Below are 57,671 nucleotides of genomic sequence, written 5' to 3'. Positions count from 1 at the left end.
CAATATATATTTTAATATGAGTGGCACCTCTTATAAATTAAGAGGTTTATAGGTGTCTCGAATTGATTTTGGGTACACTGTATCCACCACTTTAGGTTCGTTCATGTATGTGGGGATATTATGGGCCCGTATAACGGGATAAAAAGAATATAGAAATAGAGGAATCGTAAAATGAATATGCAAGAGGTTTATGAATATTTAAGTACGGTATTGCCTGAAGGTCATGTGAAACAAGATGAAATGTTAAAGAATCATACGCATATTAAAGTTGGTGGAAAAGCAGATGTGTTCGTTGCACCGACAAATTATGATGAAATTCAAGAAGTTATTAAATATGCTAACGAATATAATATTCCAGTTACGTTTTTAGGAAATGGATCGAATGTCATTATTAAAGATGGTGGAATTCGCGGGATTACAGTAAGTTTAATTCACATTACAGGTGTGACTGTAACAGGAACGACAATTGTAGCACAGTGCGGTGCAGCAATTATTGATGTATCACGTATTGCATTAGATCATAATTTAACGGGTCTTGAGTTTGCTTGTGGTATTCCAGGTTCAGTTGGCGGAGCATTATATATGAATGCTGGTGCTTACGGCGGTGAAGTATCGTTTGTATTAACAGAAGCTGTTGTAATGACAGGTGATGGAGAGCTACGTACTTTGACGAAAGAAGCATTTGAATTTGGATATCGTAAGAGTGTATTTGCGAACAACCATTACATTATTCTTGAAGCGAGATTTGAACTTGAAGAAGGTGTACGTGAAGAAATTAAAGCAAAAATGGATGATTTAACGTTCAAACGTGAATCAAAACAGCCTCTAGAATATCCTTCATGTGGTAGCGTATTTAAGCGCCCACCAAATAACTTTGCTGGTAAATTAATTCAAGAATCAGGACTACAAGGTAAACGAATTGGCGGAGTGGAAGTTTCTCTAAAACACGCTGGATTTATGGTGAATGTAGATAACGGAACAGCACAAGATTACATTGATTTAATTCACTTCGTACAAAAGACTGTTGAAGAGAAATTTGGCGTGAAATTAGAGCGAGAAGTAAGGATTATTGGAGAAGATAAAGAGTAACGAAATACGTATGAAAATGTGAATTATTTTAAAATAACATTTGGGTATTGTTGACAATTTGTTTTCAATTCAATATAATGGCTAATAATTTAACAAATAATATACGTTGAAAGAGCCCAGTAGCAGTTTGTCACTGTTAATGAGAGAGCTAGGGGTTGCTGGAACCTAGCACAAACAAACTTGCGAATTACACTCTGGAGTATCTTAGGTAATGCTAAGCGGATTGGCAATCGATATTATTGCTAAGAGTGGTATGAGTAGCTATGCTATTTATACAAACTGGGTGGTAACACGGTGAATAATCGTCCCTATGTCATAGACATAGGGACTTTTTGTTTTCAAAAAAATAGAGGGGATGACAAAAGATGAATATTATTGATGAATTAGAATGGCGCGGTGCCATTAATCAACAGACGGACGAAGAAGGTTTACGTAAGCTAGTAGAAGAGAAAAAGATTTCACTATACTGTGGAGTTGATCCGACTGGTGATAGTATGCATATTGGACATTTGATTCCGTTTATGATGATGAAGAGATTCCAGTTAGCTGGCCATCATCCAGTTATTTTAATCGGCGGGGCAACAGGAACAATTGGTGATCCGAGCGGACGTCAATCAGAACGTCAACTTCAAACGTTAGAAGTCGTTCAGCATAATGTGGATGCGTTAACAGCACAAATGAAAAAGCTATTTGATTTTGGCGGAAATAGCGAAGTGAAGATGGTAAATAACTACGACTGGACACATGAAATAAACATTATTGAGTTTTTACGTGATTACGGGAAGAACTTTAGTATTAATAGCATGTTAGCGAAGGACATTGTAGCAAGTCGTTTAGATACAGGTATTTCTTTCACAGAATTTACGTACCAAATTTTGCAAGCGATGGACTTCCATCATTTATACACGAAAGAAGATGTGCAACTGCAAATTGGTGGTAGTGACCAATGGGGAAATATTACGAGTGGTTTAGACTTAATTCGTAAGTTAGAAGGGCACGAAGCGAAAGTATTCGGATTAACGATTCCGTTATTATTGAAATCTGATGGTACGAAGTTCGGTAAATCTGCAGGTGGTGCGGTTTGGCTTGATCCTGAAAAAACAACACCGTTTGAATTTTACCAGTTCTGGTTGAATACAGATGACCGTGATGTAGTGAAATACTTGAAATACTTTACGTTCTTAACGAAAGAGCGCATCGATGAATTGGCAGTGAAGGTAGAAACAGAGCCTCATAAACGTGAAGCGCAAAAAGTATTAGCGGAAGAAATGACGAAGTTCGTTCATGGAGAAGAGGCATTTTCACAAGCAGTGAAAATTACAGCAGCGTTATTTAGCGGAGATATTAAATCGTTAACAGCTGATGAAATTGAGCAAGGATTTAAAGAGATGCCAACATTCGAGTCTTCAAAAGAGACGAAAAACATCGTAGAATGGCTAGTTGATTTAGGAATTGAACCATCTAGACGACAAGCGCGTGAAGATATTAATAACGGAGCTATTTCTATGAATGGTGAAAAAGTAACGGATGTGGGCACGGATGTTACTGTAGAAAATTCATTTGATGGACGATTTATCATTATTCGTAAAGGGAAGAAGAACTACAGCCTAGTTAAATTAGGATAATAATTTGTGTGAAAGGATGGGAGTAGGAAGAATACTTCCATTCTTTCATATACACAATTTAGACATAAAATAATCAGTAAATTTAGATAATTTAAAGGGTTATATGGTTCTTCTGCCGAATAAATAAGTTAGAGAAAATTACGGATAAAAATAGCCCGAATCATGCAGGGCATGATTCGGGCTTATATTCAGATTAGTAAGCTAAGCTGAATAGACCTTTAATGTGTGATAAGTAACGAACGTTACTTGCTTCTTTCATTAATGATGCTGGTAAGCCTTTAAGTGGAGTATTGCTTGCTCCGATTGTAGCAACAGCATCTTTACGTCCTAGACTAGCAAGTGTTCCAGAGTTTACAGGTGCGAACTCTTCGAATGCTTTGCCTTCTAGTGCTGCGTATAAGTTGTATCCAATTAACTCACCCATTTGCCAAGCGATTTGTGCAGTTGGTGGGTATGGACGTCCGTCTGGAGCGAAGACAACAGCGCTGTCTCCAGCAACGAATACGTCTTTGTGAGAAGTAGATTGTAGGTATGCATCAACTGTTGCACGACCACGGTTTACTTCAAGACCTGATTCACCGATTAATGGGTTACCTTGTACGCCACCTGTCCAAACGAATGTGTTAGCAACAAGTTTTTGACCGTCTTTTAAGTCGATTTCATTGCCAGCAACGTTTGTTACAGGAAGACCAGTTAAGAATGTAACACCGCGTGCTTCTAGGCTAGCAGTTGCACGTTCGATTAAGTGGTCTGGTAATACTGGAAGGATTTTTGGACCTGCTTCAACAAGAAGAAGTTTAACTTCTTTTGGATTTACGCCGTGGCTTTTTGCAAGTTTAGGCATAATGTCAGCAAGCTCACCAACTAGCTCAACGCCAGTTAATCCGCCACCACCGATTACGATTGTAGCATCAGCTTCGTTTTTCGTTTTCGCGTATTCACGAATACGGTCTTCAACGTGTTTGTAGATTTTGTTTGCATCAGCAGCAGATTTTAATACCATGCTGTTTTCTTCCAATCCTGGAATACCGAAGTAAGCAGTTTTACTTCCTAAAGCAACTACAAGTGCATCGTAAGATAAAGTAGTGCCACCAGCTAGTTTAATTTCTTTGCTATCAACTGAGAATGACTCAACTGTTGCAATTTTAAGATCGATGTCTTTACCTTTGAAAAGCTTTGTAAGTGGCATTGCAATTGCTTGCTCAGCAACGTTACCAGCTGCAAGGCGGTGTAGTTCAGTGATGATTTGGTGTGTTGGGTATTGGTTAATCACTGTAACTTGTGCTTCTGATTTGCTGTAATATTTACGTACGTTTAAAGCGGCAAGAAGACCGCCATAACCAGCGCCTAAGATGACAATTTGTTTTGACATAGTATGATATCCCCCGTCTTTACTAATTGTTGTTATAAGTTAAATTATTTATTGTTACGTTCTGCACTAATTTGAAGGTATGCGTTCACAAAGCGGAACATTTTTTGTGCTTGTGGGTCTTTTAATAATTTTAATAGACCGAACAGGCCGATAACTTCGTTGCTTTCGTCAGCACGATCTTTCGCTTCGATTGCAGTAGCAGCCATGCTTTTCACTGTATCTTTTACAGGTTCTACAAGCTCTGTGATTGCACCAACAGTGTCGCTTTTTAATACTTCATCAGTAGCAACAGTTTGAGCGAAGTCATAAGACTTAGTTAAAATATTAACAAGCTCAGTTAATTTTGGAAGCTGTTCTACTAGTGTAGTTAATGATTCTTGTACCTCAGGTTTTAACAACTGATCAAGTACATCAAGTTGTCCTTGGCTAGCAGAAATTTGTACAGTTTCTTGTTCTGGCTTTGTTTGAGTCATAGTTTCTGGCATCTCCAATTCTCCTTTACGATAGCAATACTCTTATTTTTGATAGGTAAGACAGTAAACGTTTGCGAAACTTTATACAAAGTTTCACAAAGCACAATAAAATGCCTTTAAATTTATGTCAGCAAGTAAGCTGAAATCATAAATCCAAAACCATAATGTCCTACCTATTATTTATGAACTGTCCGATACATGGCTTGTCCGCATAATGGAAAGTTCCTTTATCGGAAAGTGTATATAATATATATCCTATATTATATACTATATACACCTATGTTAACATAAAAATGATTCCTAATTATTTGATATTAAGCGTATAACGTAGTACTGACAAGGCATGAAAGCGCATAAAATATTTTGTTACGGTTAGAAATGTACGTATATATAAATAAAAAAAGGAAAAAATGGACAAATTTATGTTCATTTTTTCCTTTTTTTATTGTTCACCTTCTGTTATTAGCATCGATGTGTTACCGCTTTTTTCAAGATGGCATTCGCCCCAAGTACAAAGGGAATCAAGAATGGATTCTAAAGACCAACCGTAGTCTGTAAGGGAATACTCTACTTTTGGTGGTACTTGATTGTATACCTTTCTTTGAATAACTCCATCTTCTTCTAATTCGCGTAATTGCTGCGTTAACATTTTCTGTGTAATACCAGGCATAAGACGTTTTAATTCACTCGTTCTCTTTGTACCTTTCGTTAAGTGGCAAAGAATAACGACTTTCCATTTTCCACCGATAACCTCTAAAGTCGCTTCAACGGGAATGTTATATTTCTTCATATAAAAATCTCCTTTGATGAATGTAGATTCCAGTTCTCCCACAAAAGAAGCTAAATAATTTAAATGTTACTAAAAAGTGCCTATAGCACTTTAAAGTACGTACTTTTTATCATGTTGAATATGTTCCATAATAGCATAAGTAAGAAGGAAATGAGTAGTACGGTACTAAAAAGTGCCTATGTTACTTTTTGGTACCTATCGTACTTTCAAGTGCGTTCTTCAAAAAAAGAGTGAAGCCATTCATAATAGCATATATGAGCAGTAAATATATTTTTGTAGAAGAAAAAAGGCCTTTTTTCATACTATTATGATTGGATTTCTCGCATTAAGGAGGAGTTCAATTGAATTCATATACAGTATCTTCTTCGGCAGTACAGACGAATCGAAGAAGTATGTTTGCTTTATTAGCGCTAGCAATTAGTGCGTTTGGAATTGGTACAACCGAATTTATTAGTGTCGGTTTATTACCATCTATTTCAGAGGATTTACATGTTTCTGTTACAACAGCGGGTTTAACCGTTTCTTTATATGCATTAGGAGTAGCGTTTGGTGCTCCGGTATTAACGTCATTAACAGCTAGTATGTCGCGAAAGACGTTATTAATGTGGATTATGATTATTTTCATTATTGGTAATGGAATTGCGGCAGTGGCAACAAGTTTTACTGTGTTACTTATCGCGAGGGTTGTATCTGCGTTTGCGCATGGTGTTTTTATGTCGATAGGATCCACAATTGCGGCTGCGCTTGTACCAGAGAATAAACGTGCGAGTGCAATTGCATTTATGTTTACTGGTTTAACTGTTGCGACTATTACAGGTGTGCCAATTGGAACATTTATTGGTCAGCAATTTGGCTGGAGAGCATCGTTTATGGTAATTGTGGCAATTGGAATCGTTGCCTTAATTGCCAACAGTATGCTGATTCCGTCTAACTTGAAAAAAGGTACATCTGTATCATTTCGTGATCAATTCAAACTGATTACGAATGGAAGACTATTACTTGTATTTATCATTACTGCATTAGGGTACGGGGGAACATTCGTAACGTTTACGTATTTATCTCCGCTATTACAAGAAGTAACAGGATTTAAATCAAGTACTGTTACAATTATTTTGTTAGTGTACGGAATCGCAATTGCGATTGGGAATATGGTTGGTGGAAAATTATCAAATCATAATCCGATTCGAGCGTTATTTTACATGTTCTTTATTCAAGCGATTGTATTATTTGTTTTAACATTTACAGCGCCGTTTAAATTCGCTGGATTCATCACAATTATTTTTATGGGACTATTTGCGTTTATGAATGTTCCAGGACTACAAGTATATGTCGTTATATTAGCTGAGAGATTTGTACCTAGCGCTGTTGATGTAGCATCCGCGATTAACATTGCAGCATTTAACGCAGGTATTGCTCTTGGTGCTTACTTGGGCGGTATTGTAACGAACTCGTTAGGGTTAATTCATACAGCTTGGGTAGGTGGCATCATGGTAGCAGGGGCTGTTGTTTTAACAGCGTGGAGTATGACATTAGAAAAAAGAAATCAAGTGAAATAAGGGAGAGAAAATATAATGAAAAATTTACAAAGTACAACAACATTGCATAACGGTGTAGAAATGCCTTGGTTCGGTTTAGGTGTATTTAAAGTAGAAGATGGACCAGAACTTGTAGAAGCTGTAAAATCGGCGATTAAAGCAGGATACCGCAGTATCGATACAGCTGCGATTTATGGAAATGAGAAAGCTGTAGGAGAAGGAATTCGTGCTGGTATAAAAGAAGCAGGGATTTCTCGAGAAGATTTATTCATTACTTCAAAAGTGTGGAATGCAGATCAAGGATATGAAACGACACTAGCTGCATATGAAGAGAGCTTAAAAAAATTAGAGCTAGATTATTTAGATTTATATCTTGCTCATTGGCCTGTAGAAGGGAAATACAAAGATACGTGGAGAGCTTTAGAAACACTTTATAAAGAAGACCGCGTACGTGCAATTGGCGTGAGTAACTTCCAAATCCATCATCTGAAGGATGTACTAGAAGGCGCAGAGATTAAACCGATGATTAATCAAGTAGAATATCACCCACGTTTAACACAAAAAGAATTGCAAGCGTTCTGTAAAGAGCAAGGTATTCAAATGGAAGCATGGTCACCACTTATGCAAGGTCAATTATTAGATAACGAAACATTGCAAGAAATTGCTGATAAGTATGGTAAAACGACAGCTCAAATCATTTTACGTTGGGACCTTCAAAATGAAGTTGTAACAATTCCGAAGTCAACGAAGGAACACCGCATCGTTGCAAACGCTGATATATTTAATTTTGAATTAACGAAAGAAGATATGGAGAAAATCGATGCGTTAAATGAAAATCATCGCGTTGGTCCAGATCCTGATAACTTTGATTTCTAAACTTATAGTGGAGAGAAAGAGTGCAAACAGTTTGCACTCTTTTTTGTTTTGTTTATGTATAAAAAAAAATTCTAACTAAATAATAAACAGAAGAAAATTTGTTATTTCATAAGGGGTTGTAGACATGAATATAAAACGATCGTTCAAGATAATGGGCGCTTTTTTGAGTGTTTTATTTGTATTTGCGAACTTATTATTTCCACTTCAAAAAGCATTCGCGGAAGTTATGGATCATACAAAGTATGAAATGGATTGGAGTTATAGTAAGTCAAAGAAGAAACCAATTCGAACAGAGCTTATTAAAACAGCAGATGGTAAAATTGCCTTTTGCTTAAATGTGGATTTGAAATCTCCGAGTGGTCAAGATTTACCAGAAATGGGGAAAGTGGATATTAATGTGTACCGTGTACTATTGAATGGATATCCACAAAAGAGTCCACAAGAATTAGGTGTTTCTGATTGGAGAGAAGCACATTATGCAACGCAGCTTGCAGTATGGAATGCGTTAAAGCAAATCGATATTAATGATTTAGATTTCCGAAATAAAAATGTAGAAAAGGTAACGAAAGATATCGTTGCAAAAGCAAATGCTAGTGAGGAATTACAAGAAATTACGATGAGCGTCGTGCCATCAGAAGAACAACAAGCAGTGTTGAAAAATGATTTCTTTGAAACAGGTTTATATACAGTAGAAACAAACGCGAAAAGCGGAACGTATAAGGTGCAAGCAACAGGTGCACCAGCGGGCGCGAAGTTTGTAAATGAAAAAGGCGAAGCGAAAATGGAATTTAATGTGGGAGAAAAGTTCCGCATCTTAATTCCAAAACAAACACCAGCTGGTGGATTTAGCTTTAAAGTAATAGGAAAATTAACGAAGCTACAAGGTATCGCGCATAAGGGTACACCGACAATTCAAAATGCAGTCGTATTACTTGAGCGCAGTGAAGAAAAAACAAGTCCGGAGTTATCGGTAAGTTGGAAAACAACAAATGGTCATGATAACAATAAACCACATACTCCAAATGAACCACATAAACCGAATCAAAAGAGATAATGAAAAAGCATTGGCTGTGTGCCAATGCTTTTTTATACGAATTAAAATTATATTAGGAAAATTAAATGTGGGATAAAATTACCGTTTATACAGTTTAAACTCTATTTAGAAATAATATAGATATATTAAAATTCAAACGTTACAATTAATAGATTGTATTCACGAAATTGTAACATTATTCTGATTGGAAAGGCTATCAAACAGTGTAGAAAGCGTGTAAAATTCAGTTGGAAAAACTACCTATAGATGGTCATATATGAAGAAAATGTAAGTTTCTATTATTATTCACAACTTTAGATGTATAGATGACAATACTGAAATATATCTTTTACTATTCTCTTTTTTATGTAGAGAGAACTCATCACAAGTAGAGGGAAGTGAGGAGGATACGTTACATAAAAATTTTTATAATGTAAGAAAGTGAATACATTGAGAGGAATGCGGTAGTAATTGATACAGGTGCGCGAGGTGTTAGTCTATTCGTTAAATGTTTTTATAAAAATAATAGGATGTCTTATTAAATGAATATTTATATAGGAAGGTTTTTCTAAATAAAGGAACAGGGGACACAGATTATGTCGAAGAAAAAGACGAGTAGGGTATTAGTGGCTGGAATATGTATATCTACATTATTATCGCCAGTAGCTTTCGAAGCATCGAAAGGATATGCAGCACCTTTGGAAGAAAATAAAGGTGGAAAATTAGAAGAGGTTAAAGAGAATAAGTTTGAGCAAAGGACGTTTCATGTACCTGGAAAAGGTGATATAGAAAAGGAAACGAAACGCTTAAAAGTAAGTTTTCCCCTTTCGGTTAACGAACCGACTGGAATTTATGCAGCGCCAAACGAAAAGATTACAATTGAAATAAAAGGAACGCAGTCTATTCAAGCTTTTATGGGAACGAGATCATATGATGAAAAGGACCCTGAAAAGTTTGATTTAAAACCTGGTAAAAATGTTATTTCATCACCAAATGGTGGTATTTTATATTTTTACAATATGAACGACGAAGGTGAGGTAACGGCTTCTGTTACGAATGGTGGTAGCCATTTTCCTTTGTTTATTTTAGGTAAGCATACGAAAAAAGATTTTGATGAAATGTTGAAGAAATATAAGGATCCTTATGCAGTTGAATTAAAAGGTGAGAGAAGTTTAATTACTGCGAGTTATAATGCTGTTCAAGATCATATGAACGATACAGATCCAACAAAGTTAATGAAATTACATGATAAGATTATTCGTTTGGAAAATGCAGTAGCAGGATTATCTGAGGGCGGTATTGGAGTCGCAAAATCTCCAAATCATTACGTTCAGTTTGTTGAAAAACGGAATCCGGATGAAGATGACTTCATGTTTGCAACAAATTATCATACAGGATATATTCCAAGCGCAATGAATAGAGTTTTAGATATAGAAGTGCTTGAAAAGGATGGTTGGGGACCATGGCATGAAGTTGGGCATTTACATCAACAAAGGCCTTGGGACTGGGATGCTGTTGGGGAAGTAACAGTCAACATTTATTCTTTAGCAGTACAAAAAGCATTAGGGAATAAACTAGAAATGGAAGAACATTATGAAAAATCATTTGAGTATTTAGAAAGACCTATTGCCGAAAGAGTAATTGATGAAATTGATCCGCTTACGATGTTTTGGCAATTAAATATCGTTTATGGGGAAGATTTTTATCCTACATTGCATCAAGCGTATCGCTTGTTATCTGAAGAGGAATTGCCTACTTCTGATGAAGAGAAAAAGCAAATGTTTGTTTATATGACATCAAAAGTGGCAGGACAAAATTTAGTTCCTTTCTTTGAGGAATGGGGATTAACGCCAAATGATGATATTAGAGAGAAAATAGAAAAATTAAATTTACCTAAATTAGAAAAAGAAATATGGAAAGCTACAGATAGTAATGATATTCGCGAGAAGCAAGTTGAACCGTATAAAGTTCCGTATGGTGAACCTGCTAATGAGGTACAAAACCTTGTAGTTGGTACGAATTTTGATGAAGAAAAAGCGGATAAACTTGTTCAAAATTTAGGTGAGAATGTAAAAGTAACAGGTAAGATTGTATGGCCTAAATTAGAGAATGGGAAACAGGAAGTGTTAGTAGAAATTGAGGATGAGAAGGGAAATAAAAATTCAATTCCTGTTCAAGTTAATGGTATTTATGGTGACAGTATCATTTTTCAAGGAATTTCAAATGATGTAATGTCAACAGTGACGCTTCGTCACAATGAAAAAGAATTAAATGTAAACTTTACTAGTAATAAAATACATTACCGTTTTGAAAAAGAAGAATATATGGGTTTAACAGTATATGATCGAAATGGAATTGAAAAGAAACGTGTATCAGCAGAAGGGCAAGAAACTGGAAAAAGATTTGCTGAACTAAATGGAGTGGATTTTGAATATGGAGATGTAGTGAAAGTATTCCATGCAGAACCAAGCCGTCTGAAATGGTACCAAAATAATAAACTTGCAGATCAAGGGAAAGTTAAAAATAAAAAAGAAAAATTCTTTAAAATTACTCCGCAAGGCTTTGAATTAAAAGGTAGTTTACAAGAAGTAACGGCGAAACCACAACAAGTAGTAGTAGGAACAGACGTTGAGAAGCTAGATCCAAAAGCTTTTGTTGAAGTAAAAGACGGTGAAGTAGTAGGTTTTGTAGAAAAACCAAATACAACAAAAATTGGTGAACAACAAGTAAAAGTAGAAACGAAAGATCGTTTTGGAAATAAGCAAGTGACAGAGGTACCTGTAGAAGTAATTTATGGAGATAGCATTGTATATGCAGGATATGGCGATGATATTGCTTCAATTGTAACTTTAAAGCACGAAGAGAAGAAATTCCATGTGACTGATATGGATAGCGAGATTCATGAGTATTTTAATAAAGAGCTATACATGGGTATCACGTTATACGATCGAGACGGAAAAGAGAAAAAACATGTAACAGCAGAAGGGCAAGAAACTTCAAAGAACTTTGCAGAGCAAGTGAATGGAGTGCAGTTTGAGTATGGAGATGTTGTGAAAGTATTCCACGCAGAACCGGATCGTTTGAAATGGTATCAAAATAATAACTTTGCCGGTCAAGGTAAGACGAAAGTAGAAAAAGAACTATTCTTCAAAGTGACAGAAAAAGGCTTTGAGAGAATGGATATGCTGCAAGAAGTAACGGCGAAACCGCAACAAGTAGTAATCGGAACGAATAGCGAAATGTTAGACGCAAAGAAGTTTGTTGAAGTAAAAGGTGGAGAAGTAGTAGGTTTTGTGGAAAAACCGAATACAACAAAAATCGGTGAACAAACGGTGAAAGTAGAAACGAAAGATATTTTCGGGAACAAGAAAATAACGGAAGTATCACTAGAAGTGACGTACGGAGATAGCTTGGTATTTAGAGGGTTAAATTATAGCACTGATATTAAATCGATTGTAACACTGCAACATAATCAGAAAAAGTTCAGTGCAACAGCTGATTCGAATCCAGTGCATTACCATTTTAAAGATGAAATGTATTTTGAATTTGCATTACTTGACGCAGCCGGAAAAGAGAAAAAGAAAACAACTGTAAAAGGTGTTGAAAATGCGGCAGAGTTTGCAAAAGTGATTAATGGCTTAGAGTTTGAATACGGTGACGTTGTAAAAGTATATCACGCTGAAGCAAATCGCTTAAATTGGTATCAAAATGATAAACTTGCTGGCCAAGGTAAGGTGAAAGTAGAAAAAGAACTATTCTTCAAAGTAACAGAAAAAGGTTTTGAGAGAGTCGAGACGCAACAAGAAGTAAAAGCGGTACCACAAAAAGTAGTAATCGGAACAAATAGCGAAACGCTAGATGCGAAGAAATTTGTTGAAGTAAAAGATGGAGAAGTAGTAGGGTTTGTAGGGAAACTAGATACAACAAACGTTGGTAAGCAAACAATAAAAGTAGAAACGAAAGATATTTTTGGGAACAAGAAAGTAACGGAAGTACCAGTGGAAATAACATATGGAGATAGTATAGTATATCAAGGTGTATCAAATATAATACGTTCCATTGTAACGTTAAATCATGATGAAAAGAAATTACATGCAACATTTACAAATGAGACAATCCATTATCGTTTTGTGAATGAGCGATATATAGGTCTTGCGATTTATGATCAAAATGGCAATGAGAAAAAGCGTATAACGGCAGAAGGACAAGAAACTTCAAGGGATTTTGCTGAGCAAGTAAATGGCACCTCATTCCAGTATGGGGATGTAGTGAAAGTATATCATGCTGAATCAGATCGCTTGAATTGGTATAAAAAGAGTGAGTTAGTTGGAAAAGGAGATGCGAAAAAGTTTAAAGAAATTTCCTTTAAGATTACTCCGAATGGTTTAGAGCAAGTACAATAATAAAAAAAGCTCGTAAACATTATGTTTACGAGCTTTTTCTATTATTCAGCTTCAGAAACAACTGTGAAGCGTTCGTTTACGTGTTTTGGATTTTCGATTTCATCAAGTGCTGCAACTGCGAAGTCTTCGTAACTTACGTAGCTATCACCTTTTGCGTTAACAAGAAGGTTGTCTTTGCCAGCTGTATAAGAGCCTGTGCGTTTTCCTAATGCAAATAGTGCAGAAGGGCTGATGAATGTCCAAGTAATATCGTTAGTTTGTTGCAGAATTTCTAAGTTTTTTCCTTGGTTTTGAGCTGTTGCAAGGTATTCATTTGGGAAACCTGGTGTATCAAATACACGTGTTGTTTTCTCTTCGTCTACAAATAAGCTTCCAGCGCCGCCAACTACAAGTAATTTTGTGTTAGGTGCACCTTTCATCGCTTCAATAAGTACGTTTCCTGCATCTACGTGAAGGTGTTCTTCGCCTGCTGGAGCGCCGAATGCATTTACAACTACATCAAATGCTTGTAGGTCATTAGATGTAAGAGAGAATACATCTTTCTCTAAAACTTTTACGTTTTCTTCTGTAATTTTTGCAGCGTTTCTTACGATTGCAGTTACTTCATGTCCGCGATCTAATGCTTCTTTTAAAATACGACTTCCTGCTTTACCAGTTGCTCCGATGATTCCGATTTTCATAATAAATCCCTCCAAAGTGTTTTGTTAAAGTGTATATCTGAAAGTAAATGAATTTGTTGTAATTAGGTTTGTTACAACCTGATGTAATCATTATAGTTACAGGTTGGCACTTTTGTCAATGGGGTAGTTTGTAGATTTATTTTTTGTTTTAGTATGCACAGTTAGAGGGAAGAGAGTCATAAAGATATTGTTACTTCGTGCCTGGCTAATATTTGGAAATTGCAAATTGTCGAAAAATGTTGATTTTTGAATGTTTTTTAAATATAATTCGTTTTATGGAGAAAAGGAGGGGTTAATTGTATGAATATTTTAGAGCAATTTATTTCATCAACGAATACAATTCTTTGGTCATATATTCTTATTGCAATGTTAATTGGTTTAGGTCTTTATTTTTCTATTAAATTGAAATTCGTACAAATTACTCATTTAGGGGAAATGGTTCGACTGATGAGTGATGGATTAACTGGAAAGACGCGTAAAAAAGGTAGTGTATCTTCTTTCCAAGCGTTCTGTATGAGTTCGGCAGCTCGTATTGGTATCGGTAATTTAGCTGGTGTAGCGTTAGCTATTTCTATGGGAGGACCTGGCGCAGTATTTTGGATGTGGGTTATTGCGATTATCGGAGCTTCTTCAAGTTTCGTAGAAAGTACGCTTGCACAAATTTATAAAATAAAAGATGGCAGTGGCTTCCGTGGTGGCCCTGCTTATTATATGGAAAAAGGTTTAAATAAACGTTGGATGGGAATTTGGTTCTCTATCCTTATTACAATTAGTTATGGTTTAATTTTTAACTCAGTACAAGCAAATACAGTTACATTAGCATTTAAAAATGCTTTTGGTATTGAGCGTTATATTGTTGGGATTGCATTAGCTGCATTAGTTGCGGTTATTATTTTTGGTGGTGTAAAAAGTATCGCACGTATGTCGGAAATGATTGTTCCGCCAATGGCGCTTATTTATATTGCGGTAGCTATTTTTGTTGTCATTAAAAACTTCTATTTAATACCAGATGTGTTTACGGAAATCTTTAAAGGTGCATTCGGTTTAGATTCAGCTGTAGGTGGCGGTATCGGTGCTGCAATGAAATATGGTATTCAGCGCGGATTATTCGCGAACGAAGCAGGTATGGGTAGTGCGCCGAACGCGGCAGCAACAGCTGATGTAACGCATCCAGCGAAACAAGGTTTTATTCAAACGATTGGTGTTTTAGTAGATACATTCTTAGTATGTACATCAACAGCATTTATCGTACTATGTTCTGGTGCATATAAAGCGACAAATTTAGAAGGTATTGAATTAACGCAAAATGCATTAAGTTCACAAATTGGCCCGTGGGCGAGCAGTTTCTTAGCGATTATTATTTTCTTATTTGCATTCAGTTCACTTTTAGGAAATTACTATTATGGTGAAACGAATATTGAATTCATTAAACAAAGTAAAACTTGGTTAACAATTTACCGTATTGCGGTAGTTGGAATGGTGTTATTCGGTTCTATTGCGACGCTTCAAGTCGTATGGAATATGGCAGATTTATTCATGGGTCTAATGGTAATTACAAACTTAATTGCGATTACACTTCTTGGGCGATTTGCATATGCTGCTTTGGCAGACTATGTAAGGCAAAAGAAACAAGGAAAAGATCCAGTCTTCAGTGCAGATTCGATTCCAGGTTTAACGAATACAGAGTGTTGGGATAAGTCAGCGGTAACGGATAAAGAAAAAGCGGTATAATGAAAAAACGAGCATCGAGATGAATTCGATGCTCGTTTTTTTGATCTTTTTTTCTGTGATTTGTAGAAAATATGTGGTTGGGTATTAGGTAAATGCACTAGTTAAGTACAGTTTTATTTTATGAAAAACCCGTATGTAACATAACGTAACGCCGTCATGTCATAAAAACTAACATTAATTTGTCGAAAATTCTTGATTACTAAAAGTTTTTAGAATATAATTTTCTTATTGTTAGGAAGAGGGGGCAATACAATTATGGATTTTTTAGCTAAGGTAATTGGGGATATAAATAATGTCCTTTGGTCATATGTCATTATTGCGATGTTAATTGGGTTAGGGCTCTACTTTTCATTCCGTGTGAAATTTGTCCAAGTTCGTTACTTCGGTGAAATGATTCGTTTGCTTGGGGATGGAGCAAGCTCGAAAACGAGGAAAGCGCAAAAAGAGAAGAGCGGCGTATCATCATTCCAAGCATTTTGTATGAGTACAGCTTCTCGTGTAGGTACTGGTAACTTAGCTGGTGTAGCTATTGCAATTTCAGCAGGTGGACCAGGAGCAGTATTTTGGATGTGGTTAATTGCGGTAATTGGGGGTGCTTCTGCATTTGTAGAGAGCACATTAGCGCAAATTTATAAAGTAAAAGATGGGAATGCATTCCGTGGGGGCCCAGCGTATTATATGGAAAAGGGTTTAAAGAAACGCTGGTTAGGTGTTGTGTTCTCTGTTCTAATAACAGTAAGTTTCGGATTAATTTTCAATGCCGTGCAGTCAAACACAGTAGCGGCAGCTTTTGATGGAGCATTTAACACAGATGGTAAGTTTGTGGGTCTGTTTATGGCTGGTTTACTTGCGATCATTATCTTTGGCGGAGTAAAACGTATTGCACGTGCGGTTGAAATGATTGTTCCAGTAATGGCAATTATTTATGTAGCAGTAGCGTTATTCGTTGTTGTGACAAACATTACGGCAATTCCGTATGTATTTAAAGAGATTTTCTTACATGCATTTGGAATTAAAGAAGTAGTGGGCGGGGGATTAGGAGCTGCGATTTTACTAGGGGTAAAACGCGGATTATTCTCAAATGAAGCAGGTATGGGTAGTGCGCCGAACGCAGCTGCGACTGCAAACGTAACGCACCCAGTTAAACAAGGTTTCATTCAAACTTTAGGGGTATTTACAGATACATTATTAATTTGTAGTTGTACAGCATTTATTATTCTTTTATCAGATGTGCATAATGCAGCTGATTTAAATGGTATTCAATTAACGCAGCAAGCATTAAGCCAACATATTGGACCATGGGCATCTATATTTGTAGCGGTTGCAATCTTCTTATTTGCATTCAGTTCATTAGTAGGTAACTACTACTATGGTGAAACAAATATTGAGTTCTTAAATGGAAGTAAAGTGCTATTAAATGCATACCGCATTGCTGTACTTGGTATGGTTATGTTAGGGTCTGTAGCAACAATTCAAATCGTTTGGGATTTAGCAGATTTATTTATGGGAATTATGGCTGTTATTAACTTAGTGGCGATCGTATTCCTTTCAAAGTATGCTTTCGCGGCATTATCAGATTATGTGAAACAAAAGAAACAAGGAAAAGATCCAGTCTTCTATGCGAATTCTATTCCAGGTCTGAAAAATACAGAGTGCTGGGAAGAGCAAGTAGCTGATAAAGAAAAAGCAGTATAATGAGGTGAGCATCAAGTGAAACTTGATGCTCATTTTTTTGTTTTATAAAGATATTTATGGGTAGTAAAAGACGAACGTTCATGAGTGTTTTATAATAAAATGTAATTTTTTTAAGAAAAGTGCGGATATGAGTTGTGATTTATGTTAGAATGGAAAATGCCTTTGAAACAAGAGATTTTATGGTCTTTTCTATCCGATTGAAGGTTTTTGAGGAGAAATGGAAAGTTCGGATTATTTCTTATTTTGAATGGTCAGACGTTCAACGTTAATGAAGAGTTAAATGGAGGATTTTATTAATGAAGTTTGTTATGTTTCTTGTAGGATTGCTCGTTGTATTCGTACTCGGTTTTCTTATAAGTGCCGATCGAAAGAAGATTAAGTATAAACCAATCGCAATCATGCTTGTTATTCAGCTAGTGTTAAGTTATTTCTTATTAAATACGCAAGTTGGTTATATTTTAGTAAAAGGAATTTCAGATGGATTTGGCGCGCTGCTTGGATATGCGGAAGCTGGAATCGTTTTCGTATTTGGCGGTCTTGTTAATAAAGGAGAGGTTTCATTCTTCTTAACGGCGCTATTACCAATCGTATTCTTTGCCGTTTTAATCGGAATTCTGCAACACTTTAAAATTTTACCGGTATTTATTCGTGCTATTGGTACGTTGTTAAGTAAAGTCAATGGTCTAGGAAAACTAGAATCATATAACGCAGTAGCAGCTGCCATTGTTGGGCAAGCAGAAGTATTTATTACAGTAAAAGATCAATTAAGTAAAATCCCAAAACATCGTTTATATACATTATGTGCATCTTCCATGTCGACAGTATCAATGTCAATCGTTGGTTCTTATATGAAAATGATCGAACCGAAATATGTAGTAACAGCACTTGTATTAAATTTATTTAGTGGTTTCATTATTATTCATATTATTAACCCGTACGATATTACAGAAGAAGAAGATACACTGAAATTAGAAAATAAGAAAAAACAATCATTCTTTGAAATGTTAAGCGAATATATTATGCTTGGTTTCACAATCGCGATCACAGTAGCGGCAATGTTACTTGGTTTTGTAGCATTAATTACAGCAATCAATAGCTTGTTTGATTCCATGTTCGGTATTACATTCCAAGCTATTTTAGGATACATTTTCTCACCATTAGCATTCGTAATGGGTATCCCGCAAGCAGAGATGGTAACAGCGGGACAAATTATGGCAACAAAATTAGTATCAAACGAGTTTGTTGCGATGCTTGATCTTGGAAAAGTAGCTGGTGATTTATCAGCTCGTACAGTTGGTATTCTTTCTGTATTCCTTGTATCATTTGCGAATTTCTCATCAATCGGAATTATCGCAGGTGCAACGAAAGGTATCGATGAAAACCAATCAAATGTTGTATCATCATTCGGTCTACGCCTTGTGTACGGTGCGACATTAGTAAGTATTCTATCAGCGATTATCGTTGGTGTTATGTTATAAAGTGAAACTTTAATTAGTGGGGGGAGCTTTTTCCTCCGCTGATTATTAGTTGAACCAATCGGGCTTTTATGGGCAGTTAATCACCCATCTAACTTCTTTGTTTTCGCTGAATGTTGAGATGGGGGTCTTACTGCCCGTTAAAGCGGGGTAAAAAAGATGGTCCTAGCTTATAGCTAGGGCTATTTTTTATGGTAAATTTGCATGAAAAAACCAATTATTTAGGAATATATTAACATATAAAAATCTTTTAAAATTTATATTGCATTTCGATTAGATAACGCTTACAATTTGATTTGTAGGTGGTATCAATTTCAGACCTTCAAGTATGGTAGGAGAGAAGAAGCTACCTTTTATAAATTGCAATTTATGTAAACGCTTACTGATTTTAGATGACAGTTGAATAGTATTTAGGGGTTTTAAATTTTTTTAACATCAATGGTCAGACGTCATTCGTTATACGTTATACGACCAATAAATCGTGGGAGAAGTGGAGGATTCACATATGAAAATAGTAATGTTCCTAGTCGGTTTACTTGTAGTGTTTGTACTAGGGTTCCTTATCAGTTCAGATCGTAAGAAAATTAAATATAAACCAATTGCACTTATGCTTGTCATTCAATTGGTACTTGCGTATTTCTTACTAAATACAAAGGTCGGATTTGTGTTAGTAAAAGGGATCGCAGATGGGTTTGGCGCTATTTTAAAATTTGCGGAAGCAGGGGTTAATTTCGTATTTGGTGGTCTAGCAAATGATGGACAAGCACCATTCTTCTTAACAGTATTATTACCAATTATTTTCTTAGCAGTACTAATTGGGATTCTGCAACACATTAAAGTATTACCGATTATCATTCGTGCAGTCGGTTTCCTATTAAGTAAAATTAACGGCTTAGGAAAACTAGAATCATATAATGCAGTAGCAGCTGCGATTGTTGGTCAAGGGGAAGTATTCATTACAGTAAAAGATCAATTAAGCAAATTACCGAAAAATCGTTTATACACACTTTGTGCATCTTCCATGTCGACAGTATCGATGTCAATCGTCGGTTCTTATATGAAAATGATTGATCCAAAATATGTAGTAACGGCACTTGTATTAAACTTATTCAGTGGATTCATTATCGTTCATATCATTAATCCATATGAAGTAAAAGAAGAAGACGATATTTTAGAATTACAAGAAGATAAAAAACAAACATTCTTTGAAATGTTAGGCGAATATATTATGCTTGGTTTCTCTATCGCTGTAACAGTAGCGGCGATGTTAATCGGTTTCGTAGCATTAATTACAGCAATTAACGGTGTATTCGATTCAATTTTCGGAATCACATTCCAAAGCATTTTAGGATATGTCTTCTCACCATTAGCATTCGTAATGGGTATTCCAACATCAGAGATGCTAACAGCAGGACAAATTATGGCAACGAAATTAGTAACGAACGAATTCGTTGCAATGCTTGACCTTGGAAAAGTAGCTGGTGATTTATCAGCTCGTACAGTAGGTATTTTATCTATCTTCCTTGTATCATTTGCGAACTTCTCATCAATCGGAATTATCGCAGGTGCAACGAAGAGTATCGATGGCAAACAAGCAAACGTTGTATCTTCATTCGGACTAAAACTTGTATACGGTGCAACGTTAGTAAGTATATTATCAGCGATTATCGTTGGGGTTATGCTTTAATAAAACGGTAAAGAAGTCGTTTGTCTCTCGCCTAGAGGGATGAACGACTTTTTTTGTTTTGATATGATAAATAGTGTGGAGAGGGGGAATTAGGGTGAAAGAACAGGATAGTTTGAAGGAATTTGATGAGGTTATAGATAACATTAATCGTTTAACTGGTGAAGATGCTAGAACCTTTTTGAAATTCATACATGGATATTTAAGTATAGTAGAAGAAGGCGATGGGACGTTTACTCATAGTAACTTTGTTGAAAAGGTTTCAAGTTTTTATAAGAAGGATTTGGCTAAGATTATTAATCTGAGAGAAGAGATCAAAAAATCACCTTAATACATTCATTAAGGTGATTGAAATACTATTCAGCTGGAGGCGTAAATGTACGTTTCTCTAATTCAGCATCTAGCATAAATAGTGCGTTTGAATCGCTTGTAATACGTTTTAATTTTTGGATGATGCTATCGAATGAAGCTTCTTCTTCTACTTGCTCATCGACGAACCATTTTAAGAATGTAATTGTTGCGTGTTCACGCTCATCCCAAGCGATATCAGATAAGTTGTAAATACGCTTCGTTACTTCACGCTCGTGCTCAAGTGCGACTTCAAAAGCGTTCAGTACAGATTCATATTCGTTATTTGGATTATCAAATCCAGTAACAATAGCGCGCTCACCGCGGTCGTTAATGTAGTTGTAAAGCTTCATTGCGTGGAAGCGTTCTTCTTCAGCTTGTACAAGGAAAAAGTTAGCGAATCCATCATAGCTCTCCGCCGTACAGTAAGCAGCCATTGCCATATAAGCGTGGGCAGAGTAAAATTCAAAGTTCATTTGATCGTTTAATGCGTCGTGCAATTTTTTAGATAACATAAAATCCCCCTTAGTATTGTGACAAGAATATTATACCATAATTGATAATATTCTCATTTGGATGTCTCGAACCTTTTTGAAAGCTTTGTGACGTGTGCTTCCATAATGTCTTGTAAATCTAAATCATATTTTTGTGAAAGAATAATAAGATTAGATAGTACGTCACCAAGTTCTTCTTTTAACTCTTGTTTTAGCTCTTCTTCTGTTTTCGCGTCTTCATCAGGGCGATCACGGCCGATTTCAATGGCACGAACGACTCGTGAAACTTCCCCAACTTCCTCTGTTAAGAAATTTAAGCGAATAAAGGAATTATACTGTGACCAGCTTCGTTTTTCGTAAAATTCCTCCACCCATCTTTGAAATGCGACGATATCCATTTCTTTCTCATCCCTTCAATATGTTGTACAATATTCATTGTATCATAACAATATATAGTTTCGGGGTGTAGGAATGAGAAAGATTTGTGTGTTTGCAGGTTCCAACTTAGGGGAGAGACCAGAATTTAAAGAGCAAGCAATAGCGTTAGGAAAAATGTTTGTTGAGAACGATTATGAGCTCGTATACGGCGGTTCATGCGTTGGATTAATGGGAGAAGTAGCAGATGAAGTTCTTCGTTTAGGCGGGCGTGTAACAGGTGTTATGCCGCGCGGTCTATTCCGAGGAGAAATTGTACATACAGGGTTAACAGAACTAATTGAAGTAGAAACGATGCATGAACGTAAAGCGAAAATGGCAGAGCTTGCGGATGCTTTTATTGCATTACCAGGCGGATATGGAACGTTTGAAGAGCTATTTGAAGTTGTATGTTGGTCACAAATTGGTATACATAATAAGCCGGTTGGTTTATTGAATATAAAAGACTTTTACGGACCACTCCTGCAAATGGTTGAACGTGCAGCAGAAGAAGGGTTTATGAACCCATCTAATAAAGAGTTGATTGTTTCAGCTGAGACGGCAGATAAACTAATTCATGAAATCCAAAATTACGAGCGTCCTGTTTTAGGAACGAAGTGGAAACAGTTATCATAATACAAAATTATCCCGCTTTAATGGGCAGTAAGAACCCCCACCTCAAAATTCAGCAAAAGCAAAGAAGTTAGGTGGGGGAAGTTTCACCTGATCATAGACGGCAATTGGTGAGGGCATTCCGTATTATTTTGGAATGCCTTTATCACTTTGATTACTTTGTTTTTTATACAGGTACCAGCCACCCCAGCCGCCACCAATTGCTACAACAACGAGGAAAGCATAGTCTTTCACCTCGACACGTATATTGAAAATATTAGCTATAAGTAAGACAATCCCAACTGTTATTAACGCAAAAAATGCTCTAATTAAGTAGTCTTTCAACTGAACCACTCCCGCCATTTAAGTAGTAAATGATGAATATGGAAAAGCTTTTGGATCTATTTTACTAAAAGGTGTTACCTATATTTTAACATAAAAGGGATTGTAATATATTGATAAAAGTAGAGGAGAGGGGCGCTGATATTGTCGTGATTTGTCGGTAAGTCGATATCCTGTGTCGAATCGTCGATATAATGAAAAAATCGTTGATATAATTTCATGTATCAGCATGTGCAATCCCCTCATAGAAAAAAGCGACTCTGAACGAGCCGCTTCCGCTTTAAATTGATATCCAGCTCCGGTAGCTAGAATGTTCGGTGGCTTCGCTTTTTCCTGCGAGGCAAAGAGCGCCTCTACGTCAGGAGCTCCAATGCCCTCCTGTTCTGAGCAAGTCACCTCCGCTTTAAATATATCCAGCTCCAGCGGCTAGAACAGTCGGTTGTTTCACTCCTTCATTCGAGGCAAAAAGCGCCTCGTAATCAGGAGTTCCAACACCCTCCTGTTCTAAACGAGCCGCTTCCGCTTTTAATCTATCTAGCTCCGGTGACTAGAACAGTCGGTCATTTCGCGCCTTCCTGTGAGGCAAAAAGCGCCTCTTCGTCAGGAGCTCCAATGCCCTCTTGTTCTGAGCAAGTCACCTCCGCTTTAAAATCTATTATTGATTCAAGAACGCGCGTAGCATCCAAGCGTGTTTTTCTAGTTCTGTGTAGATGCCTAGTAGTAGGTCAGATGTCATTTCGTCGTCAGAGTTTTGAGCAATTTCCATGCCTTTTTTCAGTTCGACTAGCATCATTTCGTAGTCTTTCATGATTGCTTCAACCATTCCTTCTGCAGTTTCTCCGTAAGCTGCTTCTTGAATAGTAGAGATTTCTAGGTATTCTTTCATAGTCGCTACTGGTTTACCACCGATTGCTAAAATACGTTCTGCAATTTCATCGATGTGAGTAGCTGATTCTGTGTATAGTTCTTCGAATTTCTCATGTAATGTGAAGAATTGAGGTCCTTTTACGTACCAATGGAAGTTGTGTAATTTTGTGAATAAAACGCTCCAGTCTGCTACTTGTTTGTTTAATACTTCGATTACTTGTTTGTTCATTATGATCAATCTCCTTTTGAGTTGTTATGTTATATCAATTACTAATTTATAATTATTATAATCTAGTAATTTGTATAAATCAACCCTTTTGCTGGAATTAATTTGAACAAATTATGAACTGTTATAAATAAAAATCCCTATTACTTTTGAGTAATAGGGATTTTGTTTGATATAGCTCTTGTTCTAAACGAGCCGCATCCGCTTTTAATTATTATACAGCCTTCTGTTTTTCTTCTACATCCTGTCCATCCCAGCACTCTGTATTCTGTAAGCCAGGGATAGAACTTGCAACGAAAACAGGATCTTTTCCTTGTTTCTTTTGCTTCATATAGTCTACTAATGCTGCGTAGGCGAATTTGCTAAGGAATGAGATGGCAATTAAGTTTGTGAATACCATTAGTCCCATGAATAAATCAGCTAAGCTCCAAACTGTTTTAAGGGCAGCGATTGATCCGAAGAATACCATTCCGACAACCGCAACGCGATAAATCATTAACCATGTTTTGCTTTCTTTAATGAATGCGATATTTGTTTCACCATAATAGTAGTTTCCTAGTAAAGAACTGAATGCGAATAGGAAAATAATAATCGCTAAGAAAGTGCTTGCCCACGGTCCAATTTGTGAACTTAATGCTTGTTGTGTTAATTCAATACCTTCTAAATTGGATCCTTTGTAAAGTCCAGAACATAATACGATAAACGCTGTTGATGTACATACTAAGAATGTGTCTACGAACACTCCTAATGCTTGAACAAGTCCTTGTTTTACAGGGTGAGATACATCTGAAGTTGCTGCTGCGTTAGGAGAGCTACCCATACCGGCTTCTGTCGCGAATAGACCGCGCTGAATTCCGAACTTGATTGCTGCTCCAATACCACCAGCGATAGCTTGGTCTAAACCGAATGCACTGTTAAATATTTCTGTAAAAATGCTTGGTAACATAGTGAAGTTGTTAATAACGACGAAAATTGCCACACCAATATAAACAATTGCCATTGGAGGAACGATCATTTCTGTAATACGTGAAATGCTCTTAATACCACCAAAAATAATAACTGCCACTAATAAAGCTAATAGAGCTCCTACGAGAGTTCGCTCTAGTCCAAAAGCATTTTCAAACGCTATTGTTACTGTATTTGCTTGTACAGAATTGAAAATTAATCCGTACGCAACTGTAATAAGAAGTGAGAACCAAACACCCATCCAGCGCTTGTTTAATCCTTTTTCCATGTAATATGCTGGCCCACCACGGAACCTACTTCCATCTTTTACTTTATAAATTTGTGCGAGCGTACATTCTACGAAACTAGTAGCTGCTCCAAGGATAGCGATAAACCACATCCAAAATATTGCGCCAGGTCCACCCATTGAAATGGCTAATGCTACACCAGCTAAGTTTCCGATACCGATACGTGCTGCTGCACTTAAGCAAAATGCTTGGAATGGAGAGATGCTATCTTTCTTTTTTTCTTTTCGATTAAATCCTTTACTAATTAAACCGACCATCTCACCAAAATGAGTAATTTGGACAAATTTTAATTTGAAAGAGAAATAAAGACCGAAGCCGATTAGCATTGCAATAAGAATATATGACCATAAAATATTATTCGTTACCTCAAGGAATCTGCTAAAGATATCAACCATATAATACACTTCCTTTTTTCCGTAATAAGAAAATTATATGCAAAAAATATATGAGAATCAATTTTTCTAAAAAATTATGTAACATAAACATATTTTGTGTTATGATTATGTTACATCGTAATATTTTTAGAATTATTTACATTTTAAAAAACTAAATGTAAAGCAAGAAAGAGGGGATAATTTGAAAGAAGAAACTTTATTGAAAGTAAGCCTTAAAAGTTTGAAAATGAGAAGTAATATATTTTTTATCATTACATCTTTAAGTATCTTTTTAGGAGCCACTTATTATTACAATAAAAGATTTCCAACTCACATGTATCCTGAATGGTTAGGATTTCTAAAGTTGATTGGATGAATAAAAGACAGAAAAACAGAAAATTTAAATAAAAAATGTTGTGGAGGAGCTAAATATGAATATTAGAGAAAGTGAACTTCCGGGTATTGGCTATAAGTTTCAAATCGTTACGAAAGGTAACGAAAAGATGGTGATTGTCATTCATGATGATGGACGTAGAGAAATGTATCATTTTGATTCAGATCATGAAGAAAGTATCTCAAGTATTTCATTACGTGACTCAGAGGCAAGACAAATTGCAGCAATATTAGGTGGAATGGTATATAAGCCTAGAGCATTAGAAAATGTTGAGATGGTCTTTGAAGGTTTAGCAATTGAGTGGTTCAAGGTGGAGAATGCAGCTCCGGCACTTGGAAAAACAATCGGTGATCTTGAAATAAGAAAAACATATAGCGTAACGATCATTGCAGTTATGAAAAAGAATATGAAAAAGCTATTTAATCCAGGGCCAGAAACGGTAATTGAAGAAGGCGATATGCTTGTAGTTTCAGGTGAGAGAGACGAAATTAAAAAGATTATTAATGAGTTACTTTCGAATAGGGGGACTGACTAGATGGATACGTTAATTTTTGAAGTTGGTACAGCGTTAGTGTTAGTTGCAATTGCGGCAGTAATTGCTGGAAAGTTTAAATTCTCAGTAATTCCGTTTCTAATTGTTCTTGGGATGTTAGTGGGACCACATGCGCCGACAATAGGTGTTATCGATTTCAAGTTTATTGAAAGTGCAAGTGTCATTTCCTTCCTTGGACGGATTGGGGTTCTGTTCCTTCTGTTCTATCTAGGACTAGAGTTTTCGATGAAAAAACTAATTAAATCTGGACGTTCTATTGCGATTGGCGGAACAATCTATATTTTAATTAACTTTTCACTTGGCTTATTATACGGATTTATAATGGGATTCCCTTTACTAGAAATCTTAATTATTGCGGGTATTATTACGATTTCTTCTAGTGCTATCGTTGCTAAAGTGTTAGTGGATTTAAGAAGAACTGGTAATAATGAGACCGAATTAATTTTAGGAATTATTATGTTCGAGGATATATTCCTTGCTGTATATTTATCAGTTGTATCAGGTTTAGTTCTAGGAGATCATGCTTCCTTCCTAGGTGCTCTTACTTCAATTGGAATTGCTTTAGGATACATGCTTCTATTCTTTATTGTAGCTAGAAAGGCAACGCCGTTATTAAATAAATTGCTTAATATTAGCTCAGATGAAATTTTCATTATTGTAGTATTTGCTTCGTTATTCTTTATTGCAGGATTTTCAGAAACAATTCACGTTGCCGAAGCAATTGGAGCACTTCTTTTAGGATTAGTTTTCTCTGAGACAGAACATAGTGACAGAATTGAACATCTCGTTGTTCCATTTAGAGACTTTTTCGGAGCTATTTTCTTCTTCAGTTTCGGATTAAGTATTGATCCGTTTTCATTAGGCGGAGCGATATGGTTAACGTTAGGTGCTATCCTTCTTACAATCATCGGTAACTTTGTTGCAGGGATGATTGCAGGGCGACAAGCTGGATTATCTCATAAAGCGTCAACAAATATTGGATTAACAATCGTTTCAAGAGGAGAATTCTCCATCATTATGGCTAATATCGGTATCGCGGGTGGTTTAATGTCAGTACTGAAACCATTCTCAGCACTATACGTGCTTATACTATCGATCTTAGGTCCACTTCTGACGAAAGAGTCAAAGAATGTATATAAATTTTTAAATAAAATCTTTAAGTGGGATACAAAGGCTAACTAAATTTAAAAAATAAAAGTACGAGATATTTCCTGCTTGTACTTTTATTTTTTGCAATGAAAACAGTAAAGAGAGGTACATGATGTTAGGAGAGTTGATTCATTCTGTTTTAGTTTTTCTAGAAGGGCTTGGTTATTGGGGGATTATGCTTGGATTAATGTTAGAGGTTATCCCAAGTGAAATCGTATTATCTTATGCAGGTTATTTAGTATCAACAGGAAGTATTACATTTTGGGGCGCTGTCGCGTTCGGTACAATTGGTGGTGTAATTGCACAACTATTCATTTATTGGATTGGTCGATACGGAGGAAGACCTGTTCTTGAGCGATATGGCAAATATATTTTAATTCAAAAGAAACATATTGATTATGCTGAAGCTTGGTTTAATCGTTACGGAACTGGTGTTATTTTTACTGCTCGTTTTATTCCTGTGGTACGTCATGCTATTTCGATACCAGCGGGTATTGCAAAAATGTCACATGCTAAGTTTATTACGCTAACTACATTAGCTGTTATTCCATGGTCAATTGTATTTGTATATTTAGGTTTTAAATTAGGAACAGAGTGGGAAAGTATTAATAAAGTAGCTGGGCCATATGTGAAATACTTTGCACTTGCTGCTATTGTTTGTGCAATTGGTTACTTTGTATTAAAAAAAATGATGAAAAAAAAGTGATTACGGAAAAGGGATCTATGTCGACATAGATTCCTTTTTTATTGGCATTTTTTCAAGGATGAAAGAATACGTTTAATATTTACCATATTGTGGCATACATATAGAAAAAGGGTGCTTGGAAAGGGGAATAAAGAGAAATGGAACTCCAGTTTCAAAATGTATATCAACAGGTGGAGAATTGGTATGTGTTGGATTCGGAGCTTCCTTGGGATGTCAAAAGGCTTAGAGCTGATTTGTTTTCATTGATTGAAGTATGTAAAACGCCAGTTATTTTTTGTGATACGTGTGATGCGAATCATGTGCTTCTATCGTTAGGAGAAGAAGAAGAGGAATTTTTATTCCCAGTAGGTGGTTTTTATCATAAAGAAAAACAATTAATTTTTGTTTGTATGTGGGAAGAGTATGAGCAAGTGCTCAAAACACTACTGCATGAATTTCGCCATGCGATGCAGCATAAGAGCGAAGTATTGTATGTTGGAAGTGAATTGTACGAAGATAGATGGATTGAGAAAGATGCGAGGAAGTTCGCGGAGAGGAAGTTAGATGAATATAAAAATAGAAAGTTAATGTAAAGCATAGTGGAGAAATGGCACTGTGCTTTCTTTGTTGTTTACTATAAGTAAGTGATTGACTTTTATAAAGTTTAGTTCTAAACTAGTGGTATGAAACGAGCGAGGTGATAGAATGAAAACAGAAGATAGACTCGGATTACTATTATGGTTTCGTTTATCACGTTTTTATAACAAAAGTATTCGTGAGACGAATCAGCATTTGAAAGAATGGAATGTATCTGCCGCTCAGTTTGATGTACTGGCTCAAGTTGGAGGGCATAATCGTCTAACGCAGCAAGAGCTTGGAAATAAACTATTTGTTACGAAGGGAAATATCACGCAGCTTTTAAATAAAATGGAGCAGCTAGAGTGGATTCGTCGTGAACAAGAAGGTACTACAAAATATATTTCGTTAACAGAAAAGGGAAAAGTTTTATATGAAGAAATCGTCCCGCCTCAAGAAACGTTCCAAGCGGAGCAGTTTCAAAATTTAAATGTAGAAGAACAACATCAATTATTACAATTACTAAAAAAATTACAGTGAGAAAAAGTTTTGAAATAAATCTTGAATTCGAGATAATATGAGGTGAAGGATATGTTTAGAAAAGTTGATCATAAAAATATGGGAAGAGCAAATCACGGTTGGTTAAATACACATTTTCATTTTTCCTTTGCGAATTATTATAATCCTAATAACATGAACTTCGGTGCATTGCGTGTAATTAATGATGACCTAGTAGCGGCACAAACTGGTTTTGATATGCATCCGCATCGCGATATGGAAATCATTTCGTACGTTGTAGAGGGTGCTTTAACACATGAGGATAGCATGGGGAACCGCGGAACAATTGAGCGAGGACATGTTCAATATATGAGTGCTGGCACAGGTGTATTCCATAGCGAGCATAATTTAGGAAATGAAACACTACGTTTATTACAAATTTGGATTTTACCAGATCGTGCGGATCATAAACCAAACTATGGTGAGTTTACATTTGATTGGAGCAAGCGTGAAAACGAATGGTTTCATATGGTATCTCCACTAGAAGGAGAGGCGCCAATTCAAATTCACCAAGATGCGAATTTATATTCTTTATCGTTAGATGCTGGAAAAGAAATTCATTTTCCTGTGAAAGAAGGTCGTCAATTGTACCTTGTACAAATTGAAGGAAGTAGTGTAATAAATGGTGAAAAGCTTGTTATGCGTGATGCAGCAGAAGCGATAGAAGAAGATATTCATATTGAAGCGAAAGAGCAATCACACTATTTAGCAATCGAATTGAAAAGACAATAGAACGTTTATGAAAAAGAGGGCACCCGATAGGATGTCCTCTTTTTTTGAGTGGAATTGTCAGAAAAAACTTTCTCAATATTTAGAAAAAGGTATTAGCCCGGAAAATAAGAATTGTATAAAAGTGTCAAAAATCTTTATGGGAATGGGGAATGTTATAGTGAAAAAGCAAGTCATTTCATCAGCATTAGCGTTAACTGTTATAGCCGGGGGATTTGGAACATTTGGAGCAACGACAACGAAAGCGGAAGAACAAAAAATTCAATATCATCAAGAATTTAAAACACCTGCATACATAGGTGAAGAATGGAAAGCACCGGAAGGACTAGATAAAAAAGAGACGGTCTTTCAATATTTAGAGAGTAAGAAAGATATGTTTAAATTAGCAGGAAATATTGATAAACACTTCAATGTCGTTGGGGAGGAAAAAGATGCTGAATCTGGTACGACACATGTGAAGTTAGTTGAGAAGCATAATAACATTCCTGTGTATGGTTCAGATCAAACTGTTACACTTGATAAAGAAAATAATGTAAAAGCATTCTTCGGACAAGTTATTCCGAATTTAGAGGATAAAAATATTCCTGCGTTTGCAAATATTAGTGCAGAGCAAGCTGAAACGATTGCAAAGGCAGATATTGAAAAAGAAGTTGGTAAAGTAAAGAATTATGACGGTGTGAAAAAAGATTTATTTGTGTATGAAAAAGATGGGAAGTACTATCTTGCATACTTAGTTAAAGCATCGATTTCAAAACCAGCTCCAGGATACTGGCATTATTTTGTTGATGCAACGAATGGAAATGTGATTGAGAAATATAACGCTGTAGATCACATTACAGGATTTGGTTACGGCGTATTAGGCGATAGACAATCATTTGAAATTGCTCAAGATGAGAAAACAGGAGCGTTCAACTTGTTTGATGGTAAACGAGGACAAGGTGTTCATACATTTGATGCAGAAAATATGGATGAAAACTTGTTTAACTTATTCTCACAATGGCTTGGATACACAGGAGAAGAAGTTGAGAGTAAATCTAAGTTCTTCGAAGATAAAGCAGCGGTTGATGCGCATGTAAATGCAGGGAAAGTATACGATTACTACAAAAAGACATTTAATCGTAACTCTTTCGATGATAAAGGTGCGAAGCTTATTTCTACTGTTCACGTCGGAGAAAGCTGGAATAACGCAGCTTGGAACGGTGTACAAATGATGTATGGTGATGGAGACGGTACGACGTTTATTCCATTATCTGCTGGACTAGATGTTATCGGTCACGAATTAACGCATGCTGTAACTGAAAATACAGCAAACCTTGTTTATAAAAATGAGTCAGGTGCGTTAAATGAATCGTTATCTGATATTATGGGTGTCATGGTTGAGAAGAAGAGTTGGGATTTAGGTGCTGACATTTATACACCTGGAAAACCTGGTGATGCACTTCGTTCTCTGAAAGATCCAGCATCTATTCCAAATCCATTAAAACCAGGTGAAGGTTACCCAGATCATTACAATAAACGCTACACTGGAACAGCTGATAATGGCGGCGTTCATATTAACAGTAGTATTAACAATAAAGCTGCATATTTAGTGTCTGATGGCGGAGAGCATTACGGCGTGAAAGTAACTGGAGTAGGCCGTGAAGCGACAGAAAAAATTTACTACCGTGCTCTTACGAAATATTTAACTGCAAACTCTGACTTTAAGATGATGCGTCAAGCTGCTCTTCAGTCAGCTGAAGATTTATATGGTAAAAACTCTAAAGCTGTACAAGCTGTAACGAAAGCTTATGATGCAGTAGGCATAAAATAATAAGAGAAAAAGACCTGACTAGGATGTCAGGTCTTTCTTTATCCCGATTGGTGAGGGCTAATAATCAGTGGGGGATGAAGCCCCCCACTGATTAAAGTTTCACTTTATTTAGTCGCGAATACCTAATGCGATTTTCGCCATACGTGACATGCGTTCTTTAGACCAGGGCGGATTCCAAACGACATTTACTTCTATTTCATTGACTTCAGGTACGTTCGTTGACAATACTTTTTTAACGTCTGATACAATTTGCCCAGCCATTGGACAACCGATAGAAGTCATCGTCATTGTAATGACAGCATTATTATTTTCATCTGCTGTAACGTCATAAACTAATCCAAGATTGATAATATCAACACCTAGTTCAGGGTCAATAACAGCTTCTAAGTTTGCATATAACTTTTCTTCAAATGCTTGTTGTGACATGTGTAGCACCCCCTGCATAATTAATGATATCGATTCTCATTATAACGGATATATATATATAATGCAGGGAATGAGCTCAAAAAAAGTATTCCTCTTGAAAGAGGAATACTTTTTGAAAGCTATTCAGTTTTGAAATGAGATACGAGTTGATCTAATTCTTCAACTGTTTGTTTCATTTGTCTAGCGGTTTGTGTCATCTCATTCATCGTAATGACTTTTTTCTCAGCAGATTGTGCTGTTGCCGCTGTTTCACTAGATACTTCAGTCGAAATAGAAGCGATGTTATTCAGTGAAGCGTTCATTTCTTCGGCGCTTGCAGCCATTTCCTCAGCAGTTGCTGAGATGTCTTGCATTTGAGTAGATACTTTATTTACTTGTTCTACAATCGTTGTGAAAGAATTGCCAGCTTCACGAATGACATGAATGCCTTCAAATGCTTCAGAACGACCTTGTGACATCATAGAGCTCGCAGTTTCGGTGTCTTGTTGAATTTGATGTAGTAATTGGTTAATATCTGTTGCCGCTGTTTTAGATTGTTCAGCAAGTTTTCGAACTTCGTCAGCTACGACAGCGAAACCTTTACCTTGTTCGCCAGCACGAGCCGCTTCGATAGATGCATTTAAAGCAAGTAAGTTTGTTTGTTCTGCGATATTAGAAATAGATTGTACAGCTGTATCAATATATTTCGTGTGGGTGATTAGACGTTCGACCACTTCTGACGTAGCATTTACAGCGTCGTGTATCGTTGTCATTTGTGAAACGGATTTTTGAATAACCGAACTTCCATCATTAGCTTGTTCAGATGTAGTTACAGCAAGTTCAGTTACAGATGAAGCAGATTCAGCAATGCGCTGAACACTTACTGCCATATCGTCCATTGCAGTTGAGCTTTCTTCCATGCTAGCAGATTGCGATTGAATATTTGCATTTAAGCTAGACATCGAGCTTTGAACTCTTATTGTCGCCTCGCGTGATATATTCGTCTTTTCTAGCATATGTTCAGAAGCGTTTTGTACTTCTACGGATGTTTTTTGAACACGATTGATAATATGTTGTAGGTTTTCTAACATTTTATTAAATGATGTTGCAATCGTACCAATTTCATCATTACTATTTACTTGTAGGCGGGCTGTTAAGTCACCTTCTTGAGATGATAATTCTTTTAGTTTACTATCAATTTGTTGAATTGGTTTAACAAGTTTACCAGAGAACCACCATGCAAGAATGATAGCTACGATAATACAAATAACAAGTGATAAGAAGACAACATATTCGATTTGTAGCGAAGATTGATCAATTTTTTCGATAGATTGATCGCGTAACTTAGCTTGTTCATTACTGTAATTTGTGAAGTCGCCAATTACTTTATAAACAGTACCATTTTCTGCATAAGCTACTTGTAAAGCCTCTTCCCACTTTTGTTCTTTTGCAAGAGTGAAAACTTTTTCTTCAATAAATTTTCTCCAAGTCGATCCTGATTCCATTGTATTTTTCACAGATTGAGAAATGTTAGGATTTGAAAGAAGCTGCTCTTTCGTATCTTCAAGAAGTTTACTCATCTCATTAAATTTGTCTAATTCAACTTGATCACGTTGTAATAAATAACCTCTTAAAGCAGAGAGTTGTACTTGATAAGCGTCCCCACGCTCTTTTAATTGTGTTGCTAGAGGAGAAATTTCTTTTTGTAATGCTTCAGCTTGACGAGATTGGTCAATAGCAAAAAATAAAATAAGAGCTAAGGCGATGCCAAATAAAGCGCAAATCGTTCCCATCATGAACATTAGTTTTTTTCGAATGCTAATAAAATTCATATGATAAAAAGCCTCCTTGTGAAATCTTAGTATTAGAATTAATAAATGTAAAAAATTGAAAGAAAGCTTTACTCCGACTGGAATAAAGCTTTCTTCTTTCCTTTAGGAATTATAGCAGACGGAATGAGAGATAGAAAGAGATATTTTAAGGTGAAAAAAGAGAGATTGTAAATCTCTCTTTTTAAAAATTTAGAGCTCATAGAAGTATACAGGAAAGTTTCGCTTTAAATGTTTGTTTTGAAATGAGAAACGAGAACTTCAAGTTCTTGTACAGTCGTTTTCATTTCAGACGCTTTTTTAGCGACGACACTCATTTTGTTTACTTGGTCACCAGCTGAAGTTGCTGTTTGTGATGTTTCGGAGGCAACTTCATTTGAAATAGAAGCAATGTTATTTAAAGCTGCATTCATTTCTTCAGAACTTGCGGCCATTTCTTCAGCAGTTGCAGACATTTCTTGCATTTGCGTAGAGATTTCGTTAATGTGGTTAACAATTTCTGAGAATGAAGATCCAGCGGTACGAATAACTGTAATTCCTTCAGAAGCTTCTGACTGACCTTGTGTCATCATTTCATTTGCTATTTTTGTGTCAGCTTGAATTTGATGAAGTAAATGGTTAATGTCAGTTGCTGCTAGCTGAGATTGTTCAGCAAGTTTGCGTACTTCATCGGCAACAACGGCGAATCCTTTTCCATGTTCGCCAGCACGTGCTGCTTCAATTGAAGCATTTAAAGCGAGTAAATTCGTTTGTTCCGCGATATTAGAAATGGATTGAAGTGCAGTATCAATATGATTCGTATGTGTAATGAGTCGTTCTACTACTTGTGATGTAGCGTTAACAGCTTCGTTAATGGTATGCATTTGTGTAATAGATTTCTCAATGACTTTATTCCCACTATCTGCTTTTTCAGCAGTTGTAACAGCTAGGCTAGCAACAGAAGAGGCAGATTCTGCAATACGTTGAACACTCGTTGTCATATCATCCATTGCAGTTGAACTTTCTTCGATGCTGGAAACTTGTGAACGAATGTTGTGTTCAAGGGCATTCATAGTTTCTTGGGTTTTTGCGGTATTTTCCATAGACGTAGTTGTTTCGATAAACACATTTTCAGACGCTTCTTTGACACTTGTGGATGTTTGTTGCACTTGTTTTATAATACGTTGTAAACTAGCGAGCATTTGATTAAAGGAATTGGCGATATCACCAATTTCATCTTTACTTGTTACGTGCAATCTAGCAGTTAAATCGCCGTCTTGAGAAGCCAATTCTTTTAATTTCTCATCAATTTGTCGTATCGGTTTAACAAGTTTACCAGAGAACCACCATGCTAATAAAATAGATGTTAACGTACATGTAATGAGTGAGAAGAAAATAATATATTGAATAAGAGATGAAGAAGACTCTACGTCAGCAATTAATGCGTCACGTTTATCATTTTCTTCATTTGTATATTTAGTAAAGCGACTTAAAAGGTCGTTTACATAATCGGTTTGAGCTAAAGCAATTTTGGATGCTTCGTCCCATTTTCCTTCTCGAGCGAGAGGGAGGACTTCATTATCTATGACGCTTCGCCATTTTCCTCCCATTAAAATCGCTTCTTTCATTCCTTCTGGGAGTTTTTTATCACTTGTTACTTTTTCTCTAGTATCAGCTAGTTTTTTTCCTTCTCGGTTGAATTTATCCAGTCCTTTTTGATCATGTGATAGTAAATATTCTTGTAAACCAGCAACTTGTGCTTGGAACCAATCGCCACGTTCTTTTAAAATCGTTGCTCTTTTTGATACATCATTTTTTAATGTTTCGACTTCATTGGCTTGATGCATGGCGAATGAAAGAATAACAATAAGAGCAATGCTAAATAAGGAACAAATACTTAAGAGTGTGAAGAGTAGTTTTTTTCGAATACTAACATATTTCATCGTTACCCCTACCTTTTAAAAACTATTTATTATAATTTATAAATATCAAGAACGACATTAATAAAAACATTATTATGAAGTTATTAATCTGTTCAATGAAAATTATAGCAGATAATGGAATATGGCAGATTCATATGAGTAAATGTTCTTAAAATGTATACATTTGTATATCAAAAAAATCATAAATAAAAATGAGAAATGCTATTGAAATTTGAAATAACATCATGTATACTTCTAATTAGTTGATAACGATTATCACTATCAACTATAAACATTACTCTTCGTTATGTTGGTCATACCCCTTTTTGACGACGTAAGTCAGAGACGAAATGTTGAAATATCTTGTGTCCTATTCTACAGAATTATGGTAATCTCCAACCTCAACTTATATGCGTGAGCATGCAAAAAGGATCCTATCCGTGAAGGGATCCTTTTTTGCATGCTGTCGCAATTAATGTATATAAACCGGGCACACGTTCTTCAATTCCTTCCGGTGCAGTAGAAGGGAAGACCCACCTTTGATGACATCCGTGTTCTTCAACTAGTTTTTCAATTTTAAAATGTTCTTCCGCAAGTGTTGAAATAATTTCTCCTAGCGTCCAGCGACGGATGAGCGTTTTAGGTAACGATTCTTTCTGCGCTTCTGTAAGAAGGATGCTATAAGCAACATCATCTTCAATTAATTCTTCATCGAAGTAATTTCCATTGGCCCGAAATGATGGGTGGTCTACTCCTAATAATTTCGTGTAAACAGGATGATAGTCACGAAGGATAAGCATGCCATCTCCTTTAAGCAAGGTAGCAATTTTTTGAAAGAGCGGTTTTAAATCTAAAAAGTAATGGAGTACACCAAGTTCCAGCAATACGATATCGAATGATTCGGAGAGCTGTACATTTAATACATCAGAAACGACATACTGGATAGAGACACCTGCTGCTTCGGCAAGTTCATTTGCATATTTTGCATTACTTGCTGAAATATCAACAACTGTTACGTCAGCCCCTAAAAGAGCGAGAGCAACGGCTTTATTTCCTTTTGACCCGAGTAAATTAATAATACGTTTTCCTTTTGGAGATTGTATGTAAGGTAAATAGTGATCTACCTCGCGCGCGGGATCTGCCATAAGCTTTTTCGCATAATCGGCTGGCGCCCCGTGGCGATTCGTCCAAGCTTCATAAGCAGCTGCATTCCAGCTTTTTTCATTATGTTTACTTAGTTGTTTTTGATTCAATCGAATCACTCCTTTTGTGAACGTATAGTTATTCTGTGTGAGAAGGGGATTTCCTTTTCTTTTTGAATTAAAGTTTGATTTTTCTGCAATTAGGTCGTAAAATACGTGTTATATATAAAAGCGTTGAAAAGGAAAAGTAGAATGAAATCATTCTGTCCAGAGAGCTTCGGTAGCTGAGAAGAAGCAAGAATATTCATTTGAACAATGGCCTTTGAGCTTCGTCCTGAACTTATCAAATGATAATAGTAGGCGGCGACGAGAGTTGGTACTCGTTATCAAAATCACAGTATAAGAGCATATAGCTCCGTACTTGTTAAGGCTAGTTATGTGAGTAATTGGCGAAATAAGGTGGTACCGCGACTGTTTATACAGCCCCGCCCTTATCTTTTTAAGATAAGGGCGGGGCTTTTTTATATTTAAAAGGAGGAATGTAAGATGAGTATTTTTATTGGAGGCGCTTGGCCGTATGCAAATGGTTCGTTACATCTTGGACATATTGCGAGTTTGTTACCTGGAGACATTTTAGCACGTTATTACCGGGCAAAAGGTGAGAATGTGTTGTATGTTTCGGGAAGTGATTGTAATGGAACACCGATTGCAATTAGGGCAAAACAAGAAGGTGTGACGGCGAAGGAAATTGCTGATAAGTATCATGAAGAGTTCCAGCGATGTTTTCGTAGCCTTGGTTTTACTTATGATTGCTATACACGTACAGATAGTGAGCACCATCATGAAACGGTTCAAAATGTCTTTTTACGTTTATTAGAAGAAGGTTATATTTATAAAAAAACAGTGGAACAAGCGTATTGTGAAACGTGTACGCAGTTTTTACCTGATCGTTATGTAGAAGGAGTTTGTCCACATTGCCATGAAGCAGCAAGAGGAGATCAATGCGATGCGTGTTCAGCTATTTTAGATCCACTTGATTTGTTAGAAAAGAAATGTAAGTTATGTGGTAGTACGCCATCCGTACAGGAAACAGAGCATTTCTATTTCGCATTGCATACATTTCAGGAGCAAATTAAAAGGGCTGTAGAAACTGCAAAACAAACAGGAGCATGGCGCGACAATGCGATTCAATTAACAGAGAGGTATGTTAAGGAAGGATTATTAGATAGGGCCGTATCACGTGATTTAACAATTGGGGTACCAATTCCAGTAGAAGGGTATGAAGATAAGAAAATTTACGTATGGATTGAAGCAGTGACAGGATACTATTCGGCGAGTAAACATTGGGCTGAAGAAGCAGGGAAAGATGATCAAGAGTTTTGGGGTAAAGAAGCGAAAACATATTATGTGCACGGAAAGGATAATATTCCGTTTCATTCCATCATTTGGCCAGCGGTATTGCTTGGAATAGGAGAAGGAGCTATTCCGCGTCATATCGTTTCGAATGAATATTTAACAGTTGAAAAAAGAAAATTATCTACAAGTAAAAACTGGGCAGTATGGGTGCCAGACATATTAGAACGATACAATCCAGATTCCATTCGTTACTTTTTAACAGTCAACGCACCAGAAAATCGTGATACTGATTTCTCGTGGCGTGAATTCATTTACAGTCATAATAGTGAATTATTAGGTGCATACGGGAACTTTGTGAACCGGACATTAAAGTTTATTGAAAAGTATTATGGTGGTACTGTACCGAAGGGAAGTATTGATGTAGAACTGAAAGGTAAAGTAGAAGGATTATATAAAAATATTGGAGAGGCCATTGAGCAAACTACATTTAAGGTAGCGCTAGAAACAATATTTGATGCAGTACGTTTTGCAAATAAATACTTTGATGAGAGGCAGCCTTGGAAACAACGAGAAGATGATCCAGTTGCATGCGAAGAAACGATTTATAATTGTGTGTATCTTATCGTTAATTTTGCAAATCTCCTTGAACCGTTTTTACCATTTTCAAGTGAAAGAGTTAGAAATACATTATCGATTGTGAAACAAAACTGGGAGCCTCAAAATACGTTGCCGAATAAAATTGATAGTGTGCAGCCTCTATTTGAACGAATTGATGTAAAACAAATTGAGCATGAGGTAGAAAAGTTATATGGAGCGGTAAAGTGAGATAGAGAAAAAGACCTTTCAAATACATGAAAGGTCTTTTTGTCAGGCAGTAGGATTCTCTTTCTTATCCTTTAAGAAGAAAAGCACGGCAAGGATTACGAGAATAATAGCTGCAATATCATATGTTATTTTGAATGTAGTATTAAAGTTTAAGTACTCTACTAAAGGGGTTTTGACTGCCCCAGCATATATGCAAATGGGAATAAGGAGCAAATCGTAAAATTTCTTTTCTTTCATATATCTTATTAAGAAGAAGATACACATAATGGCAAAAAAGGCTACACTTAAAATAGTCATTTATACCTCCGAATATATTTGAAATTATACCACATTGTAACTGTATTTACATTTATATGAAAATTTCATTTTCATGCACTATGCACGCTACTATGTTTCTTTGCTTTCCTAGCTGCAAGCAGCTGAGGAGTAAAAATTCCAAGTAGTATAAAGATGATCCCAATCCACTGCATGAAGGTTACGACTTCATGTACAAGTGTAATAGAAGCGATAATAGCCGTTGGTAATTCAGCTGCTCCTAGTATTGTACTAAGTCCTGTTCCTACTTTCGGTACACCAATTGAAAAACAAATGACAGGTACGACAACGCCGAACAATCCGAGGAAGAAAGCGTATTTCCAAAGACCTGCTTGCAGGGCACCATCCGTTAAGAAGGTTGGCGGGAAGAATAGGCATACGATAAGAGTAGCGCTTGTTGTCATAAGGAAGCTTTTCGTATAAGGCGGAACTTCTGTAGCAACGCGCCCGCTTGCAAACACATAGAATGAAAAAGAGACAGCGGCTAATAAACCAAAGATAATACCTTTCGTGGAAAAGCTTTGTCCGAGACCTTCAAAGACACCGCCTGCAAACAATGTACCAGTAAATAAAATAATGATAGATATAACTTTCTCACGGCTTGGAAATGTTCGATTTGCAATTGCTTCAATGACTACACCAATCCATGTGAACTGGAAAAGTAGGACAACAGCGATAGATGCTGGTAGTTCTTCTACAGAGATAGCGTAGAAGATACCAGTCATACTCATTGTTGTTCCAACTGTTAGTAAGGAAAAGAATTGCTTTTTTGTTACTTTATGACGTGAAGCGAAAAGAACGAGCAGAAGAAGCCCGATCCATCCGAAGACATATTGTCCCCCTAATAGTTGATGTGCTGAAAATCCATCAATGAATCCGAGTTTGAAAATAGTTGAAAGTACACCGTAGCTACAAGCTCCGAATAAAACGAGTAATGAATATTTAAATTTTTCCATGAAAATCCTCCTTTTACATAATAAAAAACGCCCGCTATCCAAATAAGGATAACGGGCGAACGAAACAGAGTAAGATACTCTACAAAATTCCGCCACTCATACGAAGTATGAATTTGGGGTATGAAATTGTAGTAGGTTTTTACATTGCTTTTGGGAATACAATAGAACATTTTACACCTTGAGCTGTGTTTTGTATCCCATAAGGAAACTGATGTTTATCTAATATTTGTTTTACAATATATAGCCCAAGGCCACTACCTTGCACTAATCCGTGTTTGCCAGGATTTGCGCGATAGAATGGCTCAAATAAATGGGCAAGTTTATCCTCATCAATTTGTGAACCTGTATTTAATACTTCTAATGCGTAACCGTTTGGCTTTTCATAAAGCTTTATATAGACATGCTGATGGTCAATTGTGTAATGAATTGCATTTGAAATAATGTTAAAAATAGCAGTTTGAATAAATTTAGGATCAGCTAAAATTTGTACATCTTGCTTAATGTTAGATTGAACATTTAATTGCTTTACAGATACAAAGTAATCTACTTTTTTCATAACATCCTCAATAATAGCAGTTAATGAGATAACTTTTAAATCAGGTTTAAATTGAGGGTTTTGTATTTTGGATAATTCCGACATTTTTTCCGTTAATATGTTAATATCTTGCATCATTTCATAGGAACGTTTTAAATATTTATCTCTATCTTTATAAGCTCCAATTCCGTGAATCATGCCATCTAGTTGTCCCATAACGGCTGCGATTGGTGTTTTTAATTCATGGGATACCATAGACATAAATTCTTTACGAGATTGTTCTAATTGTTGTTCTCTCTTGAGCTCGTTTCTTAAATCTTGATTGCTTGCATGTAAATTCTTCACGATATTTGGGACCTGTGAAGCAGCTACTTGTAAATTAAAATCAGTTTGGTCTGTATTTTTGTTAAGTAGCTTTTTATCTGAGAAATCAAGATTCATAATATCTTTTAAAGCATCGCTCATAAATTGAAAAGGTTTGGCAATTAGTTTTGTATAAATTAAAGATCCGAGTAAAGATAATGCAAGCATTGTCGCGCCAATATGTGGAGCTAATTGCTGCAGTACATCTGTTAATTTTGGATTATCTTGTGCATCATTTGTTTTACTTGCTGCATTTTGTTTATGTAAGGCATCATTAGTAGCGACTTGCTTTTCCATCTCTGTAAGTGGAGCAGAAGTGCTATTTTTCCCCGTACTACTTTGTGTATGTTCTTTTGCTTTTGCAGTTTGGCTAGGCTGCAAAAGATGATTGATAGCTGTAGAGAGTGATTTATAATCTATAATAGAAGATTGGAAATTAAAAATGTCTCCCTGTGATACAGCTTTATTTTGATTCGTTTTACTTTGGTCGTTTTGTTTGTCTAAATCCGCTTGTTCTGTAAACAGCGCTCCATTTTCTTTTGCAAAACGTTCTTTATCGTAGTTTGAAGCTAGGAAGTAAATAATTTGATAAAGACAAAGTGATAAAAGAATACAAAATAATAAGGTTTTGATGAAAATATTTTTGGTGATGTTGTCTGTGCTACGATTCGATTTTGTAGCCAATGCCTTTCACCGTTTTAATATAAGGAATCCCTAATTTTTTCCTTAAGTTTTTAATATGTGTATCTATAACTCTTACATCACCATAATGTTCATAGCCCCATACCTTATTCAGCAAATCACTTCTTGATAATACTTTTCCACGATTTTGCAGTAAAGTATAAATAATTTCAAATTCCTTTGTTGTTAATTCAATTTGATTACCATGAACATAAGCGGCATATGCTGTAGAATTTAACATCAATTCATGGAATTGTAGTATAGTTGCAGTTTCTGCTTCCTTCGTTGCTGCCCTTCTTAATACAGCTTCTACACGTTTAATAAATACGGTGTAATGGAACGGTTTTGTAATATAGTCATCAATACCTAATTCAAATCCTTTAATTTCACTTTCTTCATTATGTAAGCCTGTTAACATAATGATCGGTACATCAGATTGTCCTCGCATAATTTTACAAATACTATAGCCATCTATATCTGGTAACATCACATCAAGGAGGACAAGATCGTATGAATTCTTTTGGAAAAGAAGTATACCTTCTGTTCCAGCGCCAACGACATCAACGGTAAAGTTTTGTGCCATTAGAAATTCACGAATCAGTTCTTGTATATCTGGGTTGTCTTCAATCACCAGTATATGCGTCATAGTAACACCTCCTAAATAACGCTTTTTACTGCAATATTCGAATTCATCATTTTTGAATGGCTCAGATTGTTTATACATATAATAAGCCCCCGCTATAAAATAATCATGAAAGTAGCAAGGGGATTTGTTTTAGCGAAACTGAATATTTCAGAATTACAGTAGTTCTATTATAGTATGTAATGTAAAATTTATAAAATATTATAACTGTATAATTTTAATATCCATGTTTATCAATGTTTTAATGTCATTTGACACAATCTATTTTCATTATATATGTAAATACAGTTGTTTTGCTACTGTAAATGAAGAAATAAAATAAGCCAAGACATAAAATTCTTGGCTACACGTAAATCGTGTTGTTAGGTTATTTTACAGTGACAGTAGCCTGCTGGGGAATACGCTCAAATAACCAGTGTATATCATTGTTATACATACGAATACAACCTAGTGTTGTCCATTTGCCGATTGCCTGATTATTGTTTGTACCATGAATCGCATAAGTTGTTCCATAAGTTCCAGCCATATTTAATCCTAGCCAACGGTCACCAAGTGGATTACGTGGGTCGCCGCCTTTAATTTTTCCTGTATAGTAAGGACGGTTTTTAATTTTATTAACGATTTGAAAAGTACCTTTAGGTGTAGGTGTGGCTGCTTTCCCAGTAGCGACAGTAAAACTCTTTATGAATTTTCCGTTTTGATAATAATCCATTTTATTTAACTGCGTGTTTACAATCAGTTGATCTTTCGTTGTAGCTGCCTCTGCATTTGTGAATGGAATAGTTAAAAATCCTAATGATAATAGTGCGCTTAATAATAGTTTTTTCATTATATTCTCCTTTTTATCATTGTAATAGTCTTACATACAATGAATTTGCAATCCTCGTAATACTTTATTTACATTTTCATCTAATGTTTCAAAGAAGGTAGTAATCTTTGGGTTTTGTTTGTTGTTTTTATCAATAAGTAATCTTTCATTTAGTAAAAGTTCACCATGTAGTCCAAAACTTTGAACTTGAATATTTAATTCATCTTCAGTTTCAGAAATAATTGGTAAAAAGTAGTGGAAAGCTTTCGTTGGAATGATGTAACTTTTGCCAATCATGCTTTCTTGATTTGAATTAATCCATTTTTTCGTAACGATCTTAATGTTCTTTTTTGAAACGATAAAAGACAGTGTTGTAGATTTTGTTAAACTTACGTCAAATTCACTTGTTTCACACATGTGTAAATTAAAAACGGTTTCATTTTGATGAGATTCAACATTTGTATTAATAAAATCGTGCATTTTATAAGCTTCCATTTCTTATTCACCCTTTTTTCAATTTCGAAAAACGACTTATATTTATTCAATTTAATGCTTAGTCATATATTGGTTAAATTTTTCAAAAAATTCCGATATAATCTTACAATACGTATATGAAGCTAATATGAAGTTCGTATGAGTTTGTGGTGGTTTTTTATTGAGAACAAAATAAGGTGATTTCAAGTGTTAAAAATTGGATAAAAAATGCATATTAATTCCAAGTTTCTCACGGTATATATTTGTTAAGGTGTTTTGAAATGAACGTAAATAGAAGTAAATAAAGAACCGGAAATTTTAGTGTGAGCCTTACAAAAATGTAATAAAAATGTAAGCTATTGTGATAGTTATTTCGACAATTTTTTTATACAATAATAGTAAGAAGTTGTACGTGATTGGAAGGAGAGATGACATGGAATGGATTCATGAATTATTTCAGCAGTACGGGTACTATGTTGTACTTGTTGGTTTGCTGTTAGAATATATTGCACTTCCGTTTCCGGGAGAGCCAACATTAGCATATGCGGGATTTTTAGCACAGAAGGACGATTTAAGTTTACCGATTTTAATTATCCTATCTTTTATTGGGACAAGTGTAGGAATGACAATTCAATACTTTTTAGGAAATAAATTAGGTATGCCCTTTATTCAAAAGTATGGGAAATACGTATTTTTAACACAAAGAAAAATCGACTTAACAAGAATGTGGTTTGATAAGTATGGATACTTCCTTATTTTTATCGGTTTCTTTATTCCTGGTGTCCGTCATTTTACAGGATATTTTGCAGGAATTATTAACTTACCATTCCGTCGCTTTGCCATTACAATTTACTCAGGTGCTCTATTTTGGGTATCGTTCTTCTTAATCGGTGGTTATTGGTTAGGTGGTAACTTACATGATATTTTTGGAGCGTTAGAAGGTCACATCGGTAAAATCATTTTTGGAGTGATTGTGATTGTAGCAATTGCGTTAGGAGTTCGTTTCCGCAAACAGTTAAAACGAGTATTGTTACAAAACGCAAGTTAATATGGAATCCATTCTATGTCAAAATTTAGGAAGGTAGTGCAGACGCACTGCCTTTTTTATTTTAATAAGTTTTTTGTCAATTATTAACGTCAAAATGACAATTATAATTGACAAAAATAAGGATGTTATTTACAATTTTAATTAAATAAATGAAAAAGAGGGAAGACATGAAGCTTCAAAATCGAGTGAGGGAATTGCGAGCAAAGCATCGTTTATCACAAGGGGATTTAGGGAAAGCGATTGGATCATCACGGCAAACGATTAGTTTAATTGAGCGCGGGGATTATGCACCATCTATTGTATTGTCGTTAAAAATCGCACAAATTTTCAATGTAACAGTGGAGGAAATATTTACGTTAGTGGAGGGGGAAGAGGATGATGAAGAGTAAAGTAAAGGGGAAAATATCGGCTATACTGAAGTTGTTAGTAGGAGCGGTATGCGGAGGATTTATAGGGTATGTAGTAGGAGATATTGCAACAGAGGGAACTAGTAAAATATCTCCTGTTATTAGCATTGGCATGATGAGTTTATTTGGCGTAATAGCTATATATTATATTTGGAAGCGTACAAGAGCGCTCGCACAAACGAAAGATGAAGAAGAAAATGTTAAGGGACGAAGATTAGGGATAGCGCTTATTTATTTTCGAGTAATGGAAATTGTTATTCCATCATGGTTTGTTTGCTCAGTTATCGCTTTTTATAGAACGTATACAAGTGAGGGAGACTTGCTCTTTGTTAGTGTGAGTATTGTGGTATCTACAATGTGCTTTATTGCTATAACTTGGTTAGGATCTGTAATGAGGAAAAGGTATAACGCTCTATATCCAGAACAGAGTGTTACGTATTCTCAGTCAATGGAAATGTGGGCAAAGAATGCAGATGAAGGGCAAAAACAAATTGTTCATGAAGCGGGATATAAGGCATACCAATATACAAATATGACACTTGCCTGTGCATGGTTAGCGGCAATTGTGTATGCACTCTTAGATGGGAAAGATTATTTTATGGTCATTATGATTTCGTTCATTTGGGTATTACATGTTGGAACATATATGTATGAAATGCATAGAAAAATGATCTATTAAGGGGAGAAAAAGGTGGATATTTTAAGAAGGCCAGCTGGTTCTATGACGGCGGCGTTAGTTTTGTCCATTTTATACGGCGTAATCCGAACTGGGAAATTAGAAGTAATGTTAGATATATGGGCATTATTTGGAATCTTTTTATTAGTGTTAGCTATTCATGAGCTGGGGCATGTAGTATTTGGTTTAATAGGTGGTTTGAATTTTAAATTTATGACAGTAGGGCCGATTACTTTTCAAAAAGAGAAGGGGAAAGTACGCATTCGAGAAAATAAATTGTGGATGTACTTTGGAGGCGTCGTAATGTTAGTGCCACCCTCTATAGAGACACCGAACCTTTCAAAAAAATGGGCATGGATGACTTTAGGTGGACCGATTACAAGTTTACTATTTGGTGTTACTTCAGGTTACATATACATGGTGAGTTATTATCAATATCTTTTATATTTCACTGTGTTACACTTTACAATTTTTGCAGCTACAATCGTACCGATAAAAGGAACGTTTTTGAGTGATGGTATGCAATTCCTCATTTTAATTAAAGGTGATGAAAAGGCGAAGCAGCATTTATATAACATTCAAGTATCGAGTGAGTTATTTAGTTATAAAAGACCGAAAGATTGGGATAAGAGATTAATAGAACTTAGTGAGGAAAAATTAAAAGAGGATAAAAGTATAAGAGATATAATGAGCGGACTTATGCTCGTCTTCCTTGCTCGTTCGGATCAAAAGGGAATGGAAAGAGCAATACCGTATGTAGAACAAATCGTGAAACTCCCTGTAACGAAAGAAAATAAATATTTCGTTAGTAGTTTTCATAGTTGGTATCTTTTATATCGGGCTCTTTATGAGATGGATCGCCTTTCTCTGCAAGAAGCAAAGGAACATGGGAAGGCCATTACAAAAGTGGACTTACATGGGTATTATCGGGCACAAGCAATTGTTACATGTGCAGAGAATGATTTAGAAGCTTCCCGTATGTATATGAAGAAAGCCGATAAAGAATTACAGAATGCTGAAAAGAATGAACTGGGATATTTACAATTAGAGAGAGAATGGTTTGAGCAGTTGAAAGAGAGGGTATCTTACGATGGGTGAGGTATCCTCTTTTTTCTATGTCGCCTTATGCCGTTCCATAAAAAGTCTGGGGCGAGTAAAATAAGATAAGAAGAGCAAAGCTTGGAGGAATTCTAGATGGAAATTTTAACGATTATTTTAATAGTCTTGCTCATTTATGCTGTTTTTAAAGTAGCATATGTAGCATTAAAGATACTCGCGATCTTATTAGTTATCTTTTTAATCGTAGAGTTCGGCAGTAAATTGCTTGGGGGATAGGGTATGTTGTACGCTTTGAGTGTCGAAGGGTGTCGGTGAGTCGATATCCTATGTCGAATCGTCGATATAAAGAAAAAATCGTTGATATAAGTGGAGAAATCGCCGATATATTTAAAAAATCGTTGATATATTTTAGTGAATACGAAGTGGGGTATGTGGAAAAGAAGTTGCCGTGAGGGTAGCTTCTTTTTATTTTGATGATGGGTATGAGCAGGAAAGAATAACAAACAAAAAAAGCTGGAAGAATATCTTCCAGCTTACGAGTTACTTTCAATTTGGCGACCGTTTTCTTCTTCATTGTCTTGTAAAAGGTTGAATACGTCTGCTAGGCAGAATGCAATGAACCAAGTCCATAGACCGTGGAAGAAAGCTGAGCTTAATTGAAGTGGTAATGTATAGTTAGTCATTGAGTAGGAAATACATCCGCCAACGATTCCGATCATTGTTAATAACATTGTTTTTTGTGCATTTTCTTCTGGATTGAAGAGGAAGTAAATGTATCCACCTAAAATTGAAGCGCTTACAAGGGTTTCGATTCCATTAAAAATGATATTCTCTCCAAGCTGAGTGTTTGTCCAGAAGCAGATTGTTCCACCGATAATAGCAAACAGGACAGCTATTGTATATCTTATATATTGATTCATATGTTCATCTCCCTATGTAATAAGATGATTTGGAAGTCAAAAAGGTAGGTATAGTATATTGAAGTGAATTTTAGTTGTACGTATCTTTTTTTATAAAAAGATCATGGAAGAATAACTAAGATGATCGGTCTTTTAAACCGTTACGTGTATGGTGTTTGAAATATACCCGACTGCTCGTTTCTTTTTGCTTGTAAAATAAGAGAAACTTCCAAGTCTATATACTCTTTTTTTGTGAGTCTGCTTTCATTATAACACATTTAGGCCCACAATAATAGAATTATCTGATTTTGTAATAAGTGTAAAAAATAAAAAGCGCAAGGAAATACCGTCAACGGTGCAGTTTAGTGGGAGAAGGATTTTAATTTATTATGATGAAATATGTAATCAAGGTGAGATCTAGGAAAGAGGCTTAAATATTATAAAAATGTTTTGTAGCATGAATGTAAGGGAGGAGAGCTAACTTGGAGATTGCAACAGAAAGATTAATAATTAGACCTTTTAAGAGTACTGATTTACAGGATGTATTTGCTATTTATAATAATGATGATACTTGTAAGTTCTTATTACATAATAAGTGGACTTATGAAGACATGCAGAAAAGATTTAATAAGAAGCTAGCAAACAACGTACTTACTAAAGAATCAATATTAAGTTTGGCAGTTATATACAAGACTAAAGTAGTTGGTGATTTATCCGTGTGGTACACAAATATGAAAGATACTGTTGAGATTGGTTATAGTTTTTTAAATGAAGTAGCTGGGAGAGGTTTGGCAACAGAAGCGGTAAGTAGTTTGGTATTTAAATTATTTAATGAATGTAATGTACATCGTATACAAGCTAATCTTGATGCACGTAATATAGCTTCAAAAAAATTGTGTGAACGAATAGGCATGAGAAAGGAAGCCCATTTCATACAAGATTTTTGGAATAAAAATGAATGGACAGATAGTTTTGTATATGGAATGCTATCCTCCGATTTGTAGTAATAAACTTAGTGATTTTATTATGCTAAAGGGTGCGTTAGTTGAATAACAAAGGGCATAACATATTATATATGACTAATATGTTATGCCCTTTAATGTATTAACCTTTTTTATATGCGTTTGAAACGGCCGACAATTTCAACTGTTTCAGTAATGTTCATAAATGCTTTGTTATCCACTTGACGGATAATACGTTTCATTTCGCCTAACTCATAGCGAGTCACGACAGTGTAAATCATTTTTTTCTTATGGTTTGTATAGCCGCCGACAGCATCTACCATTGTCACTCCGCGTATGCCGTGATGTAATAGTGCGCTTTTTATTTCCTCGCCTTTTTCTGTAACTGTCATTATCGTTAATTTAATATGTTTCGTATGCACGGCATCAATTACTTTACTGACTACAAACCGGCTAATTAACGTATAAAGCGTAATATCCCATCCGAAAATAAATCCTGCTGCAACAAGTAAGATTAAGTTGAATCCAAAGATGATTGCTCCAATCGAAATATCTCGATGTTTCGCTACAATCAATCCAACAACATCAAAACCACCTGTTGAAGAAGCAAATCGGAATATGATTCCGGAAGCTGCTCCGCAGATTACACCGCCGAATACAGAAGATAGTAAAATATCGTCTGAAACTTGGTGTACAGGGATAATGTTCATCGCTAACGATGATACAGCTACAAAGTACGCTGTTAAAAAGGTTGTCTTCTTGCCTAAGTAAAAGTGACTTAAAATAAGAAGAGGAATGTTTAGTAAAAAGATAAGTGCACCGATATTGTAGTGCATTAAATAACCGATAATCATCCCTACACCAGCGAATCCACCGCTAATCATGTTATGCGGGATAAAGAACATATTCATAGAAATTGCATACAAAATAGAGGCTACGAAAATAACAACCAACTGTATGATAAATTCTAAGTGAAATGTTTTAGCTGCTGGGAAGGATAAAAAGGCGGTGTCGGGAACGTAATCGGCGTCTCCTAGTTGACCCATAGTATGTTTCATCTCCATATTCATTTTTGATTACAAGAAGAGAATAAAGGTTTTTTCAAAAACTGGCAATAGTTTTATTATAATGCAAAAATTTTATAAATTTCTAATAAATCAAGCCTATTCATTGATGTGTGTGAATATACTAAAGAAAGCGAATACAACGTTTCTTAATTATTATTTTCTTGAGAAAATATGCAAAATACTTTTTTTGACGATAAAAGGAAATAGAGAATGTTTGCCTAATGTGCTAAAATGACCTTATTAAGGATGTGAAGCGATGGAATTTTTATTGCAGGATGCAATTCTATATATATCGTTTGTAACGACAGCGCTTTGTTTATTAGAAGTTTTCTTCCTTGCTAACATTTCTCGTTTTGTGCGTCAGCAAGCATCAAGCGGTAGACAAAGAGCTTTTGCGTTAGTTGATACGTGTGAAGATAGTGCGGGGAATGTACCGCTATTTTCAATTTTTTATAAATATGGAATGATTCGTTCTGTACGCAGACAAGAATCAAGTGAAGAGAATGACGAGGTAGGTCCGTATACACCAATGTTTCGCTAAATAATTACGAAACATTGGAGGAATGAACATGTTAAAATCATACCGAGCTGTGCTCGTTAGTTTATCAGTATTACTTGTTTTTGTTTTATCTGGTTGCAGTAATGCAGCCCCAATTGATGCACATAGTACGGGAATTTGGGATCATTATTTTGTATATCCAATCTCGTTTATGATTCAATTTGTTGCTCATCACATACCGGGAGCTAGCTTCGGGATTGCTATCATTATTATGACGCTCGTTATTCGTTCAGCTATGATTCCGTTAGCTATTTCGCAATATCGTAGCCAAGCGAAAATGAAAAAAATGCAACCTGAATTGCAGAAGCTAAAGAAAAAATACGGTGATGTAAGTAAAGATCTTGAAAAACAAAAGCAGTATCAAAAAGAAATGTCAGAACTAATGAAATCAGGCGGTTGGAATCCACTTGCTGGTTGCTGGCCAATCTTTATACAAATGCCGATTTTTTCTGCTTTGTATTATGCGATTAGCCGAACAGAAGAGATTCGCACATCTTCATTTTTATGGGTAAACTTAGGACATGCAGATCCTTATCATATATTACCGATTATCGCAGCGTTAACGACATTTATTCAGATGAAAGTTTTCCAATCTAATATTACACCTGGAGAACAAGTACAGATGCTGAAAATGCAGCAAATTATGATGCCGGCAATGATTCTATTTATGGGATTTGCGGCGCCATCAGGACTTGTATTGTACTGGATAACAGGTAACTTATTTACAATGACACAAACAATTGTATTAAGAAGAATAATGGAACGTGAAGAATTACAATTACAAAAAGCTTAGAACAACGCCGCTCGGGATGAGCGGTGTTTTTTTGTTAAGTCGTTAAGGAAATGTTAAGAAACCGACATTACTATAGGCATTGTATACGAAAGTGTACATGCTTTAGAAATATGAAGGAGGAAATTTCCTATGAAGAAGAAAACAGTTGGGTATTTAGCAATTGCAGGTGCTTTATCATTCGGAATCATTGGAGGAGTCGGTATACCAGCATTTGCGGCAACGAATACTCCAGCAGCTGAGCAATCTACAAAAACGGCGAAAAAAGATTTAGATGACGCTACAAAACAAAAGGTAAAAATGATTATGGACGATACAAAGAAACAGTTGGAGGAGCTAGGTGTAAAGCTTCCAGAGAAAGAAAAACGTAAAGATATGTTTGCTAATTTAGATGAAGCAACAAAAGAAAAAGCGAAGTCGATTTTAGAGCAAGAAAAGTCCGGGAAATTAACACGTGAACAAGCAAAAGAAGAATTAACGAAACTAGGCGTGAAAATGCCAGAGAAGGGTAAGCATGGAGACATGTTTGCTAATTTAGACGAAGCGACGAAAGAAAAAGCAAAATCAATTTTAGAGCAAGAGAAATCCGGAAAATTAACACGTGAACAAGCGCAAGAGGAATTAACAAAGTTAGGTGTGAAAATGCCGGAGGGTAAGCGTAAAGATATGCTTGCTAACTTAGATGAAGCAACGAAGGAAAAAGTGAAGTCAATTTTTGAACAAGAAAAATCCGGAAAGTTAACACATGAGCAAGCAAAAGAAGAATTAACAAAACTAGGTGTAAAACTTCCAGAGAAAGAGAAGCATGAAGACATTTTTGCGGGATTAGATGAGGCAACGAAAGAAAAAGCGAAATCGATTTTAGACAATGAAAAGAAACAATTAGAGGCGTTGAATGTGGATCTTCCACATCACAAATTTTTAATGAAAAAAGATGAGAAATAATTGAGTGAAGTCGTACCTTTCGCGTGGGCAACCGAAAGGTACGTGAGAGGACCGATTTCTGTTAGCAGAAATCGGTCCCTTTTAATGATTTAATAAAAATTTTTTCATTGTTAGTATGTATCCAAAGACGCAGTAGAAGATTGCAAAACCGATAAATACTTCTGTATATTGGTATTTACCTAATACGTAGAAGGAAGCAGCTGGTATAATAGCTACTGCTAAAATGCTATAACCAGGATATTTGTGCCTGTACATGATAGCGAATAGAGCAGAAAGAAATGTAGCGATAATACAAAAAACAGCAATCATTATTCGTGCACCTCCTATATGGAGTATGCCATTTTTAGGGAATTAGAGAAGTGTCGTAACTTCTGTTATAATATAAGAAGAGAAATATTTCGTATGTTATATAAAAAAATATATTGATTTTTTCTAACAATTCAATATAATGAACAATAACTACAAAATTCGACATCAAGAAGTGATGATGAGGACATGATCGATTTTTTACGATTCTCAGAGAGGGAAGCCTTTGGCTGTGAGCTTCCTAATACGAAAAAATGGATTACCACCTCTGAACTGCAGCAGTGAACGGATACCTAGTAATTGCTTGCCGGCAAAAACCGTTATTTAGACTTGAGAAATTGGTGAAGTGTGTTACTTTACGAATTGAAACAAGGGTGGAACCACGAATACAACACTCGTCCCTTTTTTAGGGAGGAGTGTTTTTTTATTTCATTTTTGCATCACACTAGAATTGGAAGGAGGATACGCAGCATGCATCATGATGAGAAGAACAAAATTGGTTTAACAGTAGCACTTTCTATTGTGGTAGGAACGATTATTGGGTCTGGTGTGTTTATGAAACCAGGGAGCGTATTAGATTACTCGGGGAGTTCTAATATGGCCATTCTTGCTTGGGTAATTGGTGGTCTATTGACGCTAGCAAGTGGTTTAACAGTAGCTGAAATTGGAGCGCAAATCCCGAAAAATGGTGGGTTGTATACGTATTTAGAGGAGATTTACGGAAGTTTTTGGGGATATTTATCAGGCTGGATGCAAACGATTGTTTATGGACCAGCTATTATTGGAACATTAGGGTTGTACTTTAGTTCTTTAATGATTAACTTCTTCTATTTAGATAAAGTATGGAATTTACCAATTGCAATTGGAACAGTTGTGTTCCTTGGCGTTGTAAATAGTATGGGGACAAAATACGGAGGTATCGTCCAAACGGTTACGACAATTGGGAAGATGATTCCGATCGTTTTAATTGTTGTGTTAGGTTTTTGGAAAGGAAATAGCGATATCTTTAACGTAGTTGTGCCGATATCGGAAAATCAAAGTATTGGTATGGCGATTTTAGCAACGTTATTTGCGTATGACGGCTGGATTCTACTTGCTTCGATTGGTGGAGAAATGAAGAATCCAACAAAGTTATTACCGAAAGCAATGACAGTTGGGATTTTAATTGTAACGGCTGCTTACGTATTAATTAACTTGGCATTATTAAATGTATTACCAGCAACGCAAATTGTAGAGCTTGGAGAAAATGCGACAGCAACAGCTGCGGGCATGCTACTTGGAGAATATGGCGGGAAAATTATTAGTATCGGTATTATCGTTTCTATTTTCGGTTGTTTAAATGGAAAGATTTTAACGTTCCCACGTATCCCGATGTCGATGGCAGAGCGTGGACAACTTCCATTTGCTAAGTTTATTGCAAAGGAAAGTCCAAGATTTAAAACACCAGCAAATGCGATTACTGTTGAAATTATTTTAGGAATTATTTTAATGATTATTAGTGATCCCAATAAGCTATCTGAGATTTCCGTATTCATTATTTATATTTTCTATGTAATGACGTTTATTGGTGTCTTCATTTTAAGAAAACGTAATAAGAATAAAGAGCGTGCATACAGTGTACCGTTATTCCCAATCGTACCAATTGTCGCGATTTTAGGTTCGTTCTTTGTAATTGGTAGTGCAATTATCAATGATCCGGTAAGTTGTTTCTTATCAATTGGAATTGTCTTTACTGGACTACCGGTGTATTGGTATTTAAATAAGAAAAATAAAACTACTGTTTAATAATTAGAAAACAGGCGTATCATACGCCTGTTTTTTTTTGTAAAAAAATTGTACTTGTGTTCAATTTCTATTTTGGTTACTATAATCGTAGTAACCAAAATAGAAAGCGTGGGGAAAGACTTGAATTTTCGTGTGTATATTTTAGCTATCGCGGCTTTCGTAGTCGGAACGGTTGAGCTAATTATAGGAGGAACGCTCGATCTAGTTGCCAATGATTTAGGCGTATCTATTAGTGCAGCTGGTCAGCTTATAACAATATTTTCAGTAGTATTTGCTTTATCAGGTCCTGTTTTATTAGCGGTAACTGGAAAGTTTGAAAGAAAAAGATTATACATTGGGGCATTATCAATTTTCTTAATCGGAAATATTATTTCGGCATGTAGTGTGAATTACGGGATGTTAATGTTCTCGAGGGTTGTTTGTGCGGCGAGCGGTTCATTAATTATTGCGTTATCTGTAACACTTGCTTCTAGTGTTGTAGAACCGCATTTTCGTGCGCGTGCAATTGGAATCATTTTCATGGGGATTAGTGGATCACTTGTACTTGGAGTACCCCTCGGTCTTGTACTCGGAAATGCATATGGATGGCGTGCACCATTTGTATTAATTTCGGTATTAACAGTTATGGCAATTGCTTGTATTTCATTATTCTTAACGAAAGTACCACCGACATCGGTATTATCAATAAGAGAACAAATTGCTACGTTAAAAGATAAGAAAATCGTAAGTGCACAGTTAACGTCATTCTTATTTTTAACGGGTCATTTAACGCTATATGCATATTTAACACCATTTTTAAAAGATGTGATGCATGTGGAAGCGAATTGGATTAGTGTATTTTACTTCATTTTCGGAATCGCAGCGGTACTTGGAGGCGGCCTTGGGGGCTTGCTTGCTGATAAATGGGGATCGAAGAAAAGTATTATCTCAATTATTATCGTATTTGCGTGTGCAATCTTCATATTGCCGATGATGACATTCTCATTCCCGCTGTTCATTATTATGATGGGGATTTGGAGTATGCTGAGCTGGGCTATTTCGCCAGCGCAACAAAATTATTTAATTGAAATTGCACCAGAATCGGCTGGTATTCAGCAAAGTTTAAATAATTCTGCTCTTCACCTAGGAATTGCACTCGGTTCAACAGTAGGCGGAGTTGTTATTGAAAAATCATCTGTTATATATAACGCTTGGGTAGGCGGTGGCTTTATTATATTAGCGCTACTTTGTGCAATTTTCTCTATTACGAGAGGACGTTCTGCTCAGTTTGCAAAAGAAGAATCTATCGTTTGATAGGTTCTTTTTTTGTTTGTAAAAAATTGCAGGTTTTAGTAGATATATGGAGAAAGTTGTATGTAGCGAGGTGATGGAAAATGGCATATGATTTAGTCGGAGTTATATTGGGTCTTATACCAATATTTGTGGTCGCGTTTATTTTTAGATGGGTTCGTTTCATCTATCAAAATTCAGAGAAACAAGTGGAGCAAAATGAGAAAATTATTGAGCTGTTGACGGAGATAAAAGAAAAAGATAAATAACATGTATTCGTTTGAAATTTGTTTCTGGTAAGTAAAAAAGGCACTTATAAAGTGCCTTTTTATTATTTTTAAAAATTTTAAATATGTAACATTCATTTGTCAATAGCAGCATGAGAACAAACAATTGTAATGTTGCTTATTGCTTTGAAACTTTCTCAACAATTCGACAAGATAATACAAAAAAAACACCTATTCTCTTTTTTTCACTATAAGTACAATGAAACAGTAAGATTGTTTCATGTAGAAATTTATATATGGTGGTGGAGAGAATGAAACGAAAGATGGTAGGGAAATGGTTTAGTTTTTTTAGTGCTCTTATTATTTTATTAGGAATTGCAATGCCGCAAGTAAAGGCAGAAGTAATGAACAGAGAAACATATAAAATGGATTGGAGTTATAGTAATTCGAAACATCGTGAAATAAAAACAGAAATAATTAAAACGGCTTCGGGTAGTATTGCGTATTGTTTAACGCCTGATTTGCGTTCTCCAAATGGAGATGATTTGCCTGAAATGGGGAAAACATCTGATGACGTATATCGTGTTTTATTAAATGGATATCCTCAAAAAAGCCCATCTGAATTAGGGGTAGCGACAGTAGAAGAAGCGCATTATGCTACACAATTAGCGGTATGGATTGCAGCAAATGAATTAACAGTAGAAGATTTAGTTGCAAAAAATGAACGAGTACATAATCTTATGAAGCGTTTAGTAGAGGCTTCAAAAAAAGAAACTGGATTACAAGATGTATTTTTTAAAGTTAATCCTGTAGATCCACAAACTGCTACACAAAAAGGTGATTATTTAGAAACAGGATTTTATGCAGTGCAAACAAATGCGGTTTCTGGCTCTTATACAATTCTTCCTGAAAACGCTCCTAAAGGGGTTCGAATTGTAAATGAAAATGGAGAAGAGAAAAGTACATTATCAATTAATGGAAAATTCAAGATTTTAATCCCGAAGGATACGAGTAGTGGTAATTTTAAAATGAAAGTGAAGTCTACTTTAACAAATTTACAAGCAATAGCTTTTAAAGGCTCGGAAAAAGTTCAAAATACAACAGTATTGTTACAAAGAAATAGTGAGAAAATCAGTACAGATTTAGTTGTAAATTGGGAAACAGTAGGCTCTTTAAAGATTATGAAATTAGGAGAAAAAAAGGAATTATTAAAAGGGGCTGTGTTTGAAGTTTCTAATGAAAACTTTAAACAAAATGTTACGACTAATGATAAAGGGATTGCGGAGCTAGGGAATCTTTCAATCGGTATATATAGCGTCAAAGAAATTCAAGCGCCAGCTGGATATGTGGTAGACGGAAGTGTTAAAAAAATTGAAGTGAAAACTGGTGAAACTGCTCTATTAGAGTGGAAAAATGAAAATATAAAAGGTGAATTAGAAATAACGAAAGTAGATATAGCGGATGGAAATACGAAACTGCCAAATGCAGAGTTTACAATCTACAACGAACAAGGGAAAGAAGTAGTAAAAGGGAAAACGGATGAAAAAGGTGTAGCGAAATTTAAACTACCATATGGAAAGTACACGTATAAAGA

55 protein-coding genes and 3 other annotated features are annotated in these 57,671 nt (G+C 35.7%); of the genes, 33 read left to right on the top strand and 22 right to left on the bottom strand.

What is annotated here, in order from left to right:
• The first annotated feature begins 171 nt into the window (after positions 1 to 171).
• Positions 172 to 1,089: a UDP-N-acetylmuramate dehydrogenase gene (gene murB, locus K5S59_RS08285; protein WP_001057086.1), complete on the top strand. Its 918-nt coding sequence runs from the start codon at positions 172 to 174 to the stop codon at positions 1,087 to 1,089.
• 97 nt (positions 1,090 to 1,186) lie between these two features.
• Positions 1,187 to 1,402: a binding site (T-box leader), on the top strand.
• Between the two features lie 52 nt (positions 1,403 to 1,454).
• Positions 1,455 to 2,714, top strand: a complete 1,260-nt coding sequence (gene tyrS, locus K5S59_RS08280; protein WP_001021073.1) for a tyrosine--tRNA ligase — start codon at positions 1,455 to 1,457, stop codon at positions 2,712 to 2,714.
• 193 nt (positions 2,715 to 2,907) lie between these two features.
• On the opposite strand, the gene K5S59_RS08275 is transcribed toward tyrS, so the two are convergent.
• The 3 genes from K5S59_RS08275 to K5S59_RS08265 form a co-directional block, all read right to left on the bottom strand.
• Positions 2,908 to 4,086, bottom strand: a complete 1,179-nt coding sequence (locus K5S59_RS08275; protein WP_120450984.1) for an NAD(P)/FAD-dependent oxidoreductase — start codon at positions 4,084 to 4,086, stop codon at positions 2,908 to 2,910.
• A gap of 44 nt (positions 4,087 to 4,130) precedes the next feature.
• Entirely contained in the window at positions 4,131 to 4,571 is a 441-nt protein-coding gene (locus K5S59_RS08270) for a DUF1641 domain-containing protein (protein WP_001115309.1), read from the bottom strand.
• 430 nt (positions 4,572 to 5,001) lie between these two features.
• On the bottom strand, positions 5,002 to 5,349 hold the full coding sequence (locus tag K5S59_RS08265; protein WP_000760478.1) for a winged helix-turn-helix transcriptional regulator: 348 nt from the start codon (positions 5,347 to 5,349) through the stop codon (positions 5,002 to 5,004).
• 392 nt (positions 5,350 to 5,741) lie between these two features.
• Here K5S59_RS08265 and K5S59_RS08260 point away from each other — a divergent pair, with 392 nt between their 5' ends.
• The 4 genes from K5S59_RS08260 (at position 5,742) to K5S59_RS08245 (ending at position 13,196) form a co-directional block, all read left to right on the top strand.
• Positions 5,742 to 6,905, top strand: a complete 1,164-nt coding sequence (locus K5S59_RS08260; RefSeq protein ID WP_212982017.1) for an MFS transporter — start codon at positions 5,742 to 5,744, stop codon at positions 6,903 to 6,905.
• 15 nt (positions 6,906 to 6,920) lie between these two features.
• Positions 6,921 to 7,760 (top strand): aldo/keto reductase, encoded by an 840-nt coding sequence (locus K5S59_RS08255; protein WP_000793573.1) that lies wholly within the window; start codon positions 6,921 to 6,923, stop codon positions 7,758 to 7,760.
• Between the two features lie 124 nt (positions 7,761 to 7,884).
• Positions 7,885 to 8,814: a thioester domain-containing protein gene (locus K5S59_RS08250; RefSeq protein ID WP_120450983.1), complete on the top strand. Its 930-nt coding sequence runs from the start codon at positions 7,885 to 7,887 to the stop codon at positions 8,812 to 8,814.
• 575 nt (positions 8,815 to 9,389) lie between these two features.
• Positions 9,390 to 13,196: a putative mucin/carbohydrate-binding domain-containing protein gene (locus K5S59_RS08245; RefSeq protein WP_212982016.1), complete on the top strand. Its 3,807-nt coding sequence runs from the start codon at positions 9,390 to 9,392 to the stop codon at positions 13,194 to 13,196.
• A gap of 41 nt (positions 13,197 to 13,237) precedes the next feature.
• Here K5S59_RS08245 and K5S59_RS08240 read toward each other — a convergent pair whose 3' ends face one another.
• The gene (locus K5S59_RS08240; protein WP_000689893.1) at positions 13,238 to 13,876 is read right to left on the bottom strand and encodes an NAD(P)-dependent oxidoreductase; all 639 of its coding nucleotides are present in this window, start codon (positions 13,874 to 13,876) and stop codon (positions 13,238 to 13,240) included.
• Positions 13,877 to 14,176: 300 nt separating this feature from the next.
• Here K5S59_RS08240 and K5S59_RS08235 point away from each other — a divergent pair, with 300 nt between their 5' ends.
• The 5 genes from K5S59_RS08235 to K5S59_RS08215 all read left to right on the top strand — a co-directional run bounded on the left by K5S59_RS08235 (position 14,177) and on the right by K5S59_RS08215 (position 20,792).
• A complete protein-coding gene (locus K5S59_RS08235) occupies positions 14,177 to 15,607 on the top strand; it encodes an alanine/glycine:cation symporter family protein (protein ID WP_001022921.1) in 1,431 nt (476 codons plus the stop codon).
• A 255-nt stretch (positions 15,608 to 15,862) separates the two neighbouring features.
• On the top strand, positions 15,863 to 17,302 hold the full coding sequence (locus K5S59_RS08230) for an alanine/glycine:cation symporter family protein (RefSeq protein WP_098872113.1): 1,440 nt from the start codon (positions 15,863 to 15,865) through the stop codon (positions 17,300 to 17,302).
• Between the two features lie 296 nt (positions 17,303 to 17,598).
• Positions 17,599 to 18,780, top strand: a complete 1,182-nt coding sequence (locus K5S59_RS08225) for a NupC/NupG family nucleoside CNT transporter (RefSeq protein WP_000673855.1) — start codon at positions 17,599 to 17,601, stop codon at positions 18,778 to 18,780.
• 502 nt (positions 18,781 to 19,282) lie between these two features.
• A complete protein-coding gene (locus K5S59_RS08220; RefSeq protein WP_000706847.1) occupies positions 19,283 to 20,464 on the top strand; it encodes a NupC/NupG family nucleoside CNT transporter in 1,182 nt (393 codons plus the stop codon).
• Positions 20,465 to 20,558: 94 nt separating this feature from the next.
• Entirely contained in the window at positions 20,559 to 20,792 is a 234-nt protein-coding gene (locus tag K5S59_RS08215; protein WP_000662743.1) for a hypothetical protein, read from the top strand.
• Positions 20,793 to 20,817: 25 nt separating this feature from the next.
• On the opposite strand, the gene K5S59_RS08210 is transcribed toward K5S59_RS08215, so the two are convergent.
• Together K5S59_RS08210 and K5S59_RS08205 are read right to left on the bottom strand one after the other, a co-directional pair.
• Positions 20,818 to 21,324: a ferritin gene (locus K5S59_RS08210; RefSeq protein ID WP_063261728.1), complete on the bottom strand. Its 507-nt coding sequence runs from the start codon at positions 21,322 to 21,324 to the stop codon at positions 20,818 to 20,820.
• Between the two features lie 53 nt (positions 21,325 to 21,377).
• Complete coding sequence (locus K5S59_RS08205) at positions 21,378 to 21,701, bottom strand: MazG nucleotide pyrophosphohydrolase domain-containing protein (RefSeq protein WP_000355762.1); 324 nt, start codon at positions 21,699 to 21,701, stop codon at positions 21,378 to 21,380.
• A 73-nt stretch (positions 21,702 to 21,774) separates the two neighbouring features.
• Here K5S59_RS08205 and K5S59_RS08200 point away from each other — a divergent pair, with 73 nt between their 5' ends.
• Complete coding sequence (locus K5S59_RS08200; protein ID WP_001225719.1) at positions 21,775 to 22,353, top strand: LOG family protein; 579 nt, start codon at positions 21,775 to 21,777, stop codon at positions 22,351 to 22,353.
• A gap of 123 nt (positions 22,354 to 22,476) precedes the next feature.
• Here K5S59_RS08200 and K5S59_RS08195 read toward each other — a convergent pair whose 3' ends face one another.
• The 3 genes from K5S59_RS08195 to K5S59_RS08185 all read right to left on the bottom strand — a co-directional run bounded on the left by K5S59_RS08195 (position 22,477) and on the right by K5S59_RS08185 (position 25,412).
• Positions 22,477 to 22,674 carry a hypothetical protein gene (locus K5S59_RS08195; RefSeq protein WP_000656330.1) on the bottom strand — a complete coding sequence of 66 codons (198 nt, stop codon included), beginning with the start codon at positions 22,672 to 22,674 and terminating at the stop codon, positions 22,477 to 22,479.
• Positions 22,675 to 23,326: 652 nt separating this feature from the next.
• A complete protein-coding gene (locus tag K5S59_RS08190) occupies positions 23,327 to 23,767 on the bottom strand; it encodes a Dps family protein (RefSeq protein WP_001041892.1) in 441 nt (146 codons plus the stop codon).
• A gap of 211 nt (positions 23,768 to 23,978) precedes the next feature.
• Positions 23,979 to 25,412 carry an alanine/glycine:cation symporter family protein gene (locus K5S59_RS08185; protein WP_000227565.1) on the bottom strand — a complete coding sequence of 478 codons (1,434 nt, stop codon included), beginning with the start codon at positions 25,410 to 25,412 and terminating at the stop codon, positions 23,979 to 23,981.
• A gap of 410 nt (positions 25,413 to 25,822) precedes the next feature.
• Here K5S59_RS08185 and K5S59_RS08175 point away from each other — a divergent pair, with 410 nt between their 5' ends.
• From K5S59_RS08175 to nprB, 7 genes are all read left to right on the top strand, one after another.
• Positions 25,823 to 26,320, top strand: a complete 498-nt coding sequence (locus K5S59_RS08175) for a cation:proton antiporter regulatory subunit (RefSeq protein ID WP_001026070.1) — start codon at positions 25,823 to 25,825, stop codon at positions 26,318 to 26,320.
• Positions 26,321 to 27,520 (top strand): cation:proton antiporter, encoded by a 1,200-nt coding sequence (locus K5S59_RS08170; RefSeq protein ID WP_212982007.1) that lies wholly within the window; start codon positions 26,321 to 26,323, stop codon positions 27,518 to 27,520.
• A 79-nt stretch (positions 27,521 to 27,599) separates the two neighbouring features.
• Positions 27,600 to 28,193, top strand: a complete 594-nt coding sequence (gene uptA, locus K5S59_RS08165) for an undecaprenyl phosphate transporter UptA (RefSeq protein WP_000900204.1) — start codon at positions 27,600 to 27,602, stop codon at positions 28,191 to 28,193.
• Positions 28,194 to 28,330: 137 nt separating this feature from the next.
• On the top strand, positions 28,331 to 28,765 hold the full coding sequence (locus K5S59_RS08160) for a DUF3920 family protein (RefSeq protein ID WP_098257783.1): 435 nt from the start codon (positions 28,331 to 28,333) through the stop codon (positions 28,763 to 28,765).
• 112 nt (positions 28,766 to 28,877) lie between these two features.
• Positions 28,878 to 29,288: a MarR family winged helix-turn-helix transcriptional regulator gene (locus K5S59_RS08155; RefSeq protein ID WP_000845463.1), complete on the top strand. Its 411-nt coding sequence runs from the start codon at positions 28,878 to 28,880 to the stop codon at positions 29,286 to 29,288.
• A 51-nt stretch (positions 29,289 to 29,339) separates the two neighbouring features.
• Positions 29,340 to 30,038 (top strand): pirin family protein, encoded by a 699-nt coding sequence (locus K5S59_RS08150; RefSeq protein WP_000488940.1) that lies wholly within the window; start codon positions 29,340 to 29,342, stop codon positions 30,036 to 30,038.
• A gap of 157 nt (positions 30,039 to 30,195) precedes the next feature.
• Complete coding sequence (gene nprB / locus K5S59_RS08145; RefSeq protein ID WP_141523809.1) at positions 30,196 to 31,845, top strand: neutral protease NprB; 1,650 nt, start codon at positions 30,196 to 30,198, stop codon at positions 31,843 to 31,845.
• 108 nt (positions 31,846 to 31,953) lie between these two features.
• On the opposite strand, the gene K5S59_RS08140 is transcribed toward nprB, so the two are convergent.
• The 4 genes from K5S59_RS08140 to K5S59_RS08125 form a co-directional block, all read right to left on the bottom strand.
• Positions 31,954 to 32,271, bottom strand: a complete 318-nt coding sequence (locus tag K5S59_RS08140) for a metal-sulfur cluster assembly factor (protein WP_000082521.1) — start codon at positions 32,269 to 32,271, stop codon at positions 31,954 to 31,956.
• 119 nt (positions 32,272 to 32,390) lie between these two features.
• Positions 32,391 to 34,082, bottom strand: a complete 1,692-nt coding sequence (locus K5S59_RS08135; RefSeq protein WP_001009438.1) for a methyl-accepting chemotaxis protein — start codon at positions 34,080 to 34,082, stop codon at positions 32,391 to 32,393.
• A 224-nt stretch (positions 34,083 to 34,306) separates the two neighbouring features.
• On the bottom strand, positions 34,307 to 36,001 hold the full coding sequence (locus K5S59_RS08130) for a methyl-accepting chemotaxis protein (RefSeq protein WP_098257781.1): 1,695 nt from the start codon (positions 35,999 to 36,001) through the stop codon (positions 34,307 to 34,309).
• Between the two features lie 413 nt (positions 36,002 to 36,414).
• A complete protein-coding gene (locus K5S59_RS08125; protein WP_001072222.1) occupies positions 36,415 to 37,233 on the bottom strand; it encodes a class I SAM-dependent methyltransferase in 819 nt (272 codons plus the stop codon).
• A gap of 114 nt (positions 37,234 to 37,347) precedes the next feature.
• Positions 37,348 to 37,618 (top strand) — a binding site (T-box leader).
• Positions 37,619 to 37,668: 50 nt separating this feature from the next.
• Here K5S59_RS08125 and metG point away from each other — a divergent pair.
• Entirely contained in the window at positions 37,669 to 39,303 is a 1,635-nt protein-coding gene (gene metG, locus K5S59_RS08120; RefSeq protein ID WP_120450981.1) for a methionine--tRNA ligase, read from the top strand.
• A gap of 42 nt (positions 39,304 to 39,345) precedes the next feature.
• Here metG and K5S59_RS08115 read toward each other — a convergent pair whose 3' ends face one another.
• The 6 genes from K5S59_RS08115 to K5S59_RS08090 form a co-directional block, all read right to left on the bottom strand.
• Positions 39,346 to 39,600 (bottom strand): hypothetical protein, encoded by a 255-nt coding sequence (locus tag K5S59_RS08115; RefSeq protein WP_000154150.1) that lies wholly within the window; start codon positions 39,598 to 39,600, stop codon positions 39,346 to 39,348.
• Between the two features lie 71 nt (positions 39,601 to 39,671).
• Positions 39,672 to 40,574 (bottom strand): EamA family transporter, encoded by a 903-nt coding sequence (locus tag K5S59_RS08110; RefSeq protein WP_000410491.1) that lies wholly within the window; start codon positions 40,572 to 40,574, stop codon positions 39,672 to 39,674.
• Positions 40,575 to 40,713: 139 nt separating this feature from the next.
• Positions 40,714 to 42,156, bottom strand: coding sequence for a sensor histidine kinase (locus K5S59_RS08105; protein WP_120450980.1), 1,443 nt, complete (start codon positions 42,154 to 42,156; stop codon positions 40,714 to 40,716).
• Entirely contained in the window at positions 42,134 to 42,799 is a 666-nt protein-coding gene (locus K5S59_RS08100) for a response regulator transcription factor (RefSeq protein WP_002145008.1), read from the bottom strand. The genes K5S59_RS08105 and K5S59_RS08100 overlap by 23 nt, the downstream gene beginning before the upstream one ends.
• 364 nt (positions 42,800 to 43,163) lie before the next feature.
• On the bottom strand, positions 43,164 to 43,625 hold the full coding sequence (locus K5S59_RS08095) for a L,D-transpeptidase (protein ID WP_000735049.1): 462 nt from the start codon (positions 43,623 to 43,625) through the stop codon (positions 43,164 to 43,166).
• 30 nt (positions 43,626 to 43,655) lie between these two features.
• Positions 43,656 to 44,099, bottom strand: a complete 444-nt coding sequence (locus K5S59_RS08090; RefSeq protein WP_000388764.1) for a DUF3978 family protein — start codon at positions 44,097 to 44,099, stop codon at positions 43,656 to 43,658.
• A 412-nt stretch (positions 44,100 to 44,511) separates the two neighbouring features.
• On the opposite strand from K5S59_RS08090, the gene K5S59_RS08085 reads away from it, so the two are divergent.
• The 5 genes from K5S59_RS08085 to K5S59_RS08065 all read left to right on the top strand — a co-directional run bounded on the left by K5S59_RS08085 (position 44,512) and on the right by K5S59_RS08065 (position 47,544).
• Positions 44,512 to 45,126: a DedA family protein gene (locus K5S59_RS08085; protein ID WP_212981860.1), complete on the top strand. Its 615-nt coding sequence runs from the start codon at positions 44,512 to 44,514 to the stop codon at positions 45,124 to 45,126.
• Positions 45,127 to 45,293: 167 nt separating this feature from the next.
• Positions 45,294 to 45,515, top strand: a complete 222-nt coding sequence (locus K5S59_RS08080) for a helix-turn-helix transcriptional regulator (protein WP_000776171.1) — start codon at positions 45,294 to 45,296, stop codon at positions 45,513 to 45,515.
• Positions 45,505 to 46,212 (top strand): DUF3169 family protein, encoded by a 708-nt coding sequence (locus K5S59_RS08075; protein WP_033656416.1) that lies wholly within the window; start codon positions 45,505 to 45,507, stop codon positions 46,210 to 46,212. Before K5S59_RS08080 ends, K5S59_RS08075 begins: the two co-directional genes overlap by 11 nt.
• A 42-nt stretch (positions 46,213 to 46,254) precedes the next feature.
• On the top strand, positions 46,255 to 47,307 hold the full coding sequence (locus K5S59_RS08070) for a M50 family metallopeptidase (protein WP_033656417.1): 1,053 nt from the start codon (positions 46,255 to 46,257) through the stop codon (positions 47,305 to 47,307).
• 96 nt (positions 47,308 to 47,403) lie between these two features.
• The gene (locus K5S59_RS08065) at positions 47,404 to 47,544 is read left to right on the top strand and encodes a DUF3985 family protein (RefSeq protein WP_000404783.1); all 141 of its coding nucleotides are present in this window, start codon (positions 47,404 to 47,406) and stop codon (positions 47,542 to 47,544) included.
• 257 nt (positions 47,545 to 47,801) lie between these two features.
• Here the strand turns inward: K5S59_RS08065 and K5S59_RS08060 are convergent, their stop codons facing one another.
• The gene (locus K5S59_RS08060; RefSeq protein WP_001077775.1) at positions 47,802 to 48,188 is read right to left on the bottom strand and encodes a DUF3938 domain-containing protein; all 387 of its coding nucleotides are present in this window, start codon (positions 48,186 to 48,188) and stop codon (positions 47,802 to 47,804) included.
• Positions 48,189 to 48,649: 461 nt separating this feature from the next.
• Between K5S59_RS08060 and K5S59_RS08055 the strand changes: the two genes are divergently transcribed.
• Positions 48,650 to 49,171: a GNAT family N-acetyltransferase gene (locus tag K5S59_RS08055; protein ID WP_000401614.1), complete on the top strand. Its 522-nt coding sequence runs from the start codon at positions 48,650 to 48,652 to the stop codon at positions 49,169 to 49,171.
• 110 nt (positions 49,172 to 49,281) lie between these two features.
• On the opposite strand, the gene K5S59_RS08050 is transcribed toward K5S59_RS08055, so the two are convergent.
• On the bottom strand, positions 49,282 to 50,175 hold the full coding sequence (locus K5S59_RS08050) for a YitT family protein (RefSeq protein ID WP_000530035.1): 894 nt from the start codon (positions 50,173 to 50,175) through the stop codon (positions 49,282 to 49,284).
• A 277-nt stretch (positions 50,176 to 50,452) separates the two neighbouring features.
• Between K5S59_RS08050 and K5S59_RS08045 the strand changes: the two genes are divergently transcribed.
• The 3 genes from K5S59_RS08045 (at position 50,453) to K5S59_RS08035 (ending at position 52,490) form a co-directional block, all read left to right on the top strand.
• Positions 50,453 to 50,737, top strand: a complete 285-nt coding sequence (locus K5S59_RS08045) for a hypothetical protein (protein ID WP_000394925.1) — start codon at positions 50,453 to 50,455, stop codon at positions 50,735 to 50,737.
• Positions 50,738 to 50,765: 28 nt separating this feature from the next.
• Positions 50,766 to 51,548 carry a membrane protein insertase YidC gene (gene yidC / locus K5S59_RS08040; protein WP_000920548.1) on the top strand — a complete coding sequence of 261 codons (783 nt, stop codon included), beginning with the start codon at positions 50,766 to 50,768 and terminating at the stop codon, positions 51,546 to 51,548.
• 129 nt (positions 51,549 to 51,677) lie between these two features.
• Entirely contained in the window at positions 51,678 to 52,490 is an 813-nt protein-coding gene (locus K5S59_RS08035; protein WP_220784047.1) for a hypothetical protein, read from the top strand.
• 81 nt (positions 52,491 to 52,571) lie between these two features.
• On the opposite strand, the gene K5S59_RS08030 is transcribed toward K5S59_RS08035, so the two are convergent.
• Positions 52,572 to 52,799, bottom strand: coding sequence for a hypothetical protein (locus tag K5S59_RS08030; protein WP_098257777.1), 228 nt, complete (start codon positions 52,797 to 52,799; stop codon positions 52,572 to 52,574).
• Between the two features lie 166 nt (positions 52,800 to 52,965).
• Positions 52,966 to 53,202, top strand: a binding site (T-box leader).
• A gap of 65 nt (positions 53,203 to 53,267) precedes the next feature.
• Between K5S59_RS08030 and K5S59_RS08025 the strand changes: the two genes are divergently transcribed.
• The 4 genes from K5S59_RS08025 to K5S59_RS08010 all read left to right on the top strand — a co-directional run.
• Positions 53,268 to 54,581 (top strand): APC family permease, encoded by a 1,314-nt coding sequence (locus K5S59_RS08025; protein ID WP_097844298.1) that lies wholly within the window; start codon positions 53,268 to 53,270, stop codon positions 54,579 to 54,581.
• Between the two features lie 48 nt (positions 54,582 to 54,629).
• Entirely contained in the window at positions 54,630 to 55,874 is a 1,245-nt protein-coding gene (locus K5S59_RS08020) for an MFS transporter (RefSeq protein WP_120450978.1), read from the top strand.
• Positions 55,875 to 55,954: 80 nt separating this feature from the next.
• A complete protein-coding gene (locus K5S59_RS08015; RefSeq protein ID WP_000312825.1) occupies positions 55,955 to 56,119 on the top strand; it encodes a hypothetical protein in 165 nt (54 codons plus the stop codon).
• A gap of 269 nt (positions 56,120 to 56,388) precedes the next feature.
• Positions 56,389 to 57,671 (top strand): MSCRAMM family protein (locus K5S59_RS08010; RefSeq protein WP_220784046.1); only part of this gene is annotated, 1,283 nt, incomplete at its 3' end.

The sequence above is a fragment of the Bacillus sp. BML-BC051 genome, assembly GCF_019656175.1.
Lineage (GTDB): Bacteria > Bacillota > Bacilli > Bacillales > Bacillaceae_G > Bacillus_A > Bacillus_A mobilis.
Note: the sequence above shows the minus strand (reverse complement) of the source record. Positions and strands in the feature narration are given on the sequence as shown.

Coding starts and splice junctions, on each gene's coding strand:
- murB (WP_001057086.1), top strand. CDS start 172: ATGAATATGCAAGAGGTTTATGAATATTTAAGTACGGTATTGCCTGAA.
- tyrS (WP_001021073.1), top strand. CDS start 1,455: ATGAATATTATTGATGAATTAGAATGGCGCGGTGCCATTAATCAACAG.
- K5S59_RS08275 (WP_120450984.1), bottom strand. CDS start 4,086: ATGTCAAAACAAATTGTCATCTTAGGCGCTGGTTATGGCGGTCTTCTT.
- K5S59_RS08270 (WP_001115309.1), bottom strand. CDS start 4,571: ATGCCAGAAACTATGACTCAAACAAAGCCAGAACAAGAAACTGTACAA.
- K5S59_RS08265 (WP_000760478.1), bottom strand. CDS start 5,349: ATGAAGAAATATAACATTCCCGTTGAAGCGACTTTAGAGGTTATCGGT.
- K5S59_RS08260 (WP_212982017.1), top strand. CDS start 5,742: ATGTTTGCTTTATTAGCGCTAGCAATTAGTGCGTTTGGAATTGGTACA.
- K5S59_RS08255 (WP_000793573.1), top strand. CDS start 6,921: ATGAAAAATTTACAAAGTACAACAACATTGCATAACGGTGTAGAAATG.
- K5S59_RS08250 (WP_120450983.1), top strand. CDS start 7,885: ATGAATATAAAACGATCGTTCAAGATAATGGGCGCTTTTTTGAGTGTT.
- K5S59_RS08245 (WP_212982016.1), top strand. CDS start 9,390: ATGTCGAAGAAAAAGACGAGTAGGGTATTAGTGGCTGGAATATGTATA.
- K5S59_RS08240 (WP_000689893.1), bottom strand. CDS start 13,876: ATGAAAATCGGAATCATCGGAGCAACTGGTAAAGCAGGAAGTCGTATT.
- K5S59_RS08235 (WP_001022921.1), top strand. CDS start 14,177: ATGAATATTTTAGAGCAATTTATTTCATCAACGAATACAATTCTTTGG.
- K5S59_RS08230 (WP_098872113.1), top strand. CDS start 15,863: ATGGATTTTTTAGCTAAGGTAATTGGGGATATAAATAATGTCCTTTGG.
- K5S59_RS08225 (WP_000673855.1), top strand. CDS start 17,599: ATGAAGTTTGTTATGTTTCTTGTAGGATTGCTCGTTGTATTCGTACTC.
- K5S59_RS08220 (WP_000706847.1), top strand. CDS start 19,283: ATGAAAATAGTAATGTTCCTAGTCGGTTTACTTGTAGTGTTTGTACTA.
- K5S59_RS08210 (WP_063261728.1), bottom strand. CDS start 21,324: ATGTTATCTAAAAAATTGCACGACGCATTAAACGATCAAATGAACTTT.
- K5S59_RS08205 (WP_000355762.1), bottom strand. CDS start 21,701: ATGGATATCGTCGCATTTCAAAGATGGGTGGAGGAATTTTACGAAAAA.
- K5S59_RS08200 (WP_001225719.1), top strand. CDS start 21,775: ATGAGAAAGATTTGTGTGTTTGCAGGTTCCAACTTAGGGGAGAGACCA.
- K5S59_RS08190 (WP_001041892.1), bottom strand. CDS start 23,767: ATGAACAAACAAGTAATCGAAGTATTAAACAAACAAGTAGCAGACTGG.
- K5S59_RS08185 (WP_000227565.1), bottom strand. CDS start 25,412: ATGGTTGATATCTTTAGCAGATTCCTTGAGGTAACGAATAATATTTTA.
- K5S59_RS08175 (WP_001026070.1), top strand. CDS start 25,823: ATGAATATTAGAGAAAGTGAACTTCCGGGTATTGGCTATAAGTTTCAA.
- K5S59_RS08170 (WP_212982007.1), top strand. CDS start 26,321: ATGGATACGTTAATTTTTGAAGTTGGTACAGCGTTAGTGTTAGTTGCA.
- uptA (WP_000900204.1), top strand. CDS start 27,600: ATGTTAGGAGAGTTGATTCATTCTGTTTTAGTTTTTCTAGAAGGGCTT.
- K5S59_RS08160 (WP_098257783.1), top strand. CDS start 28,331: ATGGAACTCCAGTTTCAAAATGTATATCAACAGGTGGAGAATTGGTAT.
- K5S59_RS08155 (WP_000845463.1), top strand. CDS start 28,878: ATGAAAACAGAAGATAGACTCGGATTACTATTATGGTTTCGTTTATCA.
- K5S59_RS08150 (WP_000488940.1), top strand. CDS start 29,340: ATGTTTAGAAAAGTTGATCATAAAAATATGGGAAGAGCAAATCACGGT.
- K5S59_RS08140 (WP_000082521.1), bottom strand. CDS start 32,271: ATGTCACAACAAGCATTTGAAGAAAAGTTATATGCAAACTTAGAAGCT.
- K5S59_RS08135 (WP_001009438.1), bottom strand. CDS start 34,082: ATGAATTTTATTAGCATTCGAAAAAAACTAATGTTCATGATGGGAACG.
- K5S59_RS08130 (WP_098257781.1), bottom strand. CDS start 36,001: ATGAAATATGTTAGTATTCGAAAAAAACTACTCTTCACACTCTTAAGT.
- metG (WP_120450981.1), top strand. CDS start 37,669: ATGAGTATTTTTATTGGAGGCGCTTGGCCGTATGCAAATGGTTCGTTA.
- K5S59_RS08115 (WP_000154150.1), bottom strand. CDS start 39,600: ATGACTATTTTAAGTGTAGCCTTTTTTGCCATTATGTGTATCTTCTTC.
- K5S59_RS08110 (WP_000410491.1), bottom strand. CDS start 40,574: ATGGAAAAATTTAAATATTCATTACTCGTTTTATTCGGAGCTTGTAGC.
- K5S59_RS08100 (WP_002145008.1), bottom strand. CDS start 42,799: ATGACGCATATACTGGTGATTGAAGACAACCCAGATATACAAGAACTG.
- K5S59_RS08095 (WP_000735049.1), bottom strand. CDS start 43,625: ATGAAAAAACTATTATTAAGCGCACTATTATCATTAGGATTTTTAACT.
- K5S59_RS08090 (WP_000388764.1), bottom strand. CDS start 44,099: ATGGAAGCTTATAAAATGCACGATTTTATTAATACAAATGTTGAATCT.
- K5S59_RS08085 (WP_212981860.1), top strand. CDS start 44,512: ATGGAATGGATTCATGAATTATTTCAGCAGTACGGGTACTATGTTGTA.
- K5S59_RS08080 (WP_000776171.1), top strand. CDS start 45,294: ATGAAGCTTCAAAATCGAGTGAGGGAATTGCGAGCAAAGCATCGTTTA.
- K5S59_RS08075 (WP_033656416.1), top strand. CDS start 45,505: ATGAAGAGTAAAGTAAAGGGGAAAATATCGGCTATACTGAAGTTGTTA.
- K5S59_RS08070 (WP_033656417.1), top strand. CDS start 46,255: ATGACGGCGGCGTTAGTTTTGTCCATTTTATACGGCGTAATCCGAACT.
- K5S59_RS08065 (WP_000404783.1), top strand. CDS start 47,404: ATGGAAATTTTAACGATTATTTTAATAGTCTTGCTCATTTATGCTGTT.
- K5S59_RS08060 (WP_001077775.1), bottom strand. CDS start 48,188: ATGAATCAATATATAAGATATACAATAGCTGTCCTGTTTGCTATTATC.
- K5S59_RS08050 (WP_000530035.1), bottom strand. CDS start 50,175: ATGGGTCAACTAGGAGACGCCGATTACGTTCCCGACACCGCCTTTTTA.
- K5S59_RS08045 (WP_000394925.1), top strand. CDS start 50,453: ATGGAATTTTTATTGCAGGATGCAATTCTATATATATCGTTTGTAACG.
- yidC (WP_000920548.1), top strand. CDS start 50,766: ATGTTAAAATCATACCGAGCTGTGCTCGTTAGTTTATCAGTATTACTT.
- K5S59_RS08035 (WP_220784047.1), top strand. CDS start 51,678: ATGAAGAAGAAAACAGTTGGGTATTTAGCAATTGCAGGTGCTTTATCA.
- K5S59_RS08030 (WP_098257777.1), bottom strand. CDS start 52,799: ATGATTGCTGTTTTTTGTATTATCGCTACATTTCTTTCTGCTCTATTC.
- K5S59_RS08025 (WP_097844298.1), top strand. CDS start 53,268: ATGCATCATGATGAGAAGAACAAAATTGGTTTAACAGTAGCACTTTCT.
- K5S59_RS08015 (WP_000312825.1), top strand. CDS start 55,955: ATGGCATATGATTTAGTCGGAGTTATATTGGGTCTTATACCAATATTT.